General features: G+C 46.2%; 52 protein-coding genes (1 of these 52 running past the window's edge). 21 read left to right on the forward strand and 31 right to left on the reverse strand.

Annotated features, from left to right (window positions below; genetic code table 11):
- Positions 1-222 precede the first annotated feature (222 nt).
- From Q8L79_RS02635 to nth, 4 genes are all read right to left on the reverse strand, one after another.
- On the reverse strand, positions 223-987 hold the full coding sequence (locus tag Q8L79_RS02635; protein ID WP_305267772.1) for a DUF2063 domain-containing protein: 765 nt from the start codon (positions 985-987) through the stop codon (positions 223-225).
- Positions 988-994: 7 nt separating this feature from the next.
- The gene (locus Q8L79_RS02640) at positions 995-1,846 is read right to left on the reverse strand and encodes a DUF692 domain-containing protein (protein ID WP_305267774.1); all 852 of its coding nucleotides are present in this window, start codon (positions 1,844-1,846) and stop codon (positions 995-997) included.
- A gap of 75 nt (positions 1,847-1,921) precedes the next feature.
- On the reverse strand, positions 1,922-2,320 hold the full coding sequence (locus Q8L79_RS02645; RefSeq protein ID WP_305267776.1) for a hypothetical protein: 399 nt from the start codon (positions 2,318-2,320) through the stop codon (positions 1,922-1,924).
- A 156-nt stretch (positions 2,321-2,476) separates the two neighbouring features.
- On the reverse strand, positions 2,477-3,151 hold the full coding sequence (nth, locus tag Q8L79_RS02650; RefSeq protein WP_305267778.1) for an endonuclease III: 675 nt from the start codon (positions 3,149-3,151) through the stop codon (positions 2,477-2,479).
- A gap of 323 nt (positions 3,152-3,474) precedes the next feature.
- Between nth and Q8L79_RS02655 the strand changes: the two genes are divergently transcribed.
- Entirely contained in the window at positions 3,475-5,106 is a 1,632-nt protein-coding gene (locus Q8L79_RS02655; RefSeq protein ID WP_305267780.1) for a DUF342 domain-containing protein, read from the forward strand.
- 155 nt (positions 5,107-5,261) lie between these two features.
- Here the strand turns inward: Q8L79_RS02655 and Q8L79_RS02660 are convergent, their stop codons facing one another.
- Positions 5,262-5,546 carry a hypothetical protein gene (locus Q8L79_RS02660; protein WP_305267781.1) on the reverse strand — a complete coding sequence of 95 codons (285 nt, stop codon included), beginning with the start codon at positions 5,544-5,546 and terminating at the stop codon, positions 5,262-5,264.
- A 142-nt stretch (positions 5,547-5,688) separates the two neighbouring features.
- Between Q8L79_RS02660 and Q8L79_RS02665 the strand changes: the two genes are divergently transcribed.
- The 3 genes from Q8L79_RS02665 to Q8L79_RS02675 all read left to right on the forward strand — a co-directional run bounded on the left by Q8L79_RS02665 (position 5,689) and on the right by Q8L79_RS02675 (position 9,213).
- Complete coding sequence (locus tag Q8L79_RS02665) at positions 5,689-7,800, forward strand: AsmA family protein (protein WP_305267783.1); 2,112 nt, start codon at positions 5,689-5,691, stop codon at positions 7,798-7,800.
- 94 nt (positions 7,801-7,894) lie between these two features.
- On the forward strand, positions 7,895-8,944 hold the full coding sequence (mutY, locus tag Q8L79_RS02670; RefSeq protein ID WP_305267785.1) for an A/G-specific adenine glycosylase: 1,050 nt from the start codon (positions 7,895-7,897) through the stop codon (positions 8,942-8,944).
- Positions 8,941-9,213 (forward strand): oxidative damage protection protein, encoded by a 273-nt coding sequence (locus Q8L79_RS02675; RefSeq protein ID WP_305267786.1) that lies wholly within the window; start codon positions 8,941-8,943, stop codon positions 9,211-9,213. Before mutY ends, Q8L79_RS02675 begins: the two co-directional genes overlap by 4 nt.
- A gap of 62 nt (positions 9,214-9,275) precedes the next feature.
- Here the strand turns inward: Q8L79_RS02675 and rho are convergent, their stop codons facing one another.
- Positions 9,276-10,532 carry a transcription termination factor Rho gene (rho, locus tag Q8L79_RS02680; protein WP_006891157.1) on the reverse strand — a complete coding sequence of 419 codons (1,257 nt, stop codon included), beginning with the start codon at positions 10,530-10,532 and terminating at the stop codon, positions 9,276-9,278.
- A 195-nt stretch (positions 10,533-10,727) separates the two neighbouring features.
- Positions 10,728-11,054: a thioredoxin TrxA gene (gene trxA / locus Q8L79_RS02685; RefSeq protein ID WP_031437278.1), complete on the reverse strand. Its 327-nt coding sequence runs from the start codon at positions 11,052-11,054 to the stop codon at positions 10,728-10,730.
- A 98-nt stretch (positions 11,055-11,152) separates the two neighbouring features.
- On the opposite strand from trxA, the gene Q8L79_RS02690 reads away from it, so the two are divergent.
- Positions 11,153-12,526, forward strand: a complete 1,374-nt coding sequence (locus tag Q8L79_RS02690; RefSeq protein WP_305267796.1) for a DEAD/DEAH box helicase — start codon at positions 11,153-11,155, stop codon at positions 12,524-12,526.
- On the opposite strand, the gene yrfG is transcribed toward Q8L79_RS02690, so the two are convergent.
- Complete coding sequence (gene yrfG, locus Q8L79_RS02695) at positions 12,489-13,145, reverse strand: GMP/IMP nucleotidase (RefSeq protein ID WP_305267798.1); 657 nt, start codon at positions 13,143-13,145, stop codon at positions 12,489-12,491. The genes Q8L79_RS02690 and yrfG overlap by 38 nt on opposite strands.
- 45 nt (positions 13,146-13,190) lie before the next feature.
- Here yrfG and nudE point away from each other — a divergent pair, with 45 nt between their 5' ends.
- Positions 13,191-13,748: an ADP compounds hydrolase NudE gene (gene nudE / locus Q8L79_RS02700; protein WP_305267800.1), complete on the forward strand. Its 558-nt coding sequence runs from the start codon at positions 13,191-13,193 to the stop codon at positions 13,746-13,748.
- Between the two features lie 97 nt (positions 13,749-13,845).
- Here nudE and Q8L79_RS02705 read toward each other — a convergent pair whose 3' ends face one another.
- The 6 genes from Q8L79_RS02705 to Q8L79_RS02730 form a co-directional block, all read right to left on the reverse strand.
- Entirely contained in the window at positions 13,846-15,525 is a 1,680-nt protein-coding gene (locus tag Q8L79_RS02705) for a BatD family protein (protein ID WP_305267802.1), read from the reverse strand.
- A gap of 131 nt (positions 15,526-15,656) precedes the next feature.
- Positions 15,657-17,462, reverse strand: a complete 1,806-nt coding sequence (locus tag Q8L79_RS02710; protein WP_305267803.1) for a VWA domain-containing protein — start codon at positions 17,460-17,462, stop codon at positions 15,657-15,659.
- Complete coding sequence (locus tag Q8L79_RS02715) at positions 17,459-18,439, reverse strand: VWA domain-containing protein (RefSeq protein ID WP_305267805.1); 981 nt, start codon at positions 18,437-18,439, stop codon at positions 17,459-17,461. Before Q8L79_RS02715 ends, Q8L79_RS02710 begins: the two co-directional genes overlap by 4 nt.
- Positions 18,436-18,912, reverse strand: a complete 477-nt coding sequence (locus Q8L79_RS02720) for a DUF4381 domain-containing protein (RefSeq protein ID WP_305267806.1) — start codon at positions 18,910-18,912, stop codon at positions 18,436-18,438. Before Q8L79_RS02720 ends, Q8L79_RS02715 begins: the two co-directional genes overlap by 4 nt.
- A complete protein-coding gene (locus Q8L79_RS02725) occupies positions 18,913-19,884 on the reverse strand; it encodes a DUF58 domain-containing protein (RefSeq protein WP_305267807.1) in 972 nt (323 codons plus the stop codon). It abuts the gene before it with no gap.
- On the reverse strand, positions 19,884-20,876 hold the full coding sequence (locus Q8L79_RS02730) for a MoxR family ATPase (RefSeq protein ID WP_305267809.1): 993 nt from the start codon (positions 20,874-20,876) through the stop codon (positions 19,884-19,886). Before Q8L79_RS02730 ends, Q8L79_RS02725 begins: the two co-directional genes overlap by 1 nt.
- Positions 20,877-21,342: 466 nt before the next feature.
- On the opposite strand from Q8L79_RS02730, the gene Q8L79_RS02735 reads away from it, so the two are divergent.
- Genes Q8L79_RS02735 through Q8L79_RS02745 form a run of 3 tightly spaced genes read left to right on the forward strand, consistent with a single transcriptional unit; the run spans position 21,343 to position 22,948 of the window.
- Positions 21,343-21,915 (forward strand): DUF4124 domain-containing protein, encoded by a 573-nt coding sequence (locus tag Q8L79_RS02735; RefSeq protein WP_305267811.1) that lies wholly within the window; start codon positions 21,343-21,345, stop codon positions 21,913-21,915.
- A gap of 8 nt (positions 21,916-21,923) precedes the next feature.
- Complete coding sequence (locus Q8L79_RS02740) at positions 21,924-22,754, forward strand: SDR family oxidoreductase (protein ID WP_305267812.1); 831 nt, start codon at positions 21,924-21,926, stop codon at positions 22,752-22,754.
- 2 nt (positions 22,755-22,756) lie between these two features.
- Entirely contained in the window at positions 22,757-22,948 is a 192-nt protein-coding gene (locus Q8L79_RS02745) for a CPXCG motif-containing cysteine-rich protein (RefSeq protein WP_305267814.1), read from the forward strand.
- 488 nt (positions 22,949-23,436) lie between these two features.
- On the opposite strand, the gene Q8L79_RS02750 is transcribed toward Q8L79_RS02745, so the two are convergent.
- Positions 23,437-23,847 (reverse strand): hypothetical protein, encoded by a 411-nt coding sequence (locus Q8L79_RS02750; RefSeq protein ID WP_305267816.1) that lies wholly within the window; start codon positions 23,845-23,847, stop codon positions 23,437-23,439.
- A 325-nt stretch (positions 23,848-24,172) separates the two neighbouring features.
- Here Q8L79_RS02750 and Q8L79_RS02755 point away from each other — a divergent pair, with 325 nt between their 5' ends.
- On the forward strand, positions 24,173-24,559 hold the full coding sequence (locus tag Q8L79_RS02755; RefSeq protein WP_305267818.1) for a hypothetical protein: 387 nt from the start codon (positions 24,173-24,175) through the stop codon (positions 24,557-24,559).
- A 200-nt stretch (positions 24,560-24,759) separates the two neighbouring features.
- On the opposite strand, the gene Q8L79_RS02760 is transcribed toward Q8L79_RS02755, so the two are convergent.
- The 4 genes from Q8L79_RS02760 to hcp form a co-directional block, all read right to left on the reverse strand.
- The gene (locus Q8L79_RS02760; RefSeq protein WP_305267819.1) at positions 24,760-25,209 is read right to left on the reverse strand and encodes a bacteriohemerythrin; all 450 of its coding nucleotides are present in this window, start codon (positions 25,207-25,209) and stop codon (positions 24,760-24,762) included.
- Positions 25,210-25,230: 21 nt separating this feature from the next.
- Positions 25,231-27,936: an EAL domain-containing protein gene (locus Q8L79_RS02765; protein WP_305267820.1), complete on the reverse strand. Its 2,706-nt coding sequence runs from the start codon at positions 27,934-27,936 to the stop codon at positions 25,231-25,233.
- A 236-nt stretch (positions 27,937-28,172) separates the two neighbouring features.
- Complete coding sequence (mmoC, locus tag Q8L79_RS02770; protein ID WP_305267822.1) at positions 28,173-29,210, reverse strand: aromatic/alkene monooxygenase hydroxylase FAD-binding subunit MmoC; 1,038 nt, start codon at positions 29,208-29,210, stop codon at positions 28,173-28,175.
- Positions 29,211-29,351: 141 nt separating this feature from the next.
- Positions 29,352-31,019 (reverse strand): hydroxylamine reductase, encoded by a 1,668-nt coding sequence (gene hcp, locus Q8L79_RS02775; RefSeq protein ID WP_305267824.1) that lies wholly within the window; start codon positions 31,017-31,019, stop codon positions 29,352-29,354.
- A gap of 282 nt (positions 31,020-31,301) precedes the next feature.
- Between hcp and norR the strand changes: the two genes are divergently transcribed.
- Entirely contained in the window at positions 31,302-32,843 is a 1,542-nt protein-coding gene (gene norR / locus Q8L79_RS02780; protein ID WP_305267826.1) for a nitric oxide reductase transcriptional regulator NorR, read from the forward strand.
- 3 nt (positions 32,844-32,846) lie between these two features.
- On the opposite strand, the gene Q8L79_RS02785 is transcribed toward norR, so the two are convergent.
- The 9 genes from Q8L79_RS02785 to rpmH all read right to left on the reverse strand — a co-directional run bounded on the left by Q8L79_RS02785 (position 32,847) and on the right by rpmH (position 43,257).
- Positions 32,847-34,784, reverse strand: a complete 1,938-nt coding sequence (locus tag Q8L79_RS02785) for an N-6 DNA methylase (RefSeq protein ID WP_305267828.1) — start codon at positions 34,782-34,784, stop codon at positions 32,847-32,849.
- Positions 34,785-34,939: 155 nt separating this feature from the next.
- Positions 34,940-35,491 carry a transposase gene (locus Q8L79_RS02790; RefSeq protein WP_305267829.1) on the reverse strand — a complete coding sequence of 184 codons (552 nt, stop codon included), beginning with the start codon at positions 35,489-35,491 and terminating at the stop codon, positions 34,940-34,942.
- Positions 35,492-35,679: 188 nt separating this feature from the next.
- Entirely contained in the window at positions 35,680-36,912 is a 1,233-nt protein-coding gene (locus Q8L79_RS02795) for a restriction endonuclease subunit S (RefSeq protein WP_305267830.1), read from the reverse strand.
- Complete coding sequence (locus Q8L79_RS02800; RefSeq protein WP_305267832.1) at positions 36,909-39,311, reverse strand: DEAD/DEAH box helicase family protein; 2,403 nt, start codon at positions 39,309-39,311, stop codon at positions 36,909-36,911. The genes Q8L79_RS02795 and Q8L79_RS02800 overlap by 4 nt, the downstream gene beginning before the upstream one ends.
- A gap of 162 nt (positions 39,312-39,473) precedes the next feature.
- Complete coding sequence (gene mnmE, locus Q8L79_RS02805; protein WP_305267834.1) at positions 39,474-40,817, reverse strand: tRNA uridine-5-carboxymethylaminomethyl(34) synthesis GTPase MnmE; 1,344 nt, start codon at positions 40,815-40,817, stop codon at positions 39,474-39,476.
- Positions 40,818-40,823: 6 nt separating this feature from the next.
- A complete protein-coding gene (gene yidC / locus Q8L79_RS02810) occupies positions 40,824-42,536 on the reverse strand; it encodes a membrane protein insertase YidC (protein WP_305267836.1) in 1,713 nt (570 codons plus the stop codon).
- The gene (gene yidD / locus Q8L79_RS02815; protein ID WP_081466894.1) at positions 42,529-42,762 is read right to left on the reverse strand and encodes a membrane protein insertion efficiency factor YidD; all 234 of its coding nucleotides are present in this window, start codon (positions 42,760-42,762) and stop codon (positions 42,529-42,531) included. The genes yidC and yidD overlap by 8 nt, the downstream gene beginning before the upstream one ends.
- Positions 42,744-43,112 carry a ribonuclease P protein component gene (gene rnpA / locus Q8L79_RS02820; protein WP_305267840.1) on the reverse strand — a complete coding sequence of 123 codons (369 nt, stop codon included), beginning with the start codon at positions 43,110-43,112 and terminating at the stop codon, positions 42,744-42,746. The genes yidD and rnpA overlap by 19 nt, the downstream gene beginning before the upstream one ends.
- A gap of 10 nt (positions 43,113-43,122) precedes the next feature.
- Positions 43,123-43,257 carry a 50S ribosomal protein L34 gene (rpmH, locus tag Q8L79_RS02825; RefSeq protein ID WP_104427604.1) on the reverse strand — a complete coding sequence of 45 codons (135 nt, stop codon included), beginning with the start codon at positions 43,255-43,257 and terminating at the stop codon, positions 43,123-43,125.
- 168 nt (positions 43,258-43,425) lie between these two features.
- Here rpmH and dnaA point away from each other — a divergent pair, with 168 nt between their 5' ends.
- From dnaA to lgt, 5 genes are all read left to right on the forward strand, one after another.
- The gene (gene dnaA, locus Q8L79_RS02830; protein WP_305267844.1) at positions 43,426-44,742 is read left to right on the forward strand and encodes a chromosomal replication initiator protein DnaA; all 1,317 of its coding nucleotides are present in this window, start codon (positions 43,426-43,428) and stop codon (positions 44,740-44,742) included.
- 188 nt (positions 44,743-44,930) lie between these two features.
- Positions 44,931-46,031 carry a DNA polymerase III subunit beta gene (gene dnaN / locus Q8L79_RS02835; RefSeq protein ID WP_305267845.1) on the forward strand — a complete coding sequence of 367 codons (1,101 nt, stop codon included), beginning with the start codon at positions 44,931-44,933 and terminating at the stop codon, positions 46,029-46,031.
- Between the two features lie 10 nt (positions 46,032-46,041).
- Positions 46,042-47,118 (forward strand): DNA replication/repair protein RecF, encoded by a 1,077-nt coding sequence (recF, locus tag Q8L79_RS02840; RefSeq protein WP_305267846.1) that lies wholly within the window; start codon positions 46,042-46,044, stop codon positions 47,116-47,118.
- Positions 47,119-47,161: 43 nt separating this feature from the next.
- The gene (gyrB, locus tag Q8L79_RS02845; protein ID WP_305267847.1) at positions 47,162-49,630 is read left to right on the forward strand and encodes a DNA topoisomerase (ATP-hydrolyzing) subunit B; all 2,469 of its coding nucleotides are present in this window, start codon (positions 47,162-47,164) and stop codon (positions 49,628-49,630) included.
- A gap of 2 nt (positions 49,631-49,632) precedes the next feature.
- Complete coding sequence (gene lgt / locus Q8L79_RS02850) at positions 49,633-50,421, forward strand: prolipoprotein diacylglyceryl transferase (protein ID WP_305267849.1); 789 nt, start codon at positions 49,633-49,635, stop codon at positions 50,419-50,421.
- Positions 50,422-50,601: 180 nt separating this feature from the next.
- Here lgt and Q8L79_RS02855 read toward each other — a convergent pair whose 3' ends face one another.
- Together Q8L79_RS02855 and Q8L79_RS02860 are read right to left on the reverse strand one after the other, a co-directional pair.
- Positions 50,602-51,306 (reverse strand): MBL fold metallo-hydrolase, encoded by a 705-nt coding sequence (locus Q8L79_RS02855; protein ID WP_305267850.1) that lies wholly within the window; start codon positions 51,304-51,306, stop codon positions 50,602-50,604.
- A 168-nt stretch (positions 51,307-51,474) separates the two neighbouring features.
- On the reverse strand, positions 51,475-52,074 hold the full coding sequence (locus Q8L79_RS02860; RefSeq protein WP_305267852.1) for a DUF6875 domain-containing protein: 600 nt from the start codon (positions 52,072-52,074) through the stop codon (positions 51,475-51,477).
- Between the two features lie 717 nt (positions 52,075-52,791).
- Between Q8L79_RS02860 and Q8L79_RS02865 the strand changes: the two genes are divergently transcribed.
- The 3 genes from Q8L79_RS02865 to Q8L79_RS02875 all read left to right on the forward strand — a co-directional run bounded on the left by Q8L79_RS02865 (position 52,792) and on the right by Q8L79_RS02875 (position 55,013).
- Positions 52,792-52,953, forward strand: a complete 162-nt coding sequence (locus Q8L79_RS02865) for a hypothetical protein (protein ID WP_305267854.1) — start codon at positions 52,792-52,794, stop codon at positions 52,951-52,953.
- Positions 52,954-53,503: 550 nt separating this feature from the next.
- Complete coding sequence (gene thyA / locus Q8L79_RS02870) at positions 53,504-54,337, forward strand: thymidylate synthase (RefSeq protein WP_305267855.1); 834 nt, start codon at positions 53,504-53,506, stop codon at positions 54,335-54,337.
- Between the two features lie 61 nt (positions 54,338-54,398).
- Entirely contained in the window at positions 54,399-55,013 is a 615-nt protein-coding gene (locus tag Q8L79_RS02875) for an inorganic pyrophosphatase (protein WP_305267857.1), read from the forward strand.
- Between the two features lie 84 nt (positions 55,014-55,097).
- Here Q8L79_RS02875 and Q8L79_RS02880 read toward each other — a convergent pair whose 3' ends face one another.
- Positions 55,098-56,114, reverse strand: coding sequence for an asparaginase (locus tag Q8L79_RS02880; RefSeq protein WP_305267859.1), 1,017 nt, complete (start codon positions 56,112-56,114; stop codon positions 55,098-55,100).
- Between the two features lie 516 nt (positions 56,115-56,630).
- Between Q8L79_RS02880 and Q8L79_RS02885 the strand changes: the two genes are divergently transcribed.
- Both Q8L79_RS02885 and Q8L79_RS02890 read left to right on the forward strand, forming a co-directional pair.
- Positions 56,631-57,431: an ABC transporter permease gene (locus tag Q8L79_RS02885; protein ID WP_305267860.1), complete on the forward strand. Its 801-nt coding sequence runs from the start codon at positions 56,631-56,633 to the stop codon at positions 57,429-57,431.
- An 89-nt stretch (positions 57,432-57,520) separates the two neighbouring features.
- Positions 57,521-57,671: the beginning of an ABC transporter ATP-binding protein gene (locus tag Q8L79_RS02890; RefSeq protein ID WP_305267862.1), read on the forward strand. Its footprint extends 515 nt past the window's final position; 151 of the gene's 666 nt are visible here — the first part of the coding sequence; it begins with the start codon at positions 57,521-57,523; its stop codon lies beyond the right edge, outside the window.

Consider the following 57,671-nt stretch of genomic DNA (forward strand, 5'->3'; position numbering starts at 1 on the left):
GGTGGGGAGCCTATCTACGAACAAGCTCAGAGCTTAAGGCCGGATCGGCTTCCCCAGAAAATCACTTATCACTATAAACTTTTTTGTGTCACATAATCCTGTGTTTTAGAGATGTATTTAATATACAAGGCCGGAATAAGCTTGTTCGAGCGACAGCAAGAACAGGCGTTTCCGGCAGGCGCAACCGCCAAGCCGGAAACGCCGCTACGCGCTGGGATAGCCTTATTCCGACCTGCCCAAGTCAACAAGCGTAATAACAGTCTTTTCAGCCAATTCTTTTAGAATCTGCAAGCCGCCCGATATAATCATTTCAGGATTGGGATGCTTCGACTCCTCGGCAACCTGCTTTAGACAATCCGCTGTCAACATACCTTCATGCTCCTCAATTATTTGCAACAGCCGGTAAGTAATCGGGGTGATTTCTATAAAATTAACCTCGTCATCCGGATTGCGATAAACAACCAGGAATGTGGCGTGTTCCGGCGCCGTTTCAGGCAAAAAAACGGGGGCTATTTTCTGAACGGGATATTGATAGACTAGCGGCCAAGCTAAAGGCGACAGCCGGATGCTCAGGTTTAGCAGGTTATCCAGGTTCTGGTGATTGGCGGGCACGGTTTCCTTGGCGATAGATAAAGCCATTTCCACCCATTCGTAATGCGCCAACTCCAGCATAAACGGGAAATCAGCCGCACTGTCCCGCTCGTTTTGCAGATAATCCAGAAACTCTTCCGGGATCTCCGAAAAATGCGGCGAACGACTGGTATGCCTGGCAAAAAAATCCTGTCCCAGCTCAAACCATTGCCGGTCATTTAATAGTGTCCGCAACACCGGAAAATTGGCAGACAGGAAACTGTCGATATTGTTGAAAAACAGTTCGCGATACATCGCCATGCGTTGCGGCTGGACATCGGCAGGCGGCGGATTGTTTTCCGGATCCCTGATATACGCCGCAAACTCAAACTGCTTGGCTTTAAAATCGACTTTCATTCCGGTCTCATGCAAATTGCTGGGCATGTTGCTTTTCCCACGCGTTTTGTATCACGCTGATGGTGTTTACTTCCTTGATTAAATCTTCCATGGAAGGGATATTAAAATCCCTTTCCAACAGTGTAGGAAACACGCCGTAAAGCTCATAAGCCTTGGCCAACAGTTTCCAGACCGGATCGATCACGTCAGCGCCGTGGGTGTCGACCAGAAAATCTTCAGCCTCGACATAATGCCCGGCGATATGGGCATAAGCGATACGGTGCGCGGGCATGGCCTTTAAAAAAGCTTCGGCATCGTAACCGTGGTTAACGCTGTTCACGTAAATATTATTGATGTCGATCAGCACATCGCAGTCCGCTTCTTCGATAACGGCATTGAAAAAATCGATCTCGGCCATTTCCTGACCGGGGGCGGCGTAATAGGACACATTTTCAATCGCTATCTTTTGCTCCAGAATATCCTGAACGCGCCTGATTCGCCCGGCAACGTGAGTGACCGCTTCCGAGGTAAACGGAATCGGCATCAGGTCGTATAAGTGCCCGTCTTTGCTGCAATAACTTAAATGTTCGCTGTAAAATTTGATTTGATGTTCAGCCATGAACTGTTTGACTTCACGGACGAATTTTTCATCCAGCGGATCGGTGCTGCCTATCGACAATGATAAACCGTGGCAGATAAAATCAAAGCGCTCGGTCATCGCGCGAAATTGTTTGCCGAATTTTCCGCCGATAGTGATCCAGTTTTCCGGTGCGATTTCATAAAAGCCGACATCTTCGGGGGGCGATTCAACAATCTGACTTAAAAAAGACCGTCGCAGACCTAAACCGGCACCGTGAACGAGGTTTTGGGTTGTGTCCATAAGAACACCTTACTGTGATTTGATGAGAACGGGAGGGCATGATTAATCATGCCCTCTGTACTAATGCGCTTAGGCTTATTTGCCGGTTGCGTCTTTAGGCATATTGCCGCATGCACCTTCCTTGCCTTTCATCATCGCGCCGCAGGCTGCTTCCATACCCGGTTTCATTTTGCCGCCTTGCATCATCGCGCCGCATTTGCTTTCGCCGCATTTTCCTTCGGTAGCTTTAGCCGCATCAGGTTTTTTGTTGCCTGCACATGCGCCTTCCGCCGCCTTAGGTTTTTCCATTCCGCCCATTGCAGCGCCGCATGCCATTTCAGCCGCTTTATCGGCAGCAGCAACTTGCATGTAACCGGTCGATAATTCAGTCATACCGAAAGGATTAGCTTCGGCATGAACCGCAGTTGCAGCAAAAGTAGACAAAAAGGCAGCGCCCATTGCAGCAGCTAGAGGTGTTTTGTTAGTTTTTTTCATGTTGACTCCAGAGTGTTGATATAAAACATTGAGTTTCAATCCGTTCCCGGCGGTTAACCCGAGAGATGAATCGATACGTAAAACGCATCGAATGCCGCTTATCATATCAAAATCAACTGAATAAAAAATGAATATCCTTCTCCCCCATAAATTCCGTCAGATTATCGGCTGGATCTTCTTTACAGCATCGTCATCTTGATGTCCGGTTTTATGCTCATACTCGCACAAATCTTCAATGACACAACTTTGGCAGCGCGGCTTTCTGGCAATGCAGGTGTAACGACCATGCAAAATCAGTAAATGATGCGCATCTTTCTTATGTTTTTTAGGCACCCATTTATCCAGTTTGCGTTCCACTTCCAGCACATTTTTACCGGGAGCAATACCGGTACGATTGGCCACTCTGAAGATATGCGTATCCACCGCAATCGTATGCTGTCCAAAAGCAGTATTAAGTATGACGTTGGCGGTTTTTCTGCCGACTCCCGCCAGCGCCTCCAGCTCTTCCCGCGTTTGAGGCACCTGCCCTGCATGTTTATCAAGCAATTGCCTGCAAAGCGTGATGATATGGCTAGCCTTGCTGTTAAATAGCCCAATGGTCTTGATGTACTCTTTCAAGCCGGCCTCGCCCAGCGCCAAAACGTCATGAGGGGTGTTAGCGACGGGAAATAATTTTGCGGTCGCTTTGTTGACGCCTTTATCGGTCGCCTGAGCGGATAAAACGACCGCAATTAACAATTCAAAAGGGCTGGTGTAGTGCAGTTCCGTAGTCGGTTCAGGTATGGCCGCGGCCAGGCGGTCAAAAATGTCCACGCGTTTTTTTAGGTTCATAGTGATATTTGGTTTTACTCAATAATGTGCCACTATTCTCAACATAATCAAAAATGAAACAAGCTATGGCTGAAAACAAAAAACCGAGGCTGTGTGTTTTTCGACCTTTTGTACAATGAAAATGGATGAAGGTAGCGTATAACGCACAATCTGAGTACAACTGTTTTTTGTTTTACGACGAATGAAGCTATTTCCATTAGCCTGAACTGTTATAACGTTTTGTTTTTCATAAAAACTGTGATCTATTTGGCATAATTAACTTTAAATCATGCAAAACGTTTTTATATGCGGTAGCGTTATAAGTTTTGTCTAAGGAGCGAACAGTGATCGAAGTGACACAGAAGGACGCACTGACATTCAAATTGGACGGAGACAACAAATTACTTGCTGTCTACGAATCAGCTGGAGATAAGGTTACTCTGGATGCAACTGCAATCAAGGAAATGCTGGCTCGTCAGAGCTTATCTGACCTGTTTCTGGATGAAAAAGCGCTTTCGCGTTTAATACAGACATACAACAATAGCAATGCCAGTTTTATTCTGGAAATCGGTGAACGCCGGGATGGCGAATTCATCATTAAAGTCTCCGACGATAAGATGACCGCCTGGCTCACCATGACTCCTGCGTATGGAGGCTCTCCGGTCACCTTTGAACAAATTCGTCAATCCCTGAAAGAAAAAGGCATAGTCAGCGGTCTCATCACAAGCGCTGAAATCGAAACCCTCCTGAAAGAAGGGCAAACCACGAATTACATCATTGCTCAAGGCTTGCCGGCCGTGCCTGGCCTTGATGCGCAATTTCATAGCCTGGTGCCGGAAATGCAAGAACGACGCCCCCAAATAAATGAACGCGGTATTGCTGATTTTCGTGATCTTGGGAATCTTATTCTGGTGAAACAAGGCGATCCCCTCATGCGCCGTACTCTCGCAACCGAGGGCAAAAAAGGGAAAAACATCCTTGGACAAATACTCACTCCAAAGCCCAGTCAAAATACACCTTTTACCTCGGAGCTAATAGGCTCCATGTTTGACCCTGATGATAAGGACTTGTTGTTGTCTGCGATCATCGGCCAGCCGTTGCTGATTCCCAATGGCGTTATGGTGTCACCCACTATCACCGTGCCGCAGGTGAATATCTCGACCGGAAACTTAAGCTTCGACGGTACGATTAATATTTTGGGTGATGTTATGGAAGGGATGAAGGTTTATGCATTAAACGACATATTCATAGGCGGAACCGTTGAAGCTGCAGAAATTGAAGCCGGCGGAAATATCAGTATCAAAGGCGGCGTGATCGGCAACAGTGACTCCAGCGGTGGATCGACACTATCAATGGGAGGAAAAATTTCTTGTAAAGGTTCGGTGAGTGCCCGTTTTGCCAAATATGTCAGTATTGAAGCCGGCACCAGCATCGTCATTGAAGAATATTCCATGAATAATCAATTGACTGCGATGAATCAAATTTTAGTTGGAAAACCTGGCGGGAAAAAGGGACTCATCATCGGCGGTAGCGCCCGTGCAATGATGCTAATACAAGCCGTCTCAATTGGCTCTGATGCCGGTATCAAAACCTATATTCAGGCCGGTTTAAATCCGCATACTCAAGAGCAACTCAACGGCATTAAGCGTGAAATTGAGGCGAATGAAAAAAACCAGGACGATATAAAGAAAATTATCGCCTTTATTGAAAACAATCCTGAAAAAAACAAAAACGGGCTGTTAGATAAGGCTCGCCGTACCTTGGACAATCTGACCACCGAAATGGCCCGGCATCAAGCTGATCAGGAAAGCCTTGTTGCCGAAATGTCGTTTGCGGAATATGCCAAGGTTGTTGTGGAGCGGACTATCTGTAATGGTGTCGATATCCGAATCGGCAATCAAATATGGAAGGCTCAAGAGGAGCGTGGTAAAACTGATTTTCGGCTTATTGATGGAAAAATCAGCTTTGGGAGCTAATCCCGCATGGTACCCTTCCACACTAAAATCAAAGAAAACGCCGCGCCATCTCATCCCGAATTTTACAGCGTTATCCTTTTTTAACCTTCTTACCACCAAAAAACAGGGTATTTAATCCCATGAATAAAACAGTAGCTCCATCTTATGAGCGCTGTTTAATTTTTTTCGGCAGCATCCGCCAATAACTTTTTTCTGATTAAAAAAGCCGCACCGATCGCACATAGAGCCGGTATTTGTATAAGCAAAAAAGTTCCTGTTGGATTTTTAGCGACCATTCCTGATAAAGCGGAAACCACCGTCAGCTTAACCGCCCACCAGGTAATCCAATAACCGATCAATCCTGTGATAGCCCAGTTAATAGGCGACTCTCCCTTTTCCTTTGCGGTCATATAAAACCATACAAGAACCGCAATTGCGGCAAATCTGGCTAAATGCAACATTTTACACCTCATTTTTAATTATAATAAACAAACAGTGATTTAGACTCTACCTAATTAGCGTTTAACTGGCAACAGCTGTTATAAGTAGATAATCATATTCCATAATTAACCGCCATCACATTTTTTACGCAAGGAGAATATTGTGGGAAAACCGTTTAAAATCATCCTATCGACAATTGCCGCAATACTTTTGTTGCTGATAGCCGCGGCCTGCATCCTGCCATTCGTCATCGATCCCAATGACTTTAAGCCTGAAATTGCCGCCGCAGTTAAAGACAAAACCGGCCGAGATCTGGTACTGGACGGTGATTTAAAACTCTCGCTGTTTCCCTGGATCGGTATTTCAACAGAAAAAATGACACTGAGTAATGCGCCGGGGTTTCAAGACCGTCCCTTTGCAACTATTGAAGAAAGCCATGTAAACGTGCTGTTACTGCCATTGTTATCAAAAAAGTTAGAAGTCAGCCGCATTGACTTAAAAGGCCTGATTTTAAACCTTGCCAGAAACAAACAAGGCCTTACCAACTGGAGTGACCTAATCGATTCTGCCGCCGCCAAAACCGCGGCACCTGCACCCGCTGTCATCGACAAACAGGATGAACAATCGATCTCCACCGCAACGCCAGTGACTTTTACCATCGGCGGCATTGCTGTTGAAAATGCCCGGATTAACTGGGACGACTTGAAAACCGAAAAACACATCGAAATAAAAGACCTTAACCTGAATACCGATAAATTCACCTTTGATCAGCCGGTTGGCATCGCCGTTTCCATGACCGCCTTGGAAGCCGGGTCCAAGGCGGTCCAAGCCATCAAACTAAACACCGAATTAACCGTTAATGAAAAACTCGATAGTTTTGCGCTACGCCATAGCGATCTGCAAGTCACTTCGTCAGGTGAAACCGTTCCCGGTAAATCGTTAACAACGGCGTTAACCATTGCTGATGCAGCACTGGATATGAACCAACAAACAGCCAAAATTTACGGGTTGCAGCTCAAATCGGGCGATGTCACGCTCGTCGCTGCCGAAATGGCGGGCACCTCTATTAAGGATAAACCCTCTTTTCAGGGCCCTGTTGCCATTGCGTCATTCAGTCCCGCCAAAGTGTTGCAGCAACTGGCGATCTCCTTGCCCGCAATGCAGGACGCCAATGCCCTAAGCAAGCTATCCGCTAACTTTGACTTGACCGCGACAGCCGATTCGGCTGATCTGCAAAATCTGGCGCTAACGCTGGACGATACCCAAATTAAAGGCTTCATCAGCGTTAAAGACTTTGCCCAATCGATTATCAACTTCAGCTTGGACATTGATGCGCTTGATGTCGATCGTTATTTATCCCCTGCCGATAAATCACCCAAACCCATCGCCAGCCCTGCCGTTTTATTGGCAGCCGGCCTTTCCGCTTTGCCTGTTGAAACCTTGAGAAAGCTCAATGCCGATGGCGCAGTGTCACTGAGCAAACTTAAAGTCAACGATTTGGCAATGCAGGATATCCATATAAACCTGAGCAGCAAAAACGGCGTGGTTACCACGCAACAGTCGATCAAGCACTTTTACCAGGGTAGCTATTCCGGCAATCTCAGCATGGATACGCATGGCAGCAAATCGACACTGGCTGTAACCGAAAAAATAGACCATGTGCAAATTGAACCGTTGCTGAAAGATTACAAGGGTGAAGCTAAAATGAGCGGCATTGTTAACGCATCCGCACAGCTGCACGGACTGGGACACAAAGCAGACGAATTGAAAGCGTCGCTCAACGGCCAGTTAAGTTTCTTGTTCAAAGACGGCATGATCAAGGGTTTTAATCTGCAAAAAATCATTGATGAAGGCAAGGCGATCATTAAAGGTTCTGCTCTGCCCTCGGACAATAAAAACGACCAAACGCTATTTTCGGAAATGAGCGGCACGGCCACGATCACTAACGGCCTGATCCAGAATAACGACCTTGCAGCCAAGTCCTCCAAATTACGTGTCGACGGCAAGGGCAACGTAAACCTGAATTCTGAAGCGCTGGACTATAAAATCGATGCCAAGCTGCTTGATTCAGAGGCGACTGCTACTGAGCCGGAACAGGTTAAAGGCGCTGTCGCCATTGATGTTGCCGGAACGCTAAGCAACCCGACTTATACGATAAACATAGCTTCATTGTTAACCGATAAGAACAAAGCCAAGGTTGAAAAACTAATCGATAAACTCGACAAAAAAATAGGCCCCGGCCTGGGCAATCTGTTGAAAGGTCTTTTGAGGTGAGGAGGAGCAGGCAAAAGGCTAAAGGCGCAGGGCGAAAAAAGCAGCCCTTAAACTCCACAACCCTTCGCCCTTCATCTTTAGTCTTTTGCCTCTTATGAGCCCATCCGCTTTTCAACACAATATCCTCGCCTGGTTCGATCAACACGGCCGTAAAGACCTGCCTTGGCAAAAAGACCTTACGCCTTACCGCGTGTGGCTTTCCGAAACCATGTTGCAGCAAACCCAGGTTACGACCGTTATTCCTTATTTCAATACTTTTATAGAAAAATTTCCCGATATTACAAGTTTGGCGAATGCGCCAGTCGATGAAGTCCTCCATCTTTGGTCGGGGCTGGGCTACTACGCACGCGCTCGCAACCTGCACAAAACAGCGCAACTTATTGCCGAACGGGATCGTTTTCCCGATACGCTGGATGAGCTTATCGCCTTGCCCGGCATAGGCTTGTCGACAGCGGGAGCCATATTGAGCATCGCTTTTAATAACAGCCAACCGATTCTCGACGGCAATGTCAAAAGAGTACTAACCCGGTTTAGAGCCGTTTCCGGCTGGCCGGGCAACAGCGCAGTCAACAAAGCGCTGTGGGCGATCAGTGCCAAGCTGACCCCCATAGCCCGCGTCGCGGATTACACTCAGGCCATGATGGACTTGGGCGCAACTGTCTGTACCCGTAGCAAACCTGCGTGTGCGACCTGCCCGCTTAATGCCGATTGCTTGGCCAGACTTGCCGATAATGTATCGGCATTCCCCACGCCGAAACCCGCCAAGATCTTGCCGGTCAAACAACTTACTTTTTTATTGCTGAGTAATGCCGATAACCGGATATTGCTGGAAAAAAGACCTCCAACCGGTATCTGGGGCGGCTTGTGGAGTCTGCCTGAATTCGACAGCATTGAAGCGGCACACAACTGGTGCTTAAGCAAAAACATTCATATTACCGGCCAGCAGACATTGGCAACCCGGCGCCATACCTTTTCCCATTATCATTTGGATTACACGCCGCTGCTTGTTCAATCCGATAACCCTATAAATTTTGTGATGGAAGCCGATCAATCTGTCTGGTATAAAGCTGAGCAGGTTAATAAGCTTGGCTTAGCCGCACCGATTAAGCTGCTGCTTCAACCATCACACAAGAGAATAAAATGACTAGACTGGTTAAATGCGTAAAATTGGGAATAGAAACCGAAGGCTTGGATACACCGCCATTTCCAGGCCCCAAAGGTCAGGAAATATTTGAAAAGGTCTCCAAACAAGCCTGGAAGGAATGGTTAGCCAAGCAAACCATGCTGATTAATGAGGGGAAATTGGCCAGCTTTGACCCGAAAGCCCGAGCCTTTTTAGCCGAAGAGAGAACCAAGTTTCTGTTTGAAGGTAACAACGAAATGCCGGAAGGCTATGTGCCGCCAAAGGACTGATGTAGGGGCATCCCTTGTGGATGCCCTAATCCAATGGGCGGGCGCAAGACCCGCTCCTACTACTACCGCTTCATCGAATCAAAAAACTCTGCGTTGGTTTTAAAATCTTTAAGCTTACCGATCAAAAATTCTGAAGCTGCAGTTTCATCCATGGGTTGAAGAATCTTGCGCAAGATCCAGGTCTTTTGCAGGGTATCTGGATCAACGAGATACTCTTCACGACGTGTGCCGGAACGGTTGATGTTAATCGCAGGATAAATTCTTTTCTCGGCAATTTTGCGGTCCAGATGCAGTTCCATGTTGCCGGTACCTTTGAATTCCTCGTAAATAACTTCGTCCATTCTTGAACCGGTATCAACCAGTGCGGTGGCTATGATCGTCAAGCTGCCGCCTTCTTCTATATTCCGCGCCGCACCGAAGAACCGTTTCGGTTTTTCCAGTGCATTCGCATCGACACCGCCGGTTAATATCTTGCCGGACGAAGGAACAACAGTGTTATAAGCTCGGGCCAAACGGGTAATCGAGTCTAACAAAATGACCACGTCGTGTTTGTGCTCGACCAACCGGCGCGCCTTTTCGATAACCATTTCCGCAACCTGTACGTGGCGCGTTGCCGGCTCGTCAAAGGTACTGGAAATGACTTCGCCGCGGACACAACGCTCCATTTCCGTGACTTCTTCGGGACGTTCATCTATCAATAAAACAATCAGATAACACTCGGGATTCTGTTCTGCAATCGCCTGCGCCAGACTTTGCAGGATCATGGTTTTACCGGCTTTAGGCGGCGATACGATCAAACCGCGCTGGCCTTTGCCAATCGGGGCGATCAAGTCGATCATTCGTCCGGTTAAATCTTCGCTGGTGCCATTGCCCTGTTCAAGGACAAATCGTTGTTTAGCGAATAACGGAGTCAGGTTTGAGAAAGTGATTTTGTTTTTGGTATTTTCGGGGGGTTCAAAATTGATCTGGTCAACCTTGAGCATTGCGAAATAACGTTCGTTATCTTTGGGGGGTCTAATCTTTCCGCTAATCGTATCGCCGGTCTTTAAAGAAAATCGCCTGATTTGACTGGGTGAAACATAAATATCGTCAGGACCCGCTAAATAAGAACAACCCGGTGTCCGTAAAAAACCAAAACCATCCTGTAAAATTTCCAGGACGCCGTCGCCTGATATATCGTCACCGGCCTTTGCCTGTTTTTTCAAGATGGCAAAAATCAAATCCTGCTTTCGCGATCTGGCTACATTTTCAAGCCCGAGGGACTCGGCGATTTCAATAACTTCACTTATTTGTTTTAGTTTTAACTCAGTTAGATTCATATAAAAGATAACTCAAGGAAAAGTACATACGGTGTTAAACCGCAACTACTAGGACAGGAATAATTCAGGGGTGTAGTTTATCGGACGATAGATTGGGTGCGCATGATTATCGCACCGCATAAGTGTAACTCAAGTACTCAGCCCCGTCCAACCTTTTGTGACAGGCCTGAGTTGAATCTGAGTAAGGGGATGAGTTTAAATGTTGCTATCAAGAAAAGCGGCAAGCTGCGATTTCGACAATGCGCCTACTTTAGTCGCTTCCACTTCGCCGTCCTTGAACAGCATCAATGTCGGAATGCCGCGTACACCATAGTGTTGAGGAGTTTCCGGATTTTCGTCGATGTTTAATTTTACAACGGTCAGCTTGCCGGCATATTCTTTGGCAATGTCATCCAGAATCGGTGCAATCATTTTGCAAGGTCCGCACCATTCAGCCCAATAGTCAACCAGGACGGGACCCGCAGCTTTAATAACAGTTTCGTTAAACTCACTATCGCTTACATGAAGGACTGAATCGCTCACACTATTTCTCCAAAAATTTAAAACCAAAACTATAGGAGGGATAAAGCTGGTAGTCAATCAATTTCAGCTGTTTTGATTTTTACGTTATGCTATAGCCTATGAACAATACACATTTAACAGAAACTCGCTTCAGCAATCTTGAACTGTCTGATTCTATCTTATGCAGCTTAAAAGATGCCGGCTTTAATCACTGCACCCCGATCCAAAGACAAGCTCTACCTTTATCGTTACGGGGCAAGGATATTGCGGGGCAAGCCCAAACCGGAACCGGCAAGACCGCCGCTTTTTTGCTGGCCACTTTTCAGTATTTGATTAATGATGCCGAGGATGATGAGATCGATGAGGATGATGCAGAAGCACAAGCCGACGATGACATGGAGACAGAAAAACCAGCTCCAAAAACCGTTGCCAAAAACAAGCAAATCAAATATCCCAGGGCCATTATTCTTGCGCCAACCCGCGAGTTAGCCATTCAAATCCACAAGGATGCCTTGCAACTGGGCAAACATCTTAATCTTAAATTGGCGCTCATTTACGGCGGCACCGACTACCAAAAACAACTGGACAGCCTAAAATCCAATGTCGATATTATCATCGGCACGCCCGGCCGCATTATCGACTTTTACCGGCAAAATGCCTTCACCCTGGATAACGTGAAAGTCACGGTGATGGATGAGGCCGACCGCATGTTCGATTTGGGATTTATTAAGGACATTCGTTTTTTACTACGACGCATGCCGCCGCCGGAGCAGCGCCTGAATATGTTGTTCTCGGCAACCTTGTCCTACAAAGTGACCGAACTGGCTTATGAGCACATGAACAATCCGGTTTTGATTCGCATCGAAACCGAAGAAGTCACCTCCAAAGCCATCCAGCAAAGCGCATTTTGTCCATCGAACGAGCAAAAAATCCCTTTGCTGGTCGGCATATTGAATCAGCATCAGCCGCAACGCAGTATTATTTTTGTTAACACCAAGCGCTGTGCAGAAAAACTTGACGACACCCTCAACGCTAACGGCTACAAAACTGCCGCTCTCAGCGGTGATGTGCCGCAAGACAAGCGCCAACGCTTGTTGAGCGATTTTCAGGAAAACAAAATCACCTTATTGATTGCAACCGATGTTGCCGCCAGAGGCCTGCATATTGCCGATGTTTCCCATGTATTCAATTACGATCTGCCGCAGGATGTGGAAGATTACGTACATAGAATCGGCCGCACGGCGCGCTTTGGCGCCAGCGGTGTAGCCATCAGTTTTATCTGCGAGCAATACGCTTATTCAATGCCCGATATCGAAGAATACATTGGACAGAAAGTTCCGGTTCTACCCATTACAGCTGATCTTTTAGCTGAAATTATAAAGCCGGAAAAAAGACCTGAAAAAATCAAAACCGAATATCAGGGAAAACGTCCGAATCAAGACAAAAACTGGAAACCTAAAGCCCAGCCATCAACTCCCGAAAATCCTCAATAGCGGGATAACCGGCTATTTCTTTTTTAGGCAGCAGGGAATCAGGCCTGCTCACCGAAATCAAATGCGCTATACCGAACTGCCTGGCTGAATTAAGCACTGCCAGACTATCATCAATCAGCAGTGTAGTTTGCTTTTCAAACGGCACCCGCTGCTGCAACAATCTCCAAAAATCGGCATGCTCTTTGGGAAATCCTAAATCATGGGAGCTGATAATGCCGTCGAAAAATTCCTGCAGGCAGGTTTTTTCCATCTTAAGTCCCAGGCTGCCCCGATGCGCATTGGTTACTAAATACACCTTTTTGGGCGATTGATGCGCTTTTTCCAGAAACTCCGTGACATGCGGCAATACGGCAATTAAGCCGGAAATTTCCGCTTTCAGTCCGGCAATATCCAGCGCTAAAACATCGCTCCAGTAATCCAGGCAATACCATTCCAACTTGCCTTCCATGCTTTTAAAGCGCGGCTGTAATTGTAACTTTGCAGCTTCTATAGACAAGCCCTGTTTTTCGGCAAACTTAAGCGGCACAAACTCTTTCCAGAAATGATTATCAAAATTCAAATCCAGCAGTGTTCCATCCATATCCAGTAAAACAGTATCAATTTTTTTCCAATCAATCATCAGAGTGCGTTATATTTGCAAAAAAATACTTAATAAAATAGCACAATGGCTGAAAAACCAACCATCCGTAACAAAACAACGATCGCTACCAGCCGCTTATTTCGCATCGAATCGCTGGATATTGAATTCAGCAATGGCGAACTGCGCAACTACGAACGCCTGGCCCGAAGCAGCTCGGGCGGAGCCGTGCTGATTGTGCCGATGCTGGATGATGAAACGGTGTTGCTAATCAGGGAATATTCCGCCGGTGTGCATCGTTATGAGCTGGGTTTGCCCAAGGGCAAAACCGACGCCGGTGAGTCCTTCCTGGAGGCCGCAAACCGTGAGCTTAAAGAAGAAGTCGGCTTTGGCGCCAGAAGCCTGCATCATTTAAGCTCTTTTTCCATCGCACCGTCCTATCTGGAACACATGACCGAGATTGTTATCGCCCAGGATTTATATGAAGAAAAACTGGAAGGTGACGAACCCGAAGAATTGGAAGTTATCCCGTGGAAATTAAGCCGTATCAATGAATTATTAGCGACCGGCGAATGTACCGAAGCCCGTTCAATTGCCGCGCTGTTTATGGCGCTGGAGTATTTTAAGGCGCTTCCTTCCGACTAAATAAATTTTAAAATGATTTTTCACCACGAAGACACTGAAGAAAAGCAAAAGACGAATTAAAAACTTCGTGTTCTTCGTGTCTTCGTGGTGCCTGCCTTTATAATCGATAAAGCGGTTCCAGTTTGTCATCGTCCGTAACCGCTATCTTTTCCCTGGCTTTATTTTCAACAAACGCTTGAAACAGCTTTTTGCCTTGCCACTGATCCGGCGCCTTGCCATACAGAACCTGGTTCAAGTTCAGGATTTCATCCCTTAACCTTGCGTCGCTTAGCTCGGCGATGGCGCCCAGACTCGCCGCCCCATACTTTTGCCGTCCCCATGCCAGCAAGGCATCCTTGGCAGCCACGGCATTATTATCCGCGCAGGCTTTTTTCAGGCTTTTTACGCTATCTTCCAAACGTATTTCCACCTCACTTTTTTCCGCAACCGGTTTTTTAACCGTACGTTTAATCAGGAAATAAGCCAGTGTCGCCAACCAGCCTGACGCCAAAAATAAAGCCGCCCAAAACCAAGTATTTTGTTGTTGCGGCTGAGTAAGCGGCACAACTTCAATTTTTTGCGGTTGCGCCACTACCGGAGCCACCGGTGTAACAGGAGCTTGTTGGGTTCCTATCGCCTCAAGCGCCGTAATGGTGGTTTCCGGGATTTTGGCTATTTCCATTTTTTGGCTTTGGCTGTTAAACCAGGGAATTTCTATCGCCGGTAATTTATAGAAGCCCGCTTTCGATGGGATTACGGCTATTTTTTCTTCCCTGAAAGCAATCAGGCCTTCCGGTTTTTTTTGTTCGCGCAAGACCGGCTGATCGGGATAGGTTTTCAACTGATCATCAATTTTGCCGATATTTAACTCGGGCAATTGGCCGACTGTTGTGCCTTTTGCCAGCAGCGTCAAGGTTCTGGTCAAAGGCTCGCCGACTTTCATTTGCTGGTTATCGCCCGACCATTCTTCCTTTAAAACCAGCTGTTCCGCCGAAAGCCAGTGCCGACCGGTAAACGTTGCCGGAGCCGGTTTTACATCCAGCGTCACCGATTTGGATGAAATCTTTTTGGTTTTGGTCATCTGCGAATTAAAAAAGCCATTAAAATTCGGACGCGTATTAGCCACGACCTCTGCCGTTAACATCAAGGGTTTGATGGTTAAAGCACCGCTTTTTTGCGGAAAAATTGAATACTTACGCTCGGTAACCAGATAATTAACGCCATTGATCTGGGTATTATAATTACTGTCATCGCCCAGTTTTTCAATCACCGCATCGCCCAGTTCCGGTTCATTCAAGCTGGCCTGGGCGATCTCGACTCTTCTATATAAGCGCACGGTGTAGAGAACCTGGGATTGCACATAAGGGCTTTGCGGCGTCGCCTCAACCTCCAGAAACAAATCATCATCGGTATCCACGGCTTTATTGGCCGCCGCCTGAGTAACCAGAATGCTTGCCGCCTGACTGACATCATCGCCAAACTTCACCACCGGAACAATCAGGCTGCCGGGATGTTTGGCCATGACGTTAAGCGTCCACTGTATGGTCTTGCTGGACTGCCCGTTAATCCATGACGAATTGCTGCTCTGGCTTTGGCCGAGTATCTCGAAATCCTGTTCCAGTGGGCCAAAATCCGGGTCGTTATCCGGCGTGTCATTGGCGGTAAAAATGATCTGGAAAGATTCATCCAGGCTGACCGGGTTGCGATCGAACGACACACTGATTTGTGCAGCGAATACATTGCCGGGCACAAAATTCAACAGCAACAACAGAAAAAATAATTTTTTTATAGTATTCATAGCTTCATCATTTACATTAATCAAGATTCCGGACGTCCATAAACGGCCGATAAAAACTCAAATCCTGAACCGTGGCCCCCTTACTCTTACTTATCCTTGTAGGCAAAACTCCGCGATTCAACTGGCGAAGCCTACCAACCATCAGCATCACCGCTTGCCTGACGGCCACGCTGCCCGTATTGATATTTAAATTTACGTTTTAACAATCCGGCCGGATCGTCGGGGATTCTTTTGAGCCATTGTTCGTTGGCTTGCTGTTGTTCATCCGATGGCTCTGTTTTAGCGGGCGCTTGTTCTTTAGCTTGCTCCTTGGCTTCGGCTTCGGCTTCGGCTTTGCCCTGCTCGGCTTGTTGGGACTTGTCATCTTCCGGTTTTTTTTCCTCGGCTTTATCTTGCTGTTGCTTTTCTTCAGACGGTTGTTTGTCCGATTGCTTCTGCTCCGGCTTTTGTTCGGGCTTTTCCCCTGATTTATTTTGGTCCGGTTTCTGTTCGTCGGATTTTTCCGATTGTTCGTCGTCCTTGTTTTGTCGGGAATCGTCTTTGGATTGTTGTTTATCGTCCTTTTGCTGTTTCTGCTGTTTTTCCAGTTCTTTTTCCACGATATCCTTGTTGTGTTTGGCATCGGCATCGTTAGGATTAAAGCCCAAAGCTTTCTCGTAGGCTTTTATAGCGTCTTCCAGCTGACCGGCTTTTGCCAGCGTATTGCCCTGGTTGTAAGCGCCATTTTCTGACTTGCTGCTTTTCAGGCTTTCCAGCGCCTTGTCGTACTCACCCTCCTTGTAATGCGCCGCCGCTTTCCAATCCGGATTTTCAAATTGCTCCGCCGCCTTGGCATAATCCTGTTTCTTATAAGCCTGTTGCGCCTGTTGGTCCTTGGTCTGCCATAAATCCTGCCACCCCATCGCATAACTGTTTTTAGGCAGCGGCAAGATCAGCAGCAGGGCAAAACATAACAGGCCTTTTCTGAACGTCAGGGCCGCTAAAGGTAAAACCAGCAATAATAACCAGGGACCTTTTTCCGCCCACTGATCCAATAATAAATTATCGTTTTGCTTGCCCTGCTGCTCGACCGATCTATCCACGTCTGCCAGCACGGTTTGAATATCCGCATCATTGGCCGTTATGGTTTGATAAACGCCGTTCCCTATCTGCGCCAGTTTTGCGAGCTCGCTGGAATCTAGTTTTGGCACCACAATATCGCCTCGCTCATCTTTAAGGAATCCGCCCTCAGGCAGCGCTACCGGCGCACCGTCATCTGTTCCGATACCCAGTATCGATAGTTGATATTTATCCAATGACTTGACTATGGCCAAGGTTTTACCGACATCAACGCCATCGGTGACCAACAATATCCGGCCTTTTTGCAGGCCTGCCTGCTTGAACAGCTCGACGGCCTTTTCCAGTGCCAACACGGTATTGCTGCCCTGGCTGGGCATAATATCGGTATTCAATGCCGACAGCTGGCTGTCTATAGTCTCGGTGTCATCGGTCAGCGGCGTTACGGTAAAAGCGTCACCGGCATAAACCAGCAATGCTGTTTGGCCGTCTTTGCGCTGTTTTAGAATATCGGCAATTTTGTATCGCGCCATAATCAAACGGCTGGGTTTAATATCGGCGGCATCCATCGACCGGGACAAATCCAACGCAATAATCAGGGCCGAGTCGTTTCTAAATACCGGAGAGGGCAAGCGTTCCCAAGTTGGCCCTGCCAACGCAATAATCACCAGCAGCGCGGCAATAGCTCCAGCCGTTATCGGCCAACGGCTTTGGTTGACCGGCTTTTCCTGCAACAGATACGGTAACAGTGCGGCATCGCATACCGCCGACCAGTTGCCGTGAGCCAGTTTATTTCTGAACATTAAAGCCAGAATCACAACATAAGGTATGGCTGCCAGCAGCCAGTACGGCCTGATAAAATGGAATTCGGTTATGTTCATGTCAATCGCACCTTGGACAACGCAATGACTGCCGCCAGAGCCAATGCCAGTGACAGCGGCCAGTAATACAATTCACTGCGGGGCCTGAAATATTGTTTGTCTTTTTCAACCGGTTCCAGTTCGTCCAGTCTCATATAGATATTATTCAGCTCATCGGTATTTCTGGCCCGGTAATATTGCCCGCCGGTGCTTTCGGCAATCTTGATCAAGGTTTTTTCATCCAGGTCGACGGATGGATTAACCTTACGATTACCAAAAAAACTGCGCACGATCATTTCATCCGCGCCTATGCCGATGGTGTAAATTTTCAGATGATTGTCTGCGGCTAATTCGGCGGCCTTTAAGGGTGAAATTTCACCGGCGGTATTGGCACCGTCAGTCATCAACACCAAAACCCGGCTGTTGGTCTGCTCGTTTTTAAGGCGCTTGACCGCCAAACCGATAGCATCGCCTATCGCGGTATTGTCGCCGGCAAGACCGATGACCGCCTCATTCAATAAGGTCATTACCGTTTTTCGGTCAAAGGTTAATGGCGTTTGCAAATAAGCCTGAGTGCCGAACAAGATCAAACCCACCCTGTCGCCGACACGCCGGTTGATAAATTCGCCCGCAACCCCCTTCGCCGCTGTCAGCCTGTCAACAGCCCGCTTGTTAATAACAAAATCCTGCTCTTCCATACTGCCGGACAAATCCACCGCCAGCATTAAATCCCGGCCGCTGACCGCCTGTTCAATCGGCTCACCCAGCCATTGCGGCCGAGTACAGGCGATGACCAGCAACAACCAGGCAATCGCCGCCAGCAATAACGGCCATTGTCGGGTTTGGGAGACTGCCCTGGTTTCGCCATCGGAAAAATCCTCCAGAAACGGGACTTTTAATGCCGCCTGCTCGACCGGCATCTTGGCCGGAACCAGCCAGCGGATCAATAAGGGTAAGGGTAAAGCGGCCAGCAGCCAAGGCCATTCAAAATGAATCATGATTTTTGTTTTGTCTGGGATTTAAGCCAGTCTTCGCATAGACCAATTAATTGGGAAATTTCCAGTTCTGTTGGCGGCGTTTTCCGATAAGGCCCGTCAGCCAGAAGTTGGCCGATACCTTCGCTGAACGGCAAGCCTTTTACCGAAGTATCGAGAAATTCCAGCCATTGCCGTCCGGTCAAACCGGCGGACCTAGTCCGGGGCGATACGCTGATCGCGACACGCCTGATCAGTATCGAAAGGTCGGATAATTTCTGAAGACTATCCCGTGTTGCATCCTGTTTGATTCGGGCCAATATTTTGTTGGCGGTTTTAAGCGCGGTCTTGCGGGTCAATCTTTTATAAAGCCAGACCAGGAAAATGATCAGCAACGGGATTGTTACCGCCAGAATCCACCAGCCGACAGCCGGAGGCCACCAGCCGATGGCTTCGGGTTCGTGAATATCTTTTAAATCAAGAAGAGTTGGATTCATTTATCTTAAACGTTGTATCGGATCGTCTGTCGTACTGCATTGAATAAATGCCAGATTCATTTTTTTGGCTATCTGCTCCAGCTGATGCAGTCGCTGGGTGAAGTGTTGTTGATATTTTAATAGCCGTTGCCGGTCACCGGTATCGATAACCACATCCCGTTTATCGTCGATCGCCGCGCCTGTTCCCGGCCGGCTTGCGGCATACACACCATCCTTGGCGATAAATCGATATCGGCCTTTTTCCGGCAAATGGCTTTCCAGCGGGTCATAAACAAAAATCAGCACCACCTCGCAATGTCGCGACAGCTTTGCCAGATACGATTCAACCTGATCATTAATGCCGCGAAAATCGCTGATAATATAAACCAAACTGCCGGGGCGGGCGTGTTGCATCAGCCTTGCCAACACATGTTCCAACGTAATCGTTGCTTGATCAAGACGATTATAATCATCTTGATTACTGATTGCGTTTAAAAACCGCAGCACGGCATGTTTGCCGTTTTGCGGTTTCAATTCACGGCAGACACTACCTGTAAATATCTGCCCGCCAATTCTGTCGCCATGATGTTGGGCTGCCCACGCCAACAATCCGGCAAGTTTAGCGGCCAGTACCGATTTAAAAACGCCCCGTGTGGCAAAATGCATGGCAGGGCGGTTATCCACAGAAATAAATACCGGTCTTTCACGTTCCTCGCGAAACACCTTGGTATGAGTTTCACCGGTACGTGCCGTAACCCGCCAATCAATACTGCGTATGTCATCGCCCGGTTGATAACCTCTGGCTTCTTCAAACTCCATGCCGCGGCCTTTGAATCGGGATACATAGCCGCCGCTTTGCCCGGAACGTATGGCTGAATGTTTCAGGTTTAACCCGGCGGCCGGTCTCGCCAGATCGACCAGGGTCTTTAATGACACTGAAATTAATTCGCTGGCAGAGACGTTAGCCGGATCAGCTTGCTTAATAAAAGACATCAAGGCACAGCAACTCTGGCAATAAGTTCTTTAATAAAATGATCGGTAGTGATGCCTTCCGCTTCGGCTTCGTAAGACAATATCAAGCGATGCCGCAATACGTCAAAAGCCATATCCTGAATATCTTCCGGACTGACAAAATCGCGTTGCGCTAACCAGGCTTTGGCTCTGGAACAGCGATCCAGCGCTATACTGGCTCTCGGACTTGCACCATATTGCAGCCATGCCGCCAGATCCTGTCCGTAAGCAGCAGGATTACGGGTAGCCAAAATAATTTGCAACAAATAGTTTTCAAGACTTTCCGCCATGTGCAAATCCAGTACTTCATTGCGCGCGGCAAACAGGGTCTTTTGCTCAATCGGCTCGTATTGGTTACCTGCTTTTATCGAGCCGGAACGGGCTTCTTCTCTGGCCAAATGCAAAATGCTTTTTTCATGTTCCGCTTTTGGGTAATCGATTTTTACATGCAGTAAAAATCGATCCAGCTGCGCTTCCGGCAACGGATAAGTGCCTTCCTGCTCGATAGGGTTTTGCGTTGCCATGACCATGAATAATTTTGGCAACGGATAAGTCGCCTGACCTACGGTTATTTGCCGCTCGGCCATAGCTTCCAATAAAGCTGCCTGCACTTTCGCCGGCGACCGGTTGATTTCATCGGCCAGGATCAGGTTATGAAACAACGGCCCTTTCTGGAATTCAAAAGTGCCTTGCTGGGGACGGTAAATTTCAGTGCCGGTCAAATCGGCGGGCAATAAATCGGGAGTGAACTGCACCCGATGAAAATCGCCTTGTATGCCTTTGCTTAATACATTGATCGCTCGGGTCTTGGCAAGACCGGGAGCCCCTTCAACCAGGATATGACCATCAGCCAACAAACCGATCAGCATCCGCTCAACCAGCACATCCTGCCCGATAATCTCCTGATTAATATAGTTTTTCAACCGCATTAATGCCGGTTGAGCGGTGGTTTTATTGCCGTTTTTTTCTAACATAGTTGTTCTGACATGATGGTGTTTAGTCTTAAACACGGTACGAAAGCCTCACACATTAAGCGTCAGGCAGGTTTTATTTAACAAATATATTGTCTGCAAATCATCTTTTCAATGAAAGATTACCTATTTTATACAGTTATGGCTCAAGGCAACATAGAGTAAACCTGTTAAGTAATTCTTAATAAGTTGTGGATGAAGATGTGGATAACGTTGAGGCTTTAGTTATCCACAGTCCATACACAAGATCAGGATAATCTTAACTGCATTTTACCATGTTATTCAAGTATCTGATTTTATATGTAAATAAACACTTATCAACAGGTTTACGCTTAGCTAATAGTAATAATAGGTTTTTAATATCTCTAATTTGTTATTATTATTCCGAACAAAAAAATCTGCCCTAGCCCCAATCACCTATACTCTTTGCTAACTGTTTATATTTGCGCTGGAGCAACCGAGGAAAAAAATGAGAATTACACTGCTTATTTTAGGGAGCCTTTTTTCTACCGGTACTGTTGCCGGTATTTACAAATGCACCGACATTAATGGCAAGACGGATTACCAATCAAAACCTTGTGACTTGGGACATAAGACCGTGCAAATTAATGTTAAATCAGGACGCTCTACCGAACTGGACCAGGAAAAACAAAAACAGGATTTAGCAAAAAAAGAACAGGATGAAAATCTTGAGAAAGAACAGATACTGAAAAAACAGGCTCAGTTAAAACAAGATGCAATGAGTGAAAGCGCAAAAAACCAGTTTCTTATTAAAAATAATCCGGAGAAGTTTTCAGCATTTTCTATCCCGCCTTATGTTCTTGACCAATTACCGGAATTGGTCAAAGAGCATCAAACCAGACTTCCCGACATTGAACGTTTAAGAAGGCAAGCCGCAGAAAAAGCATTGGCTTCAGGTCAATGCACTCGTGTCGAAGCATCTGAATTACATAGTAAAAGCACCAAGAAGACGTTAGTCTTTTCAGTCAGTTGCAGCAGCGGGGAAAATTTCTATTTTACCGAACAGGAATTAGCCAAATAATTGCCTAAATGAATTCATCAAAAACCATATTAATCACAGGCTGCTCTACCGGCATTGGCTACACCACAGCCGTTGAATTAAAAAAACGCGGGCATAACGTTATTGCCACGGCAAGAAAACAGGACGATGTATTGCGGTTGCAAGAGGAAGGCTTTAGCGCAATCCAACTGGATTTAGCCGACAGCAACAACATTCAACAAGCGGTCAGTTCGGCAATTAAACTAACCGACGGAAAAATCGATGCACTGTTTAACAATGGCGCTTTCGGTCAGCCCGGCGCGGTTGAGGATTTATCCCGCGATGTACTCAGGTTTCAGTTTGAAACCAATCTGTTTGGCACTCATGAACTGACCAACCTGATCATACCCTTGATGCGAAAACAGGGGCATGGACGGATTATCTATAACAGTTCAATATTGGGACTCGTCGCCATGACTTATCGGGGAGCTTATAATGCCAGCAAGTTTGCACTGGAAGGTTTGGCTGATACCTTACGGCTTGAGCTTTACGGCACTAATATTCATATTTCGTTGATTGAACCCGGGCCGATCCTAAGCAACTTTAGAGCAAACGCTTTTGCCCTGTACAAGAAAAATATAGACCCGTCTCACAGCCACCATAAAGACACCTATAAAGCCATGGAAGCGCGCTTACAAAAAGAAGGCGCGGCCGTTCCGTTTACCCTGCCGGCTTTTGCCGTTACCGAAAAAGTTATCCACGCGCTGGAAGCCAGACAACCTAGAATGCGATATTACGTCACCTTTCCAACCTATCTATTTGCCTTTCTTAAACGTATACTGCCTATGTCCTGGCTGGACGCTTTACTCAGAAAGGTTTAATCATGCACGAGCTGGATGAAATTATTATCGTCTGCCCCTATTGCGACGAATCCCTGGACGTATTGGTGGATACGAGTTCCGGGCCGCAGCAATATTACGAAGACTGTGCGGTTTGCTGTGCACCGATTTTATTTATCTTATCCGAAGATGATTCCGGGGAAATGGTTATCGATGTTAAAAGAGATGACGAATAAGTCCGCGCTCTTTAAATTCTAGTTCCATCTTATTGGCAAGTCATATGCTTTTGCAAAATCTTACAACCATTGTTTTATAATGGATTTTGATAATTCAAAACGAGCGTATTTTCATGCCACTTTGAGAAAAGGCGTGGCGACTTATTGCTCGGGTTGTAACTTTAAATAGAGGTATTGCGTGAAAGGCAGCCAATAAACAATAACGCTGATCATTGGTTGGAAAATATGAGGCATCAGCAATTATCATAAATCTTACTGTGGAGCTTGTAGAGGGTATAGCACGCTGCCACTTGCATGGGCATCATTCGGAATGACGACATCACTGCCTGTCTGCCGACACATTCGCGCAAAATGCCGGGCAACGAAAAATGTTGTTAACCTACTTAACTATCAGAATTGAAATTGAGTGTGTAGCATTTCTAGGCGTAGAAAATAAAAAAGGGGGGATTGGCTCACCAATCCCCCCTTTTATTAAATCTTAAAGAGCCTTAGAAGCTAAGGTATATTTTTTTAAGCTCTTTAAACTTTTCAACAGCCGAAGTCATTGAGGCTTTTGATGCTGTAAGATCACCTTTGATTAAAGCCCCGCGAGCATCTTTAAGAAAACCGTTTGCTCTTTCCTTTTCTCTATTAACTGTAGCGCTCTCAATATGATTTAGTGCTTGTTTTGCTTCTTTCATTAGCTCTAAAACAGCATCGTTATTTGCGCCAGGAGTCAATGCTTGCAAAGCGGCGTCAGCTGCTTCAGCTGCTGCTATTGCTTCATCAAATGCAGCCTTAACACCTTCTGGTGATTGGTTTTCTATTTTGCCTGCTGGCTTTGCCATCGCAGTAGGAGCGGCTGCAAGAAACGCAGTACCAATAAATAAAGCGATTACTAATTTTTTCAATAAAGTCATTAAACTTTTTCCTCATGGAAGTAATTTTGATGTTTATGCGTAATAAACCAGATACACATTGTATCGCATTCTAGCACGGGCCTAGAAAAATTACTTTAATTAACGAAGACATCTATGTGCTAAAAAGTTAGATTGAATTATGTTTTCGACATAATTCAATCTAACTTTTTATTCAACAATTAAACCTTGCTAAAAACACTCTTCCACATCTGGTTGAATAGTTTCAAAATGTGTTAAAATTATTTCCGGTATCTGGCTATTATCATTCAATAGTTACACAGCCAATTTAATTAAAAATTAACAACAACTTGAGGACGAGTGCAATATGAAAATCTTAAAAAAAATCTTACTATCTTTATTAATTGCAGCTTCTATGGGTGCTGTTTCAACTTCAGTTCTGGCTGAAACTGATAAAGGTAGAGTGACATATGCTCCTGCTGATGCAATTGACATAGTATCCGGTAAAATTAAATTAGCTCTGGATGCTGTAACTAGTGGTGCAGAAGGGGAAAAAGTTGCTGATCTTATCAAAGATGCATTGGACGCAAGCAAAGAAATCAACGCTAATGATAAAGTTGATATGGCGCGCTCAAGAGCTAATAACAAACTGAAATCTGCCAAAACTCATGCTAAAGAAGCAGCTTTACAAGAAGCTGAACAAGAACTAAGAGAAGCAGCTAAAATGTTTGAAGCTTTGAAAGGTTTAATCTAATATCGATTTAACCCTATCAAGATACCATCCTGTTTCCTGATAGGGTTTTAACTGCTACCAATTTGCTTGGCGGACACTGTTCGCAACTTCTGCATTACTCCCCTCCTTCTTTTTTATACAAACCCTGTTGCGCTTGCATCGCAAGCTTTTCTATTTACAAATCCGATCTCAAGTTTGCCAATCAAAGGTCTATAAAGCTATTAGACTTGGCTGTTAAAACGGTATTGCTCTGATGCCAACAGAAAAGTGACCAATCCTTTGTCAGTGTTAAGAATGTGATTGATTAGCCAGCTGTTGAGGAAGGAAAGCAAATCTTCCCGCGAAATTAAAATTCCAGTTTTAATATCATTATGCACGGCGACTACCTTGGCTGAAAAACTGCGGTGCTGCCGGATGTGAGTGTCAGCATCCTCAATGTTATCCTCGATGTAGTCGTATTTCTGCATCAAGCCTTCTTCGGTTTCAAAGTGGTACAGTGCGTAGCTGAGCAAATTACGGGTAATTTCTTCCATGAATTTGGCGTTATTATTAGTGGTCAGCTTGATATTGGCCTCATTAAAAAGGTTGACGAGAATTTGATGTTGCTCGTCGATTTTACCAATTCCGGTGACCAGCTTGTCATTCCATACGATAAGATCGTAATCGGCCATATCTACTTTCCTTATGGTTTGCTATTTGAGTAACTCATCAGACAGCAAGTGGTGTACCAGACTGGTCATATTATGCTGCTCGACCAGCAATTGGGCTTTGTCCGCGTCGGCCTCAACATCCATACCGGCCTGATGATGCTCGCACAGATGCGCGCTAATCTGATGGATATTTTGATGCACGGCGTCAAGTGCATCAAACTCGCTTACATCGTGAAAATGACTGGCGCCTTCCTCAGAATACCACTGGCCAAAACGACATTGCTGATGATCCAGCAGCGACTCCGGAGTCGTGTGGTCACATGGATCATCAAGATTAGCGATCACCCGATTAGTCCAGCTGCGGTGCTTGGCTTCCGTGAGCAGCAACTCGAAATAATCCCGCGAAGTTAAATAGGAGACGGGTAAGTTCCACAGCGGGTCCGGCGTAAACGCTGCCAGCCAGGTGTGCATGCGCTTCGCCGGCATCGGCTTGGCGAATCCGGAACCCTGCATAACATCGCACCCCAGTTCCATTAACATTAATATCTGGTCGACGTACTCTACACCTTTAGCAATCACTTGAAACCGGGAGGATGCGGCCAATCCGACCACACCCTCAACAATTGCCATGTCTTCCCGGTCTGTCAGCATATCGGAAACAAAACTCAAGTCGACTTTCAAGGCATCGACAGCAAGATGATTCAAGCGTACCAGCGATTGCACCAGCGATGAAAACCCGGTGCCAAAGTCATCCAGCGTAACGCGGATTCCCATGGCACGGCATCTGCGAATCGCATCCGCTCCGGCAATCACATCCTTTAATGCGGCCGTTTCAATAATTTCTATTTCCAATCTCTGAATGATTTCAGAGTCATGCCCGGCAAGCAATTCTTGCAGACGTTGTAAAAATTGCTGATTGTGGAATTGGCGGGCGGAAATATTGACGCTGACCTGAATGTTAAATCCCGCCTTACGCCATTCATTCAGTTGCAGCAAGGCTTTCTGTATTGTCCATTCGCCCAAGGCGATAATCAGGTCATCGTGTTCGATCACGGGCATGAATTCGGACGGCGCCAATATACCAAGCACAGCATGATTCCAGTATACCGATGCGTCGGCGCCCACTACTTTACCCAAGCGGCAATTAACTTTGGGTTGATAATAAAGTTCGAATTGCCCTTTAACCAATGCGTCGTCGATTTTCTTGAGAAAATCCTGAGTCGTTTGATTACGTATTTCGTGTACGGAGTTAAACAGTTTGTAGCCATTTTTGCTATTTTGCTTAACCTCATACATGACCTGATCGGCATGGCGTAACAGTAAATCCGGGTCGCTACTGTCTTCGGGAAACAGAGTGACGCCGATGCTGGCTGAAATATGCGCAACCTGTCCGAAGATTCGGTACGGGGCCGCTATGGCGGAGACGATGCGTGCCAGCGTCTGTTCGCATTCACTGACTGTTGTAAAGCCGCCGAGCAGCAGGGCAAACTCATCGCCACCGAAACGGGCGGCGGTGTCTTCCTGACGTATACATTCTTTTAAGCGCTGAGCCACATCCCATAACAGCTGGTCGCCTGATGCATGACCTAGCGTATCGTTAACTTGTTTGAAGCCATCCAGATCAAGCATACAGACGGCGGCAATCTCCTTGTTACGACGACAGCGAGCCAAAGTCTGGTGCATGCGGTCAGCCAATAAAACCCGGTTAGGTAATTGGGTAAGCGAGTCGTAGAAAGCCAGATTGTTGATTTTTTCTTCTATAACCTTGCGCTCGGTAATATCGGTATAAGTAGCGACATAATTGATAACCTCGCCACCATTGTTTTTGACTGCCGTGATAGTGACAAAGGTAGGAAGCACCTCCGCATTTTTGAGCTGATTCCAGATTTCGCCCTGCCATGTACCTGTATGAGTAATACTGTCCCACATCGAGGCATAAAAATCCTCATCATGCCGGCCGGATTTTAATATATTCATCCTCCGATTAAGCAGCTCTTCGCTTGAATAACCGGTGAGCCTGATAAAGGCCTGATTGACTTTGATAATGACATTGTTGGTGTCGGTGATGACCATGCCTTCCTGGGACTCGAAGGCGGTGGCGGCGATATGAAGTTCGGTTTCCGCCTGTTTGCGCTCGGTGATGTCGGTGATAAAGCCGTGCCAGAGTGTTGAGCCGTCAGCCAGCCGTTGCGGTAGCGCATTGCCGAATAACCAGCATTCCGGCTCATCGCCGAACTTCAACCGATATTCCTGAGTCCAAGGTATTAAGTCTTGGGCCGAGGTTTGAATGGAGGCTAGATGATTCTCTAAATCATCGGGATGTACAACGGTAAACACATAGGATGCATCTTCACGAACATCCTCCGGACTAATCCGATAAATCTTAAGCAGACCTTCATTGGCGTAAGGCACGCAACAACTGCCGTCGAGGCGCAGTTGAAATTGAAAAACAATTCCAGGCGCCTGGCTGGCGATTTTTTGGAGTCGATCCACCGCTTCCTGCCGCATTGTTTCCGCTTGTTTCTGCTTAATTAATTGAGTCTTAAGCGGGCGAAATACCAGAAAATAGATAGCGGGAAAGATCAGAGTCAAAAGCCACACAGCATCAATCAGCGCGGTGAGCCAACGCGAAAGCGGCGGCAACAACATGTCGATAAACAACATGACCAGCGCTTCGCCGACAAAAATGGAAGCGATCAATGCTAACAGCAGATATTTGACTGACCGAGAATCTTTAATTGAAATCATGCCAATTCTCACTCATCAAAGACGCATTTTTTGGGAGTGGAAACCCGCTCATTACTTCTTTCCTTCAGGCAGTCAAATTGTGTGTAATCATTTACTGATACTGTAGCAGCATAACAATAACCTTCCAATTTGTCTAACGGCGTTTATCCTTGCCGGTTTAGAGAGCGAATTTATTCCCTGTCTTTTTTTATTGCCGTTTTATAGAGACCTCCACTTAAAGATGGAAAGGTTACCGGTCACGCAGTAGGCAAGAATCTTTCGCTCAGCACCTGTTTATCGGGCACACCTTTGGCGTGCGCGGCCGCTTCGGCAGCATCGATCAAAGCCGGCGGTCCGCACAGGTAAATGTCAGGCAACACAGCCGCAGCCGCCAGATCTTGAGTCAGGGCATCCACCGGCGTACCGCTAAAACCCAGCCAGTTATCTTCCGGTTTCCAGACGCAGTAAATTACCTGAAGCTGGGGCAGTTCCGCTTGCAACGCTTCCAGCTCGGTCTGGCAAAACAAATCTTCGGCCCGATTTGCGCCGAAATAGAGCCGTGCCGGATGCGGTTCCTGAAACTCGGCCATGCGTCTTAACATGGACATCATCGGTGCCAGACCTGTGCCGCCGGCTACAAACCAGCGCGGTCTCAGGCCGCTTTCATGCAAGCCGAACGCGCCTTTGGGACCGTGAACGATCAACGTTTGTCCGACAGCCGCCTGCTCCCGTAGCCAAGTGGAAAAAAGCCCGCCGGGTTGCAGACGGATCAAAAACTCCAGCCGACCTTCCCAGTTGCCGGTATTGGCAAGCGAATAGGCGCGCTTGATGTCTTGTCCAGGCACTTCCAGTTCCATAAACTGGCCGGGTTCAAACTCGGCCACGCTGCCGCTGTCTTCATCCTGCGCCAAGCGCAGTTCCAAACGCAGGGTATTTTCGCCCACGGAATCGATAGCAGTAATTTCGGCGTTTCTGACCTTGATTTCACCGATCAGAATACGGTCATGATCAAAGGGCAGGTCAATGCGCAAATCGCTTTGAGGAAAGGTGCAACAAAGCAGGGTGCCGCCCTTTGCTTTATCGTCTACGGGCAAGGCGGCGGGGTTGTGTTTGCCCAAGGTAAAGTCGCCGTGGGTGACATCGGCATAGCAAGTACCGCAACTGCCCTGTCCGCACTGAGCGGGCAATACGATATGCGCATCGGCGGCCGCTTCCAGCAGATTTTGGTCTGCGGCGCATTCGAAACGGAGCTGTTCCCCGTCTCGGGTGGTCAGTTCAATAGTGTGAGTGTTCATGTTTCGGTTGGACTCCAAATAAAAAATGTTGCCGGAAAAACTTACGTTTCCGGCAGCAAGAGGGAGGATTAGGCTCCTGTCCGTTCGCCCTGAGCTTGTCGAAAGGCTCAGCACGAACGACTTAAATCAACAGTATTAAGATTAAGCCGCTTTGCGCGTCAGCGATGCTTCGATGTCAGCCTGCGCGGTGGTAATCGGCAACAGCCCGTATTTATCGACCAGTACCTGGACCAAATTTGGCGTCAGGAAGGCGGGCAGCGTGGGGCCGAGGCGAATATTGCGGATACCCAGCGCCAGCAAGGTCAGCAGCACGGCGGCGGCTTTTTGCTCAAACCATGATACGACCAGTGATAAGGGCAGCTCGTTAACGCCGCACTCAAAAGCGCCGGCCAGCGCGGTGGCAATTTTGATCGCCGAATAACTGTCGTTGCATTGGCCTAAATCCAGCAGGCGCGGAATGCCGCCGATATCGCCGAAATCATGCTGATTAAAGCGGTATTTGGCGCAGCCCAAGGTCATCACCACAGTGTCCTGCGGGGCCTGTTCGGCGAAATCAGTGTAGTAATTGCGACCTGATGCAGCGCCGTCACAGCCGCCTACCAGAAAGAAGTGGCGAATGGCGCCGGACTTGACCGCGTCAATCACCTTGTCGGCCACGCCCAGCACAGCATCGTGACCGAAACCGACGGTGACGACTTTTTCGTCGGCATCCTCTTTAAAGCCGGGTAATGCATTGGCAGCCTGGATTAGCGGCGCAAAATTCTTGTCGCTGATATGGCGCACGCCGGGCCAGCCTACCGGGCCTGCGGTAAAAATACGCTGACGGTATTGGGCTTGCGGCTCGATGATGCAGTTGGAGGTCATCAAAATGGCGCCCGGAAACTCGGCAAACTCTTTTTGTTGATCCTGCCATGCGCCGCCGTAATTGCCGACCAGATGCGGATAAGCCTTGAGCTTCGGGTAAGCATGGGAAGGCAGCATTTCGCCGTGCGTGTAAATATTGATGCCTGTGTCTTTGGTTTGCTCCAGCAAAGCGGCCAGATCGCCCAGATCGTGACCGGAGACCAGAATGGCTTTGCCTTTGATCGGAGTAATGCGGACTTGAGTCGGCTGTTGCGCGCCGAAAGTGCCGGTGTTGGCCTTATCCAATAACGCCATGACTTCAAGATTTAAAGTACCCAACGCCATAGACTGATTCAACAACGCTTCGGTATCGGTGGGATCATTGCTTAAAAAATCCAGCGCATCTTCGATTCCGGCATAAACAGTATCGCTTTCCCCGCCCAACACGTAAGCATGATGAGCATAGGCGCAAACGCCCTTAAGACCGTAAAGCACCAACGAACGCAGGCCGATAATGTCCTCGCCGACTTGGTCGAGTCCGGCATTGATGCCCACGTCGGCAGCCTGTTTGAGCATTCCGTCCATGTCGGCAGCGGGCTGCCAGGCAGCTGGACCGGTGAGTTGTTCAGGCGTAAGGCCTGATGCAAGCGCAGCTTGAATGTAGCTCGCCTTGACCCGATCCCGTACCTGGGCGGCTTCCTGTATCAGGGTAACGAAGCGGGTGGCGTTGAAGTTCACATTGGTCAAGGTAGTGAACATCGCGTACAGCATAAATTCGCCGGCTGCATTATCCGGGGCATTCAGGGCGCGGGCGCGTTTGGCGTACTGGGCAATGCCCTTGACGCCGTGAATCAGTAAATCCTGCAAATCGGAAGTCGTGGCGTCTTTGCCGCACATGCCTTTGGCAGTAGCGCAACCGCTGTCGGCATTGGAGCGGTCGGTTTGTTCGCATTGGTAACAAAACATCAGGTACTCTCCTCAAATTAATAAATCAGCTAGGGTGGCAGAAGAATGCTGCCCCATATGTAGCAACTTAAGACATATCACCACGAAGACACGAAGAACAACCAAGGTAAAACTTCGTGCCCTTCGTGTCTTCGTGGTGAATTAATTAATCTAAGTTGGTGCTTATAGATAAGAGCACTTACCATGCCAAGCAAAAAACCTTATGTTTTCAGGTGTTGCCAAAGTATCGTTGTATAATTAACATCAGCTTCAAGTTGTTTAATTGACATCAACGTTATCACTATGACGACAAACTCATTTTCCGCCTCGTTAATTTCCATTGTTGCCGACCTGTCCGCGCGCATGTCGGCGGAACAACGCTACCAACGTTTGTTGGAACATTTGTGCCGGATTTTTCCTTGCGATGCAGCGGCGTTGCTCAGGTTTGAAAACCATTGCCTGATACCGCTGGCAGTTAACGGCTTATCGGAAGATACCTTGGGACGGCGTTTTGTCGTCAGCGAGCATCCGCGTCTGGCGCAGATTTTGGCCTCCACTCAATCGGTGCGCTTTGCCGCCGATTCCGACCTGCCCGATCCGTACGACGGATTGATTGAAACAGATAACGATCAACTGCTGGTGCATGATTGCATGGGGGTTACGCTGTTTATCGATGGCGAACCCTGGGGCGTTTTAACACTGGACGCGCTGACTCCCGGGATTTTTGACAATATCGACCCGCTGCAACTCAACACCTTTATCAGCCTGACAGCGGCCACGGTCAAGGCGGCGGGACTGATTGCCTCGTTGGAACAGCGGGTGCGTTATGCGACCCAAACCTTATTCAAGGAAAATACCGACCACGACATGATCGGCGACAGCGACTGCATGCGGAAATTGCGTAATGAAATTTCCATCGTCGCCCCGTCGGAGCTGGCGGTTTTAATTTTGGGCGAAACGGGAGTTGGTAAAGAACTGGTTGCCCTGCGCATTCATATGGAATCGAATCGCGCCGATCAAGTCATGGTCTACGTCAATTGCGCGGCATTGCCTGAGAGTATTGCCGAGAGCGAGTTATTCGGCCATATTAAAGGTGCATTTTCCGGCGCCATCAGCGACCGGACCGGCAAGTTCGAGCTGGCCAACGGCGGCACGATTTTTCTGGATGAAATCGGCGAACTGCCGCTTTCCATACAGGCCAAGTTATTGCGCACCTTGCAAAACGGCGAGATACAGCGCGTCGGCAGCGATAAGCAAATCAAAGTCAATGTGCGGGTCATTGCCGCAACCAACCGCAATCTGCAACAGGAAGTCGCGGCGGGGTTGTTTCGCCCGGATCTTTACCATCGTCTGGCTGTTTATCCGATGCAGGTTCCGGCATTGCGCGAGCGGGGAAAAGACGTTTTATTGCTGGCCGGTGCTTTTCTGGAAAAAAACCAGCAGCGTTTGGGCGTTAAAAAGTTGCGTCTGGATCAGGACGCCAGGAAAGCCCTGTTGGATTACCACTGGCCGGGCAACATCCGCGAGCTGGAGCATCTACTCAGCCGGGTGGCGTTAAAATCGGCGACCCCGGAAAATCGCCAGGCGGATTTCATCACCATTTCCCTGGCCTATCTGGATATAGTACCGAAGCCTTTGAATGCTCCGCATGTCGACGCCGTACTGGATTCATCGACAGCTTTGCCCGCGTCGATAGACTTTAAAAACACGGTTGACGAGTTTCAGCGCCAACTCATCCAGCAACAATTAGCGGCGCAACAGGGGAATATGGCTGCGACGGCGCGGGTACTGGGACTGGACCGGGGGAATTTTCATCGTCTGCTGAAACGCTTGGCGATTAAATAATGATTACTCCACCAACAAACCCCGCAAATTGGCCATAGCCGTAGCCGCAATCTGCCCTTGCAGATTGATATTGTCGATAATCTCCAACACGGTGCGGGTATCAACAATTGCTTTAACATTGGGATTAACGGCTTTTAAATCATAAACCGCTGCATCAATGTCAGCGGCCTTGGTTTGCGCCTCACGAACGGCTTTTTCCTTGATTTTTATCGCCTCTTCGATAGCCGATATTTTTTCCTTATCGGCCTTATCTTTTTTCAGCGCTTTCAAATCTTCTTTCAGCGGTAGTAATGCTTCAGTGAGGTTTTTAACCTCCTCCAGAAACGGCAGCATATCTGCCTGAGCCTTTGCACGGCGGGCGGTAAAGTCCATCGTCCAGGAAAAATCGCTGTTCGCTTCAGGAGTTCCATGTTTGGCAAGCAACCTTGCAACCGAAGGGAAAAATTTATCCTGATTGCCTTCCTGTTCCAGCCATTCAGCGGTCAATGGCCTAGGCAAATCAGCATCATCTAAAATGCCACCTTGCTTATCAAAGCCAAAATACGCCAAAGTCGTCGGCGTTTTCTTGCCGACCTTAATTTGCGACAAATCGTAATACCAGATGCGTTCGGTTTTTTTGCCCTTGGTAAAAAACAGCAGATTGGTTTTAACTCCGGCCCCCGCCGTTGAAAACACGCCGCCGGGCAAACTGATAATGCACCACAAATCGCATTCATCGACCAGCTTACGCTTGGTTTCGACAAAAGCGCTTTCATTGGTTCGGAACAACAAGCCCTCATCCAGCACAATGCCGCAACGCCCGCCTGCTTTGCCGTCCATCGGCATTTTCAGGTCAGCCAAAATATGTTGCAGGAATAAAACCTGGGTCGAACCGGTCTCAAAACTGTAATTCTTTTGCGCATCAGTGCCTTCCTTGCCGCCAAACGGCGGATTGGTCAGGATCACATCGAAAGTGGCCGGGGCTTGCTCAAACAAACCGGCATACGTAGGCCGGTTGGTCAGCGTATTGCCGTGCCATAAATTCGGTTGATCTATACCGTGCAAAATCAAATTGGCTAACGCAATAGGAAAAACCAGGTTCTCTTTTTCCCTACCGAAAAAAGTATCGTGTTTCAGCACATCCAACATCGTAGCGGCGGGCGCATTGCCCAAATTGCGGCTGATATGCTCAAACGCCACCGCCAAAAACCCGCCGGTGCCGCAACAAGGGTCGTAAACCGTCTCCCCGGCTTGCGGATCGAGAATATGCACCATGCCTCGAATCACTTCGCGCGGGGTAAAAAACTGGCCGCCGTCGGAGTTTTTCTCGCCCATTTTCAACAGCAAATCTTCATAGACTTGCGACAAGGTAAAAAAGTGAGTGTCGTCGATATGGTCGATATGGATTTCATGCACCTTGTCGAGAATATCGCGCAGATTGGTTTCACTATCGACCCGCACTTTTTCCACCGCCGTCATAATCCGGCCGATTACTCGTTGCTTGCGGCTGGCATTGCTATTGGGCAACTGGCTGATAGGATCAATATCCAAACTGTGCAAATGCGGCAACAGCTCGTTATTGATAAACTCGAACAGCTTGCCGTCGCCCGCCGCGTAAAGCTCCTTGCGCTTCCAGCCGATAGCTTGTTCTTCCGTATCCTCTTTATCGGCAAACGGCGCGGCCCAATCCTGCCAACGGTACGGCGCAGTCAAGGCCGGTGCATAATCGTTACCCAAAGCCTCGGCTTCTTCCCGCGCCTTTTGCTCTTGAGCATCCAGAATGCGCAAAAACAGGATCCAGGTCAATTCCGGCACATACTGCAAGGCGCTGGCGCAATTGGAGCGGCGCATCACATCGCAAATGGCTTTGACAAATGAGGATAGCGATTGCGTGGAAGCGATGGACTTGGGCGATTTGCCTTTTTTCGCTGTTTTTATCGTGTTGTCCAACTTGTTCTTCATAATTGATGATAATTTCGTAGGAGCGGGCCATGCCCGCGAAAATAATATTTAAATAACCTGAAATTCGAGAGCTCATATTTTAATTTCGACCATTACGAGGACATCCTCGTAATGGTCTTAAATCACCTGATTAAAACCACGTTTGTGACTAACAATCAAACCCAAATCGCATTCCAAAACGGATAATCCCCTACCCGTTGAACCAGCCCCGCCCGCAAAGGATTGGCAATAATGTATCGAGCGATATTGAGTAAATCCTCCTCGGCGCGTAAGGCGTGATCATGATACCCCGGGTCCCAGAGCGTCCCGCGCCGTTCCAGAACACAATTCGCCAATCTTGAGCTGGACGATTTCAGTCGATTCACGACAATGCCCAAGTTATCTTGAATGCCCAAACCAACCAGCCAATGCGCATGATCCGGCATCAGAACCCAAGCAAGTATTCGGGCATCGCCAAGAATTTCGTTGTTTTCAAAGCACCGGGCTGCGGCGCAACCGGCGTTAAATTCATCAAAAAAACGTTGCCGATTAAGTGTTGTAGCGGTTATCAAATAAACGTGGTTGGGCAAAGACACCCTTCCCTTGCGCAAAGCCTGCTGTCCGGGTCGATTCTTTTGTGGGAACGGGGCGCGCCCTCGATTATTACCGACCGTAATCTGTTCGCGGGCATGGCCCGCTCCTACAATAAATTTATTTGAACATGGCATTCTTACTCCTTCTCAATGACTTGAGTCGGTAAGTCTTCTCAGAAGGTTTGTTGAGATTATTCTGCTGCATATTGAGCTGCCAAGGTTCTGTCCTGTAGGAGTGGGCCGTGCCCGCGAATGGGGCTAGGCATGACTCAGATCGCGGGCACGGCCCGCTCCTACAACGAATTTATTGACACATCGCATTCTTATTTCTGCTCAAAAGCTTTGGCGAGTAAGCGTTCAGGGATTTTATTAAGCTCATTCAACTGTTCTTGCATCGCTGATTTAACCGACTTTAACGTTGCCAAGGCTTTAGACACCCTGAGCTGTTCTTGATAAGGCGGCAGCAAAATCGAACCTTCCGCCAGCCGATTAAACAACATTCGTTCCCGTACCGCGCCGCGCGCCAATGAATTGATGCATTGCTCGCCATAAGGCGACCTGAGCCAATAATAAAACCAGCGCGAATCGACCAGCCCGGCTTTGCCTTGCAAGGCGACATAATCCGGGCTGGTGATTCCGGGTTCATCGTCGTCATCGACAAAGGCAATCGAGCCGATCAAGATACGCATCGGGTTATAAAAAACCGTGCCGCAAAATACCGGCTTGTAGCGTTGCGGCTGTTTGCCCGGCGGTTCTCTCGTCGTCGTAGGAGCGGGCCGTGCCCGCGATTGGGCTTCAACGTGACTCAAATCGCGGGCACGGCCCGCTCCTACGGTTTTAGCTGCGGCTAAGCCGCCACGGGTTGCACCCAATACCGGGTAATCCGCCCAGGTTTCGCCTATGCCTTTTTTGACTTCTGCCAACACCTCGCCCAAACGGGTTTCGGTGACCGGCGATTGTTCAATGCTTTCGCGGATATAAGCATTCGCCAGATTGACGATTTCCTGTTGTTGTAATTCTAAGGCTTTGCGGGCGGTTTCTACTTCGGCGAGTTGGGCTTTAAGTTTAGTGGTTATTTGGCACTGTTCTTCAATATCGGGAATTACTAATTCTTGATTTAAGTATTCCTTCATCTGCAAATTTCTAATTCCCGTCGTAGCAGTTTGAAATTTTTCAGTCTGTCCGCTCCAATGAACATTTAGTAGTCTTAGTAACAAATATTCAGGTTCAACAACGCTTTTTTTAACTCTTAAACACGAAATAAAATTACCACAAATAAATCTCCCTTCCTCTTTGAAAATCGCTACTCTCCCTACTGGCTGTTTTTCACCACCCCCTGACCTTTCAAGTAAAATATCATTCAGAAAAAGCTTTTTCTTCTCGTAAATCACATCTGGAATATCCAACAATGCTTGGTTCTTTAAAGCTAATTCTCCTGAATTTAGAAAGTTTGTAGACCTCAATACTGAAACAGCGGTTGCCTGATCTATTGCCGATTCGCCCCACGCTCCAGCGTCCCATGATTCAAGTAAATCTAAAAGCTTGAGCTTATTCATATCCCAAATAACCTTCCTTTAGCTTCCAATATAACCGCACCCGGTTGTCCCCATTTTTTCAATGCCGCCAATCCCCCAGCCCGGCTGATTTCCGGCACTTGCCAGAGCGAGTCAGATTCCAATGCCTCGGTGCCGCCCAAGCCAAACTGATGACCGAAGCCTTTCAGCACAACCGCAGTATCGCTCGGCATGTCTTCGAACCAGGGTAGATTCCGGTCGAGATAACCTTGGCCGCGCTCCTGCCGTTTCAAGGCTTGGGCGCGATAGCCGTGGTGGGCGAACATGTCGTAATAATCAAAATCCTGCATTTCTTCCAGTTCCCGTAAGACTTCGGGCGAGTAGTTTTCGCCCAGCAAATGATCGATCAAGTCGCGGCGTTTTTTGTTTTCTATCCACAGTTGCCGGAAATCCTGCAAGTTGCCCGCTTCGCGTAGCACCTGTTGCAGCATTTCCCGACGGTATTCTTCTATCGGGATTTTCACATCCCGGCCTTCGCGGCGGGTCAGGATAAATCGGCCTTCGGAGTTGACGCTGACAGTTTGCCCGTCAATTTGAATCACCGGCGGTTCGTCTCCTCCCTCGCCACCATCCCCGCCGTCTTCGCCACCGCCGCCGGTTTTCTTTCTACCTGAACTGTGCGCGGTAATGAAATCGGTGCCGAACAAATCGGTTACGCCGGTGTAGTCGTACAGCCAGAATTTGTATTTTTGTGTGACTTCGTCGATGCGTGTGCCGCGTCCGAGCATTTGGTAAAACAGGATGCTGGATTCGAGATAACGAAAAAACACCACCGCATTGAGCCGTTCTATATCGACGCCGGTCGCCAACAAATCGACGGTACAGGCGATAAAGGCCCGTTCGCCGGAGCCGCGCATCGGTTCGATCATCTCGCGCCCGCCGTTAGCGGTGCCCATGCATTTGAACGCGTAATGTTCTTTGGCGGTGCGGCCCTGTTGTTTGCACCATTGGCTGTAAAGGTTGTTCATCTGCATCGCTACACGATCGGCGTGGATTTCGCGGGTGCAGAAAATAATCGCTTTTTGCTCGGGACCGCCGTGCAGGCAAAGCTGCTTGAACAAATCCTCGCACATGGCCGCAATGCGTTCCGGCATCAGTAGTTGGCTGTCGAAATGCCGGGACGTGTATTGGTCTTTGATTTCTTCTTGCCTGATTTCTCTGCCGGTTTTGGCATCAATTGGGTTGGCTTTGAGCACTTCGTCGCTGGTAAAAGTTTTGCCGTCTATCGAGGCCTTGCGTTTGACGATTTCGCAGGCGGCCAGATACCCGTCTTCTTGGGCTTGGATCAGGTTGTATTCGTAAACCGGTTCGCCAAAATACTTTAGGTTGTTGGCGGTGATCAGGGCATCATCTTTGTTTTGCGTTTTAGATTCGCGCAGTTGTCGGGGCGTGGCGGTCAAGCCAATCTGCACCGCATTGGGATTGCGCAGTAACACTTCCGACCAACGGCCCCAGGCGGAACGATGACATTCGTCAATGATAATCATGCTGAAAGCATCGGGAGGGTAATGTTCGCTAAGAAAGCTGGTTGTGTCATTGTCTTCGTCATCCAGACCTAAAGTTTGATAAGTGGCGATATGAATCCGGGCATTTTTTGCGCTGTTTTCCCCTTTGCTGTTAGTAACGATACGAGCATTGTCACCGAAGACTGCTTTGAGTTTGTTGTAACCCTGTTCGCGTAGTTCGTCCCGATCGCAAAGAAATAAGGCCGGTTTAGGCAAACGCTGAGCTTGATGCAAGCGCCACAACAGGTTTGCCGCAATGACGGTTTTACCGGCCCCGGTGGCTAATGACAACAACACTCGACTGGGCTGCCCATTTTGTTCGCAACGCAGAATTTTTTCAAAACAGGCGCGAATCGCGGCATCCTGATAATAACGGGCTTTAGGATAAGCCGGACTGTCGGCCATGAATAACAAGGCCGATTCGGGTTTGCCAATATCAATTCCCGTATCGTTGGCATAACGTCGGGTTAAGTCATCGTGGCTGGGAAAATGGTCTTTGAGTGAATGCGGCCCGGCCTGCAAGCCGCTGATTTTATGGTATTCGCCGTACAAATGGCCGTTGGTGGCAAACACATACTGAACGTTAAAGCGGCTGCATTCGGAATAACCTTTGGCTTGCTGCATGCCTTTGAGCGGGTCTTCCGATTGTTTTTTGGCTTCCAATACGCCGACCGGTAACGGCTTAGGCATGTCGCCTGCTTGTACGCAAAGCAGGTAATCGGTGCGGCCGCCGCCTGCGCGCCGACGGCCTTTATGGCCGATGGCTTCTACCGGCGCAGGCGTTTCAAGTTTGAGTTTGGAATGATCGTCATACCCTTTTTCGCGAAGTACCGGATCAATCAGGTAATAGCGGGTTTCTTGTTCGTTATAGCTCATGGTATTTCCCTATTGATGGGGTTCCTTGCGAACTGATTAAAACTGACTATGAAACATTCTCTGGTAAAAACTATTTTGCTGCAACTTGGGCTAAACGTAGGTTAATTTGTAAAGCCTTTAATTTTCTTTGGGGAGGCTTAGAAGGGCTAATTATTTAAACTATTACTTTCCGATGCAAAAACTGGAAAATATTTTCCCGAGTAAATCATCCGAGGTGAATTTTCCGGTAATTTCCGCAAGGCTGTTTTGAGCCTGTCTTAAATCTTCCGCGACCAGTTCTCCGGCTTGGCTGCCTCTTAACTGGTCTAAAGCGCTTTCGACAAACTCATGGCCTTTGCTCAAGGCTTCGATATGCCGTCTTCGGGCGATAAAAACGTTATCGGTAGCCTCGTTAAAACCGACGCTCTGTTTGAGGTGTTCTTTCAACAGTTCCATGCCGCTGCCGGTTTTTATCGACAGGTAGATTTGGGTGCCGGACTCGGTTTGTTTTATTTCCGGTTCTAACCCTAACAGGTCTATTTTGTTGTAGATTCGGGTGATGTTGCCGGATGGCAGTGTTGTTAATATCGACTCAACTTCCGGGTCTCTTGCATCGATCAGCAATAAGATTTTATCGGCGTTTTTGATTTCCTGGTGAGCCCTGCGGATGCCTTCTTGTTCTATCGGATTGTCGCTTTCGCGCAGGCCTGCGGTGTCGATGATATGCAGGGGCATGCCGTCCAGCTGGATGCGCTCTTTTAACACGTCGCGGGTGGTTCCGGCTATGTCGGTGACTATCGCGGCTTCGTGTCCGGCCAGCGCATTAAGCAGGCTGGATTTTCCGGCGTTGGGTTTGCCTGCCAAGACGACGGTCATGCCGTCGCGCAATAAGCGTCCCTGTTGTGCGGTTTTTTGGATTTGTTCGATGCGGTGCAGTATGTTGACAATCCGGTTTTCGACCACGCCATCGGTCAAAAAATCGATTTCCTCATCGACAAAATCGATAGCTGCTTCGACGTAGGTTCTGAGCTCGGTCAGTTCTTCGACCAGCTCATTGATCTGTACTGAAAAAACGCCCTGCATCGATTTTTGCGCCGAGCGGACCGATTGTTCGGTGCTGCTTTCAATCAAGTCGGCGACAGCTTCAGCTTGAGCTAAATCGAGTTTGTCATTAAGAAAGGCGCGTTCGGTAAATTCACCGGGGTTGGCTAAGCGTGCGCCCAACGATAAAACCCGCCGCAACAGCATGTCCAATACAACCGAGCCGCCGTGACCTTGAAGTTCGAGTATGTCTTCACCGGTGTATGAAGCCGGAGCAGGAAAATAGAGGCTGATGCCGGAATCGATGACCGAGCCGTTGTCATCGGTAAACGATGAATATTGGGCCAGTCTGGGAATTAACGTTTTATTGACGAGGTGTTTGGCGATTTCGGGAACCAATGCCCCCGAAATGCGAATGATGCCGACACCGCCATTCCCTGGCGGTGTCGCAATGGCTGCAATGGTATCTCGGTTTTCTATGTCCACTTAAGCCTATGGCATTTTAGCTATTTGCTTGGTGATATACGACTGTTGAATAATAGACAGGGTATTGTTGACTACCCAGTATAAAACCAGACCGGCCGGGAAAAACAGGAAGAATATGGTAAAGACGATCGGGAACATCTTCATCACTTTAGCCTGTATCGGATCAATCGGCGCAGGATTTAAGCCTTGCTGAATTTTCATGGTGATACCCATGATGACCGGCAATACATAAAACGGGTCCTGTATCGATAAGTCCTGTATCCATAACATGAAAGGCGCCTGACGAAATTCGACGGTTTCGCTCAATACCCAGTATAAACACATAAACACCGGAATCTGCACCAAGATAGGCAAGCAGCCGCCCAATGGATTGACCTTTTCTTTTTTATACAGGGCCATCATTTCGGTGTTGAAACGCTGTCTGTCATCAGCAAATCGTTCTTGCAGTTCTTTAAGACGCGGCTGAATTTTGCGCATCTTGGCCATTGATTTATAGCTGGATTGCGACAATGGAAAAAACAGTAATTTAATACACAGTGTTACGCCGATAATGGCTACGCCCCAGTTACCGGCAGCATCGTGGATCTGGTTCAATAACCAATAAATGGGTTTGCCGATAAAGGTTAAAAAGCTGTAATCAACAGTCAACTCAAGACCCGGCGCTATGTTTTCCATCATCGGCTGGATTTTAGGACCGGCGAATAATTTGGCAACAAATTGAGCGTCTGAATTTGCGTTAACGGTAACCGGTGGAGAATAAGTTCCGATAACATATTGTCCGTCACTCAATGACTTGGTATAGAAATGATTTTCCTGATCGGCCGGTGGAATCCACGCAGAAGCAAAATAATGCTGAATCATTGCTGTCCAACCGCCTTTGGTTGCCACATCAAGATTTTCATCAACCATGTCATCAAAGCTTATTTTTTGGTATTTTTCTTTTTCGGTATAAATAACGCCGCCGTCATAAGCTCTCATACCGCCAGTCAGCATCCCTCCTTTGCTGCCGGTATCCGGTGCTTTAAGCAGCTGACTGTATTGTCTGCCTGACCAGGGCTTACCGGAATCATTTTTTACTTTTTGTTCCAGTGTTATTTCATAACTGCCGCGTTTAAAGGTAAACAGTTTGGTAATAGTCAGGCCATTATTATCAGTCCATGTTAAGGGTACCGTTAAACTGTCTTGCCCCGGTTTTAGATCGTAACTGGTCGCTTCATTTTTAAATACGCTGTGGTGGCTCGGCGCAATTGCAAAACCGCTGTCGGCAATTAAACCGCTTTGCGCAACAAATAATTTTTCCTGACTACTGTCGAATAAGCGTACTGGAGCGGTGTTTTTTTCCGCAACGGATAAACCGACCATTGTTCGTAGCTTATCTACGACAGTGTTGGATTTTTCTATCGGGTAGTTCAGTAAATCCAGATTCTGGATTGTGCCCCCTTTCGGATCAATTTGGAGCGCAAGCACATCGGTTTTAACGGTAATGACATTGGCAGATGAAACTGTTGACAATGGAACGGCTGCGGTATTTTGCTCTGCCGGTTCTGTTTGCGCCGATGCACCTGTGGCAGAAGGTAAATCTTCTTTGGTATTGGCGGCTACAGTGTCTGTAATAGCGGCAACTTCAGGTTTCGGGCCATAATCCAGTTGCCAGGCTTGTTGCAGCATAAAAACAAGCATTGCAAAAGTAACGATCAGTACAAATCTTATATTATCCATTCTTATTACCAAATTTTTCCGGAACGGGATCAATGCCACCTTCATGGAACGGATGGCATTTCAATAATCTTTTGAGGGAGAGATAAGAGCCGATAATGGCCCCGTGGAGCTGAAGCGCTTCCAGAGAATAACTTGAACAACTTGGATAGAAACGACATCTATCGCCTAGCAGAGGGCTAATAAAGTATTTATAAAACTTTATAATTGCTATGAGTATGAATCGCATCGGGATACCAGCTTAAGCCAATGCCTTTCCAATGATTTTCTTAACAAATCCAGCGGAGCATCTACGGCTTCTCTACGAGCCAAAACAACAATATCAATATTTCCCAAGCCATGTTGTTTTATTCTAAAGTTTTCCCGGACAGTTCGTTTAATTACATTCCTTTGCACTGCCTTTCTTATATTTTTTTTAGCAATTGCCAAGCCTAGCCGCGGATGATCGAAATCATTTCTTATGGCTAATAGGGTAAAATATTGGTCACTTGATTTTACAGGCTTAGCAAAAACCTTTTTATATTCAGCCGGTTTTTTTAACCGTAACTGCGGGGGGAAACTAAAAACTTCTTCAGCCACCAACCGTCAACTAAACGGTTAACTGGGCGCGACCTTTTGCTCTGCGAGCATTGAGAACTTTACGGCCGCCTACGGTTGCCATTCTTGCACGAAAACCGTGGGTTCTTGCGCGTTTGATTTTACTTGGTTGGTATGTTCTTTTCATTTTACTTAAGGCCTGATCGGATGAGTGTTAACAAAAACAGATAAAAAAGACAGCGGATGATAAAATAAACCATTAGGCCTGTCAATTCTGTAGCGCAATGTTTTATTGCTGTATAGTGATAAAAAGCAAAATTACACTATTAATTTTAATCAACTTTTTACTATTTCAATGAGCTCAATTTGGAACAACTGCCTTTCTAAACTTGAAAATGAAATTTCAGGTTCTGACTTCAGTACATGGATACGGCCCCTTCAGGCCATAGAAAGCGATGAACAAATAAAATTATTAGCGCCCAACCGTTTTGTACTGGACTGGGTTAAAGAGCATCACTTTGCAAAAATTGAAGAGACCATTCATGAGTTTTCTAACGGCACATTAAATTTGAGCCTGGAAATCGGTTCCAGAAATTCGTCCGTTGCAACGGCTGCAAAAGTAGCCAAGCCTGCCGGAACTCAAAAAACCAGCCCCAACTTCCTGAATAAGGCATTTACTTTCGACAGTTTTGTTGAAGGTAAATCCAATCAGTTGGCAAGGGCTGCTTCAATGCAGGTTTCCGAGAACATCGGCAAGGCTTATAACCCATTACTTATTTACGGCAGTTCAGGTTTGGGTAAAACCCACATGATGCACGCAATAGGCAATGCCGTTTTACAAAAAAATCCTTCCGCGACCGTCGTTTATCTGCACTCTGAAAAATTCGTTCAGGATATGGTTAAGGCATTGCAGCAAAATTCGATCAATGCGTTCAAGGAGTTTTATCGGGGCGTTGATGTGCTGCTAATTGACGACATTCAATTTTTTGCCGGCAAGGAACGCTCGCAGGAAGAGTTCTTTCATACGTTCAATACGCTGTTGGAAAAGAAACATCAGGTGATTTTAACCTGCGACAAATATCCCAAAGAAATCATAGGTCTTGAAGACCGCTTAAAATCACGGTTTGGCTGGGGACTTCCTGTTCTAATCGAGCCCCCGGATATGGAAACCAGAGCCGCTATTTTAATGAAGAAGGCGGCTTTTGTTAATATTGAACTAGCCCAGGATGTGGCTTTTTTTATCGCTAAAAGAATCCCCTCCAACGTTCGGGATCTGGAAGGCGCTCTAAGACGAGTCATTGCCAACGCACAGTTTACCGGTCGTGAAATTACTATCGAATTCACCAAGGAAGCGCTGCATGATTTAATTTCCTTGCAGGACAAACTCGTTAATATCGACAATATCCAGAAAACGGTTGCCGAATATTTTAAAATTCGAGTTGCCGATTTGTCGTCTAAAAATAGAAAACAATCGATTACCCGACCGCGACAAATGGCTATGTGCCTGGCCAGAGAACTGACATCGCACAGCTTTCCTGAAATTGGCGATGCATTTGGCGGTCGTGATCATACAACAGTAATGAACGCCTGCAAACGAATTGCCGAGCTAAAAGAAGCTGACAACAAGATTGCTGAAGATTATTCGAACCTGTTGAGAACCCTGTCACATTGACGGGGAACAACCTGTGGATAAAATGTACTTTTACTAACATCATTTAGTTAACTACAATCCGTACACGTTAAACCAGCACCCTTAACCACATTGTTTATAACAACACAACTAATTGATTATTAAGGATAAAAATCTGTTTTCAACAGGTTCCTTTTAAGCTAGTAGTAATAATAGAAAAATATTCTTTTATGAAATTTATTATTAATAGAGAAGAAATCCTGGCCCCTTTGCAGCAAATAGTCAGCGTGATAGAGAAAAGGCAAACGATGCCTATTCTTTCCAATGTCCTAATGGTTATTGATAAAGATGAACTTATTTTGACGGGTACTGATCTGGAAATTCAGATCATCGCTAAAATCAATATCGCAACAGCTACGCCGGGGTCGATTACGGTACCGGCCAGAAAATTCCTGGATATTTGCAGGCTTCTACCTAACGGAGCCGAAATAAAATTTGAGTTGCAGGACGATAAAGTAAAAATCGCCTCCAGTCGCAGCCGTTTTTCCTTGAGTTGTTTGCCTGCAGATAATTATCCTGAATTTGCTGAATCCGAATTAGAGAATCATTTGTTCATCAATGCCGGCAAATTTAAAAAAGCACTCGATAAGACGGTTTTTTGCATGGCCAATCAGGATGTTCGTTATTACCTGAACGGCTTATTGCTTAATGTATCCAACAGTAAGTTGAAACTGGTTGCATCGGATGGACACCGCTTGTCCATTTATGAGGATAATCTTGATCAGGCGACCGGTTTTGAAGCCCGAATTATTTTGCCCAGAAAAGGCGTTCTTGAACTGAGTCGCTTGCTGGACGACTCGGAAGCTGAATTGAAAGTTGAGTTTTCCAGCAACAATATTAGAATTTTTATCAAGAACCTGATTTTCTCGGCGAAACTGGTGGACTCTAAATATCCTGATTTCGGCAAAGTTTTCCAGCAAGAATTTTTTAACCAAATCCATATTCAAAAGCAGATATTGAAAGAAGCATTGACTCGTGTCGCTATCTTGTCGAATGAAAAATTCAAGGGCGTGACCTTTGACATTAAATCTGACAGCCTGAAAATCAGCACTCATAATCCCGAGCATGATGAAGCTGAGGAAGAACTGTTTATTGAATACACGGGTGAACCGTTAACGATTGCTTTTAATGCGCAATATTTACTGGATGCTGTTTCAAACCTGGATTCCGAGCTTGCGGTTCTGACCATTGCGAGCAATGCCAGCAGTTGTTTTATAGATGAGCCTGGTGATTGCGGGTATAAGTTTATTGTTATGCCCATGAGACTGTAATATTGCAGTTATGAGTTTGTTGAAACTGGATATTTACGGAGTTAGGAATATCCAAAAAGAATCTATCAACCCTTCGCCGGCGATTAATCTTGTTGTTGGAGAAAATGCCAGTGGAAAAAGCGCACTCATTGAAGCTATTTTTATTTTGGGAAGAGCGAAATCTTTTCGTTCTTCAGCGATCAAGTCCGTTATCAATTTTACACAAAATCATCTGGTAGTTTCAGCGCAAATCTTGCAGGAAAATGGGAGTCGCTTGCATTTAGGGATACAACTGGATGGTAAAAATATTGAAATTCACATCAATCAGCAATCAACACAAAAACGCTCGGATCTGGCTTATGCATTGCCATTGCAGCTTATTCATCCCAAAAGCTATGAATTACTCGATGCCGGATCCCAAATCAGAAGAGAGTTTTTAGATTGGGGCGTTTTTAATAATGATCAAAACTTCTTACCTGCCTGGCGCAGATTTAAAAAAGCCTTGTCCCAACGCAATGCACTGTTAAAAACAAGACGACTTGAACAACTCAATGTTTGGGATAATGAACTTGTGTATTACGGTACAATAGTCGATAGCTACCGTCAGCAATATTTAGAAAAATTCAAGCCTGTTTTTATTGAGATTATCAGCAGATTTCTCGCCCTTGATGGAATCGACTTGCGGCTTGTGTCCGGTTGGGATACGGCTAAAGAATTCAGCCGGGTTTTAATTGAAGACCAAGACAAAGACTTACGCTACGGATTTACCCATAGCGGACCGCATCGAGGGGATTTTCAATTATTGGTCAATAACCGGTTAGCAAAGGATTTTGTGTCACGCGGCCAGTTAAAGCTATTGGTTATGAGCTTAAAATTGGCACAGGTTCAGTTGCTTGCCAATGAACAGAGCCAGACCGGCTGCATATTGATTGACGATTTCGCAGCTGAACTTGACGTAGTTAACCGTGCTAAATTATTGCGCTATTTGTCAGAGATGGCATGCCAAGTATTTATAACAGCTACAGCAACACAAGATTTTGGCGATTTAAGTCAGATAAAAAATTACAAAATGTTCCACGTGGAACATGGCACCATAAAACCCGTGTAATGTTCCACGTGGAACATTCGCAACCAATAGGAAAAAAACAATCATGAGTAACTCCATTGATCAAGTTGTCGAAACGTCAAGCCAAACAACGGCCGCTATAATAACTGCCGTGCCTGAATACGACAGCACTAACATTCAAGTGTTAAAAGGGTTGGATGCTGTAAGAAAAAGACCGGGCATGTATATCGGTGATACGGATGACGGTTCCGGATTACACCACATGGTTTTTGAAGTCGTTGATAACTCAATTGATGAGGCCTTAGCAGGCTATTGTAAAGAAGTCAGGGTGATTATTCACAGCAATGGCTCAGTCTCTGTTTCTGATGATGGCCGGGGCATTCCGGTCGATATTCATAAGGAGGAGGGAAGATCGGCAGCAGAAGTTATTATGACGGTGCTGCATGCCGGCGGTAAATTTGATGACAACGCTTACAAGGTAAGCGGCGGTTTGCACGGCGTTGGGGTCTCGGTTGTGAATGCCTTATCCGAGGAGTTGAATCTTGAGGTCCGCAAGAATGGTCAGCTTTATAAGCAGCAGTATCGTATGGGTAATCCTGTTGCTCCAATGGCCGCAGTAGGGTCTGCCGAAGGCTCCGGCACTTTAATAAATTTTAAGCCCAGTACGGAAACGTTTACCGATGTCGAGTTTCATTACGACATCCTGGCGAAAAGACTTAGAGAATTATCCTTCCTGAATTCCGGCGTACGCATCAGCCTGGAAGATGAACGTACAGACAGACAGGATGTATTCGAATTTGAAGGCGGCATAGGCGCTTTTGTTGTGCATTTGAATAAAAACAAAACGCCGTTATTTCCAGAGGTATTCCACTTTACAGCGGAAAAGGAAGGTGTTGTCGTTGAAGTGGCTATGCAGTGGAATGACTCGTACCAGGAAAACGTTTTTTGCTATACCAACAATATTCCGCAGCGTGATGGCGGCAGTCATTTGGCCGGTTTCAGGGGCGCTTTGACACGAACCATCAATCAATACATCGAATCCAGCGGTTTAGCCAAAAAAGAAAAAGTACAGACTACCGGCGATGATGCACGGGAAGGTTTAACCGCAGTGCTTTCAGTTAAGGTCCCTGATCCCAAGTTTTCCTCACAAACAAAAGACAAGCTGGTTTCTTCGGAAATTAAGCCGATAGTCGAATCGACGATGAACGAAAAGTTACAGGAGTTTTTGCTGGAAAAACCGCAAATAGCCAAAGCCATCGTCGGCAAGATTGTCGAGGCCGCCCGTGCCAGAGAAGCGGCCCGTAAAGCGCGTGATTTGACGCGTCGTAAAACCACGCTGGATATTGCCGGATTACCGGGCAAACTGGCGGATTGTCAGGAAAAAGATCCCGCATTATCCGAACTGTTCCTGGTGGAAGGGGATTCTGCGGGCGGATCGGCAAAGCAGGGCAGAGACCGTCGCACCCAAGCTATCCTGCCGTTAAAGGGGAAAATTCTTAACGTCGAGAAAGCCCGCTTCGACAAAATGATTTCATCGGAAGAAGTCGGAACATTAATTACCGCGTTAGGCTGCGGCATAGGCAAGGACGAATACAATCTGGCTAAATTGCGTTATCACCGCATTATCATCATGACCGATGCGGACGTCGATGGATCGCACATCAGAACCTTGTTGCTGACCTTCTTTTATCGCCAATTGCCCGAGATCGTTGAAAAAGGCTATATCTATATTGCCCAGCCGCCGTTGTATAAAGTTAAAAAAGGCAAACAAGAGCATTACGTTAAAGACGATGCCCAGTTGAATGAATACCTGATTCAACTCGCCTTGGATAAAGCCCAGCTTTTTACCGATGTATCGGCGCCGCCAATTCAAGGGCAGGGCCTGGAAAAACTGGCTAAACTGTTTACTGAAGTAGATGGTATCAATAATCGCTTATCCAGACGTTACGATGAGATTTTTCTGGAACAGTTTGCCTATATGGATGTGATCAGCGACGAGCTCAAGCAGGATCAGCAAAAGCTTGCCGCTTGGTTTGTCATCATGGAGAAAAAGCTGACAGATTGCGACAGTAAGGCGATATACACCATTGAGCTGGACTACAAAACAAGCAATGATTTTTCCGTCGTGGTTAACAAGCGCCTGCATGCAATCACTAAAACCTTTGTGTTGCCGTCAACCTTTTTCAATGGCAAGGATTATCAAAAAATTGCGCAATATGCAGCGGATACAGCTGGCATGTTTAACGAAGGCTCATTCATGCAAATGGGCGAAAGACAGCAGCCGGTCAGCAACTTTAAACAGGCTTTTGAATGGATGATGAAGGAAATCAAAAAAGGCCAGCATATCCAGCGTTACAAAGGTTTGGGTGAAATGAATCCCGAACAGCTGTGGGAAACCACGCTGGATGCGAATAACCGCCGTTTGCTGCAAGTCAGGATCGAAGACGTGATTGCTGCCGATGAGATTTTCACCACGTTAATGGGAGACGTGGTCGAGCCGCGTCGGGACTTCATCGTTAAAAATGCGTTGGATGTAACTAATCTGGATGTTTAATTATGCTGAATTTTCCACAAATTGATCCCATCGCTGTAAGCTTAGGCCCGGTAAAGATTCACTGGTACGGCCTGATGTATCTGATCGGTTTTGCCGCCGTGTGGTTTTTAGGGCAAAAACGCGCCGAACAACCGTGGTCGCCGATTAAACCGGAAGCCATAGAAGACTTGGTTACTTACGGCGCGTTCGGCGTCATTCTCGGCGGCAGGATCGGCTATATCCTGTTTTATAATTTTGAAGGATTTCTCAGCAATCCGCTGATCCTGATTAAAATATGGCAGGGCGGCATGTCCTTTCATGGCGGCATGTTGGGTGTTTTTATCGCGATGTGGTTATTCGCAAAAAAGCAGCAATGCAGCATGTTGCAATTGACTGATATTATCGCACCGCTGGCGCCTATAGGTTTGGCAGCCGGTCGTATCGGTAATTTTATCAATTCAGAATTATGGGGCCGACCCACCGATGTGTCTTGGGCAATGGTCTTTCCTAACGGCGGCCCGTTAGCCCGTCATCCTTCGCAATTGTATGAAGCCTTTTTAGAGGGTGTTGTGCTGTTCGCCATACTCTGGGTGTATTCCAGCAAACCGAGACCGGTTATGGCTACGACCGGCATGGCACTGTTTTTTTATGGCTGCTTTAGATTTTTTGTGGAGTTTTTCAGGATGCCTGACGTGCAATTAGGCTATATAGCCTTGGACTGGCTGACTATGGGACAGATACTGTCAACCCCGATGATCTTGATCGGTGCTACTTTATTCTACTTTGCGCATAAAGCCAATGTCCCAAAATAACTAAACAACCATCAGCTAAAGCTTATTGCCTTATTTGATTAGCAATATATTTCAATCAAGCCCAAGTATTAAGTCAATGGATAGTATAAATAGAACTGTCCATTGCCTAAAAAATTGGTTAGTGTCCTGGCAACGCGTTCAGTTCCAAGCGGGCTTTTAATAAGTTATGAATGTGAATAATTACTCAAAGTTTAAATTTTTTAATGAGTCTATATAAAAATCAATATTATCTGATAGCCCTGATCCATGCATTGGTAAAATAATTTCTATTTCATTTTCATTTATTTTATTTAAAGCATTAACTAGATGAGTATGCGAAGGTAAATAGTCATCTTTTTTTATTGAATCAACTATTTCTGAAATGCAATTGTTCGTATTTATACCCGTAAATTCGCCGCCTTGTATGAACAGATCAGAAGAAAATAATATTTTTTGTTCGACCCAATAAACGACTAAGCTATCCCATTGATGAACATGTTTTGTATGTATAAACTTTAAAGAGCATCCTTCAAAGATAGATATAATCTCATTATCTTTTACGGGTTTTGCTTTTGTATTAAAAATATCATTTAAACCAAATGTGCAAATAGGATGAGCATATATATTTACTTTTTTATTTGATACCTTTAATATTTCAGGCACAGCTCCCATTTCATCCGCTTCGAAGTGCGGTACTATTATATTTTCTATGTTTTCAGGAAGTAACCCAATAAATGTCATGTTTTTACATAACTCATTGAAATTTTTTCTAAAGCCGGTTTCTATTATGGTTATATTTTTATCTTTTGATACTACTATAAATTGATTAAATGATAGCCCTAATTTATCTATATATAGAGAGTTAACATAAAGATTTTCTTTTATTGTATATATTTTTGATAGCATAATAATATATGATGATATTTAAAGTTATTATAAGTGTTGTAAGTGCCCGTTCATTATTAGTTTGAAAACGAAAATATCAATTCTCAGTAACGCATCATCAACCAATAACTTACAGATCGACCCGGACAAGATGAAGAAAGGGGAGTGCTTATCCCTATCCCTGTTTAATTATATCGATTTATTACGCTCCATAAGTTTTTTTAAAAAATCCTCCCCTCTTTTTCCGAAGTGCTGTAAATATTTTTCTATAAAATAATTATTTGACATTAAAAAAGCAATATCAGTTATTGCCATATTTCTGATAGCCAAGAAGCTTATAGGGCTATCAAGAGGGAAAAAGTTATCATTCCAAAGTCCTTTTTCTTTGCATCCAGGATAAAATTGTCCAATCATTAAACTTTCTTCGACAAATACTGGTTTTAATTCATTTTGGATTAATTCAATTTTATTATATTCACTTTTATTAATATAAGGGTAAGCGTTTATTATTACTTTATAATCTTCATTATTATCAATTTTTAGTTCTTTAAATAGTCTAATTTGATTGGTTATTTTTTTTATCTCATGCTCTTTATCCAAGTAAAAAGAATTCTCTAATGTAAAGTAAATGCTATCTTTATCAATGGCTTCTCTAGCGAATGGGCAAACATTGCCTGTACGTCCTAATGATGGATGAGGGTTACATAAGAATTCGCTTATCCAGTTTTTTATACTGTTTAATTCTTCCTTATTGCTATTTTTCCATGACAGTAATTCAGATTGATTCATATTGGTTTTTAATAATATTTTTTAAGTTGTACACCAATACTAAGTTTCAGAAAGAGCTTCGTTTACATTCTTGGCGTAGCGTAGTGTGTTGATAAGCAAATATCGATGACCAACGGACTTCATGAGAATCATTAATATGGGAATCTAAAAAGGCTTTTATCGGTGTCTAATATTTTGAAAAAATTTAAAAAACCCAAGATAAAACGGTAGTTTATTCTGAGAGATTTCTCTATGTGATCTTAACCGTGATTTAATTAGTAGTTGATAATATAGACTCTGCTACGACAAAATATCTATTGGTACGAATACTGATAAGGGATAACAACTATCGTGCAACGCTCTGTCCATGAGGCGGGAATTGCAGGGATACCGAACGTGAACTGTATCTATACTGTACAAGCGCTATGTTTAAACAGACCGAAAGTTTGCTTAATTTTGATTCTGGATGAAACGGGGAAGTTCAGTTGATTAGCTGACGTCCGCCGCAAAAAATCATCTAACGGCCCAGGCCGTGTCAAAACGCACAAGCAAAATCTAAAGCGGCGGCATTTACTCCATCTACTTGTCAAACATGGTAAAATTTCAACGGTTAGCACCACTTCGTAGTGTAATTAAGGTGATAATCAGTTTATGATCTCCATCAGAGTGAGGGATTTTACGTTTTGACGCAGCCTCGGTCCAAAGCTGACACAGGTGTTTATTTGGAAGATAACGTTCGTGGTAACGGGCAAAACCCTGTTGATCAAAGAAAGCGTCAATGCCCGGTCTATCTATTGGGATATTTGCTTGGCATTTATTGCGCTGGAAGCCTTGATTAAAGCATTCAAGCAGGCTTTTTACAGAATCTACCCTCAAGTTCCAGTGGGATCGATAGTGTAATTTTGAGTGTATGTGTCTACCATTTAAACAGGGTTGTTCTAAAGGAGCGATTTCCAGGTGCATCAATAAACAGCATCGGCATGTTTATGCAGTCTTGGAAAAAAGTTGGCGATAACCGTTATTATGATGTGATTCTTATCGCGAGTTCGGCGATTACGTGGCCGATTTAAACCCAAGCAAAATTTAATCCAGCATCTGGATTAAGTGGACAGTTATGCACAAAAATCCAATAATTTATTGAAGGAGACGACATAAAGGTAATAATCCACTTGATTAGCAAGCTGCTTCAGCTAGCACCGTCATACTGGCAGGGATGCCAGTATCCAGAGCCAGGGATGGTAACTTTACCGATACCGCTGTGGCATGATTTAGGCTTGATCCCAAGCCATAGTCTCACATCCATGTGACTGGATTCCGGCATCCCTGCCAGAATGACGAGCTTTTTGGCGCTAGCTGAAGCATCTTGCTAATCAGGATAATCCATGTCGAGATAACAACACCAAACTGACCCGTAAATTTTGTTAAAAACCAATAGTCATGAAAAAAACGCATGAAGCAATATTTAGAATTATTCGATAAAATCCTGGCTGAGGGAAACCCAAAAGGCGACAGAACGGGTAGCGGCACGCTGTCGATTTTCGGTCACCAGATGCGTTTTCCGCTGGCGGAAGGGTTTCCGCTGGTTACCACCAAAAAGATACATTTAAAATCAATAATTTATGAATTAATTTGGTTTTTAAAAGGCGACACTAACCTGAATTTTTTGCATCAGCATAATGTCAACATCTGGAATGAATGGGCTGATGAAAACGGTGAGTTAGGCCCAGTGTACGGTCATCAATGGCGCTCGTGGCCGACACCGGACGGTCGGCATATCGACCAGATTCAGCAAGTTATCGACCAACTTAAAAAAACGCCCAACAGCCGCCGGATTATCGTTTCCGCCTGGAATGTCGCGGATTTGCCGGATGAAAGTATTAGTCCCCAGCAGAATGTGGCGCAAGGCAAAATGGCTTTGGCGCCTTGTCATGCCTTTTTTCAGTTTTATGTGGCCGACGGCAAGCTGTCTTGTCAGCTTTATCAGCGCAGCTGCGACACGTTTTTGGGTTTGCCGTTCAATATAGCCAGTTACGCCTTGTTGACGCATATGGTTGCCCAGCAGTGCGATTTGGAAGTTGGCGATTTTATCTGGACCGGCGGCGACGTGCATCTTTACCTGAATCATCAGCAACAGGCTAACTTGCAGCTAACCCGCAAGCCTTTCACGCTGCCGACATTAAAAATAAAGCGTAGACCTGAATCGATATTCGATTATCAATACGAAGATTTTGAAGTCATCGATTATCAGGCTCATGAACATATCAAGGCACCGATTTCTGTTTAGTGATTTAGCGCTCAAGACAGAAACAGGCATTTCCCATTTTTAAACAAATGAACCATTACTCATGAATATACAATACAAAGCGCATCCCTGGCACGGCATTAGTCCGGGCAATCATGCACCGGACATCGTTACGGCCTTTATCGAAATTGTTCCGTCGGATACCGTTAAGTATGAAATCGACAAAGAAACCGGGTACCTTAAAATCGATCGGCCGCAAAAGTTTTCCAACACGGTGCCCACGCTTTACGGCTTTATTCCGCAAACCTATTGTGCGGATCGGGTTGCCGAATATGCCGAATTAAAATCGGGTAAATCGGTTGCCAAGGGCGATGGCGATCCGCTGGATATTTGCGTTTTGAGTGAACGCAGCGTGACGCATGGCGATATTCTTTTACAGGCGATTCCCATCGGCGGTTTTCGTTTGCTGGACGGTGGCGAAGCCGACGACAAGATTATAGCGGTAATGAAAGGCGACGAGTTTTACCGGCAATGGAACGACGTATCAGACTGTCCTGAGTCTTATATCAACCGTCTGAAACATTATTTCCTGACGTATAAACATCTTCCGAGTGAAAAGAGCTCCTGCGAAATAACCAATGTTTATGGACGGGAAGAAGCGCATGAAGTGATTAGACGAGCCATGGACGATTATCAAAATCATTTTATTGCTGAATAACGGCGTCCGCGATACTGTTCGTCATTCCCCGTTTCTATGACGAACAGCCGCAAAATAATGGCTCTGTAGACTCATTAACGGTGACTAAAGGTGTTCCCCGGCAATATCTTCGATAATAAAATCCATTATCTCCTGCTTATCGTCAAAATTCGCATAAGCCAGCAGCAGTTTTACATAAGCGGCTTCAATCGACATATTCCAGATTATTTTGGCACCTTGTTCAATTAAGGCTTGGGTGCTTTGGTAAGCGTCTGCTGATTTAATCGCCGGAGCCAGATAAACGGTGATGCCTTGTTTTTCGCAGCGTTTTATAAACTCAAGCAACGAATAGTTTTCACCCCATTGCAATGATGCACAGGCAGTTCCGGAGTGATATAAATCATGCAAAACGGCATCGACATCGTCCAGGTTAAATCTGGCGTAATCGAGTCCGGGATAGGGCTTTACCATTAAGATGCGGTCGGAAAAATCGGCCTTTAACGGAATACGCCGTGCTGACGTTTGTTGTGTCGGGGGATTTAATAATGAAAACTGCCGGTTTTCAAATTGCATGTAACTTTTACCCTGAACGCTGAAAAAATCGCCGCTTAACTGTAAAGAACAGGCCAGGCGGTTGCCTTGATGCAGTTGGGTCGTTTGTTGGTGGTTTCGATAGGGGACAAAAACGCCGGTTCGGTTTATTTGCCGGATAAATTCAACAGCGCAGATAAAGTTTTCAAGTCCGTTGGCTTTAGGATGATCCAATGGATAATCGCTGGAAACCAGCAGCATCGGAATTTTGGCGGCATGAAAATAAAAACTCAACGCACAAGCTGTATAAGCCAGGGTATCTGTGCCGTGAGTCATGATGATACCGTCATATTGATCGGGCCGGGCGGCTTCAATGGCTTCAATGATGGTTTTCCAGGCACCGGGCGCAAGGTTCTCGCTTAAAACCTGTAGAGGCTGAATAGTGTCGAAATGAATTTGCCGGTGATTTTCGTAATGTTGTTGAAACTGCCGGATTAGTTTGAATGATGTGGTATCGGAGGTATTAATTGTGCCGTCAATTGCAACAGAACCGATAGTACCGCCGGTAAATACAACCAGTATATTTTTCATAGACTTATTATTTTGTAGTGACTTGATAGTAAGAATCAACTGTTTATAGCGTTTTTAAGAAAACGGGATAGAGATATGAAAGACGGCGATAAATTTTAAAGTGATTCTTAATCAATTGGTTACGTTTTCATGATGGTTCACCGAGATTTTAACAGAAATCCCTGTTTTCTTTCGAATGAAGAATCACCAAATAAAATTTGAATCGAATAAGTTGTATAGTTTGCATCAATAGAGGTCAATATTAGTTTATAACGCATCAAGAAAAAGAGCTTCACTGAGGTGGCGTTTATTATCGATAAATACCATGGTGCTCAAACTATTCAAAAACTGAATGGCTCTGTTTCAGGCTGGCACCGACCCTCAGCCTCAGACGGCATAACCGATACGAATGGTAGGAAGGGCGTAGTGATCAAGGTAATGTACTGGCTTCGTTGATTCCGGCAATTTAGACTTCAAAATGAATACCCCTCAATTAGCGTATAATAAAATATTATTGCAGATATCTCAGTGTTTCTAATGCGCAACAGCTCAATAATTATCGCCTTATCGGACATAGCTTTAGCAATAAGACGTTATTCCATGGTTGGAATGCTCGGGTGGCAGGATGTTCGCCAACGTTATCAAAGGTCGGCCTTGGGGCCGTTCTGGCTCACCATTACTATGGGCGTAATGATTGGCACCATTGGGATTGTTTTTGGGCAAATTTTCAACTCTACCATGGCTGATTTTCTGCCATTTCTTGCCACAGGTATAATTTTTTGGGGGTTCATATCTTCAGTCATTATCGAAGGATGTACCGGTTTTATTGCAGCGGAAGCGATTATTAAACAGCTCCCCATCCCTTTATTTGTTCATGTCTTACGCATGATTTGGCGTAACATATTAATTCTGGCTCATAATATTGTAATCTTTCCGCTCGTATTTCTCGCCGTTGGCAAGCCATTGAGCTGGATAGCATTTATTAGCATCCCTGGCCTTTTGCTGGTCGTTGTTAATTTGACCTGGATTGCCCTTGTTCTAGGAATTCTTTGTGCAAGGTATCGTGATCTTCCACAAATTGTTGGAAGTATTCTTCAAGTTCTATTCTATCTGACGCCAATCATGTGGATGCCGAACCTTCTACCGCAACGAGCGGGTCTTTATTTGCTCGATTTAAATCCCGCCTATCATCTGCTTGAAATTGTTCGTGCGCCATTGCTAGGACAATTACCCCCTGCGATAAACTGGGAGGTATCACTAGGGTTGGCATTGGTTGGATGGAGTCTGTCGATAATGGTATATGGCCGCTATAAATGCCGTATCGCTTACTGGCTATAGAAAGAACCATGGCATCTATCGAATTTAACAACGTTTCCGTTGATTTCCCTATATACAACGCACATAGCAGGTCGCTCAAGAGGCGCCTGATGCAAGTTGCAACAGGTGGACTACTCGGCGCTGATCGGCAAGGACGAGTTGTTGTCAGAGCATTGGAGGGCTTGTGTTTCACCCTTAAAGATGGCGATCGTGTTGGGCTTTTAGGACATAATGGCGCAGGCAAAAGTACGTTGCTTCGCT

The sequence above is a fragment of the Methylobacter sp. genome (assembly GCF_030680395.1).
Taxonomy (GTDB): Bacteria; Pseudomonadota; Gammaproteobacteria; order Methylococcales; family Methylomonadaceae; genus Methylobacter_A.

Excerpts from the sequence above, each read along its gene's own strand:
- Q8L79_RS02755 (WP_305267818.1), top strand. The coding sequence starts at position 24,173 with ATGAAAATCTTAAAAAAAATCTTACTATCTTTATTAATTGCAGCTTCT.
- Q8L79_RS02795 (WP_305267830.1), bottom strand. The coding sequence starts at position 36,912 with ATGAATAAGCTCAAGCTTTTAGATTTACTTGAATCATGGGACGCTGGA.
- Q8L79_RS02660 (WP_305267781.1), bottom strand. The coding sequence starts at position 5,546 with ATGTTGCATTTAGCCAGATTTGCCGCAATTGCGGTTCTTGTATGGTTT.
- mutY (WP_305267785.1), top strand. The coding sequence starts at position 7,895 with ATGAGCCCATCCGCTTTTCAACACAATATCCTCGCCTGGTTCGATCAA.
- Q8L79_RS02765 (WP_305267820.1), bottom strand. The coding sequence starts at position 27,936 with ATGATTTCAATTAAAGATTCTCGGTCAGTCAAATATCTGCTGTTAGCA.
- recF (WP_305267846.1), top strand. The coding sequence starts at position 46,042 with ATGAGTTTGTTGAAACTGGATATTTACGGAGTTAGGAATATCCAAAAA.
- Q8L79_RS02635 (WP_305267772.1), bottom strand. The coding sequence starts at position 987 with ATGAAAGTCGATTTTAAAGCCAAGCAGTTTGAGTTTGCGGCGTATATC.
- Q8L79_RS02860 (WP_305267852.1), bottom strand. The coding sequence starts at position 52,074 with ATGAATCAATCTGAATTACTGTCATGGAAAAATAGCAATAAGGAAGAA.
- Q8L79_RS02760 (WP_305267819.1), bottom strand. The coding sequence starts at position 25,209 with ATGGCCGATTACGATCTTATCGTATGGAATGACAAGCTGGTCACCGGA.
- Q8L79_RS02875 (WP_305267857.1), top strand. The coding sequence starts at position 54,399 with ATGAATATACAATACAAAGCGCATCCCTGGCACGGCATTAGTCCGGGC.
- Q8L79_RS02730 (WP_305267809.1), bottom strand. The coding sequence starts at position 20,876 with ATGTTAGAAAAAAACGGCAATAAAACCACCGCTCAACCGGCATTAATG.
- nth (WP_305267778.1), bottom strand. The coding sequence starts at position 3,151 with ATGAACCTAAAAAAACGCGTGGACATTTTTGACCGCCTGGCCGCGGCC.
- Q8L79_RS02725 (WP_305267807.1), bottom strand. The coding sequence starts at position 19,884 with ATGTCTTTTATTAAGCAAGCTGATCCGGCTAACGTCTCTGCCAGCGAA.
- Q8L79_RS02790 (WP_305267829.1), bottom strand. The coding sequence starts at position 35,491 with ATGCCATGTTCAAATAAATTTATTGTAGGAGCGGGCCATGCCCGCGAA.
- lgt (WP_305267849.1), top strand. The coding sequence starts at position 49,633 with ATGCTGAATTTTCCACAAATTGATCCCATCGCTGTAAGCTTAGGCCCG.
- hcp (WP_305267824.1), bottom strand. The coding sequence starts at position 31,019 with ATGTTTTGTTACCAATGCGAACAAACCGACCGCTCCAATGCCGACAGC.
- dnaN (WP_305267845.1), top strand. The coding sequence starts at position 44,931 with ATGAAATTTATTATTAATAGAGAAGAAATCCTGGCCCCTTTGCAGCAA.
- gyrB (WP_305267847.1), top strand. The coding sequence starts at position 47,162 with ATGAGTAACTCCATTGATCAAGTTGTCGAAACGTCAAGCCAAACAACG.
- Q8L79_RS02740 (WP_305267812.1), top strand. The coding sequence starts at position 21,924 with ATGAATTCATCAAAAACCATATTAATCACAGGCTGCTCTACCGGCATT.
- Q8L79_RS02640 (WP_305267774.1), bottom strand. The coding sequence starts at position 1,846 with ATGGACACAACCCAAAACCTCGTTCACGGTGCCGGTTTAGGTCTGCGA.
- yrfG (WP_305267798.1), bottom strand. The coding sequence starts at position 13,145 with ATGATTGATTGGAAAAAAATTGATACTGTTTTACTGGATATGGATGGA.
- Q8L79_RS02855 (WP_305267850.1), bottom strand. The coding sequence starts at position 51,306 with ATGCTATCAAAAATATATACAATAAAAGAAAATCTTTATGTTAACTCT.
- Q8L79_RS02675 (WP_305267786.1), top strand. The coding sequence starts at position 8,941 with ATGACTAGACTGGTTAAATGCGTAAAATTGGGAATAGAAACCGAAGGC.
- Q8L79_RS02880 (WP_305267859.1), bottom strand. The coding sequence starts at position 56,114 with ATGAAAAATATACTGGTTGTATTTACCGGCGGTACTATCGGTTCTGTT.
- Q8L79_RS02885 (WP_305267860.1), top strand. The coding sequence starts at position 56,631 with ATGCGCAACAGCTCAATAATTATCGCCTTATCGGACATAGCTTTAGCA.
- Q8L79_RS02750 (WP_305267816.1), bottom strand. The coding sequence starts at position 23,847 with ATGACTTTATTGAAAAAATTAGTAATCGCTTTATTTATTGGTACTGCG.
- Q8L79_RS02800 (WP_305267832.1), bottom strand. The coding sequence starts at position 39,311 with ATGAGCTATAACGAACAAGAAACCCGCTATTACCTGATTGATCCGGTA.
- thyA (WP_305267855.1), top strand. The coding sequence starts at position 53,504 with ATGAAGCAATATTTAGAATTATTCGATAAAATCCTGGCTGAGGGAAAC.
- yidD (WP_081466894.1), bottom strand. The coding sequence starts at position 42,762 with ATGCGATTCATACTCATAGCAATTATAAAGTTTTATAAATACTTTATT.
- Q8L79_RS02690 (WP_305267796.1), top strand. The coding sequence starts at position 11,153 with ATGAACAATACACATTTAACAGAAACTCGCTTCAGCAATCTTGAACTG.
- Q8L79_RS02720 (WP_305267806.1), bottom strand. The coding sequence starts at position 18,912 with ATGAATCCAACTCTTCTTGATTTAAAAGATATTCACGAACCCGAAGCC.
- Q8L79_RS02735 (WP_305267811.1), top strand. The coding sequence starts at position 21,343 with ATGAGAATTACACTGCTTATTTTAGGGAGCCTTTTTTCTACCGGTACT.
- Q8L79_RS02745 (WP_305267814.1), top strand. The coding sequence starts at position 22,757 with ATGCACGAGCTGGATGAAATTATTATCGTCTGCCCCTATTGCGACGAA.
- rho (WP_006891157.1), bottom strand. The coding sequence starts at position 10,532 with ATGAATCTAACTGAGTTAAAACTAAAACAAATAAGTGAAGTTATTGAA.
- mmoC (WP_305267822.1), bottom strand. The coding sequence starts at position 29,210 with ATGAACACTCACACTATTGAACTGACCACCCGAGACGGGGAACAGCTC.
- norR (WP_305267826.1), top strand. The coding sequence starts at position 31,302 with ATGACGACAAACTCATTTTCCGCCTCGTTAATTTCCATTGTTGCCGAC.
- yidC (WP_305267836.1), bottom strand. The coding sequence starts at position 42,536 with ATGGATAATATAAGATTTGTACTGATCGTTACTTTTGCAATGCTTGTT.
- Q8L79_RS02710 (WP_305267803.1), bottom strand. The coding sequence starts at position 17,462 with ATGAACATAACCGAATTCCATTTTATCAGGCCGTACTGGCTGCTGGCA.
- Q8L79_RS02645 (WP_305267776.1), bottom strand. The coding sequence starts at position 2,320 with ATGAAAAAAACTAACAAAACACCTCTAGCTGCTGCAATGGGCGCTGCC.
- Q8L79_RS02785 (WP_305267828.1), bottom strand. The coding sequence starts at position 34,784 with ATGAAGAACAAGTTGGACAACACGATAAAAACAGCGAAAAAAGGCAAA.
- Q8L79_RS02715 (WP_305267805.1), bottom strand. The coding sequence starts at position 18,439 with ATGATTCATTTTGAATGGCCTTGGCTGCTGGCCGCTTTACCCTTACCC.
- nudE (WP_305267800.1), top strand. The coding sequence starts at position 13,191 with ATGGCTGAAAAACCAACCATCCGTAACAAAACAACGATCGCTACCAGC.
- Q8L79_RS02705 (WP_305267802.1), bottom strand. The coding sequence starts at position 15,525 with ATGAATACTATAAAAAAATTATTTTTTCTGTTGTTGCTGTTGAATTTT.
- dnaA (WP_305267844.1), top strand. The coding sequence starts at position 43,426 with ATGAGCTCAATTTGGAACAACTGCCTTTCTAAACTTGAAAATGAAATT.
- rpmH (WP_104427604.1), bottom strand. The coding sequence starts at position 43,257 with ATGAAAAGAACATACCAACCAAGTAAAATCAAACGCGCAAGAACCCAC.